The sequence below is a fragment of the Agaribacillus sp. DX54 genome (assembly GCF_056858335.1).
Genome location: NZ_JBXEQE010000016.1, coordinates 1 through 57,671, shown reverse-complemented (window position 1 = coordinate 57,671; position 57,671 = coordinate 1). Strand labels below are relative to the sequence as shown.

At 42.0% G+C, this 57,671-nt stretch carries 49 protein-coding genes and 1 tRNA gene (1 of these 50 running past the window's edge); 16 read left to right on the top strand and 34 right to left on the bottom strand.

The window, feature by feature from the left end:
• The 5 genes from AC04NP_RS17220 to AC04NP_RS17200 form a co-directional block, all read right to left on the bottom strand.
• A protein-coding gene (locus tag AC04NP_RS17220; RefSeq protein WP_482861088.1) for a DUF1501 domain-containing protein crosses the window boundary here: on the bottom strand, positions 1–1,412 show its 5' portion. Its footprint begins 241 nt before the window's first position; the window shows 1,412 of its 1,653 coding nt (coding positions 1–1,412); the start codon lies at positions 1,410–1,412; its stop codon lies beyond the left edge, outside the window.
• A 29-nt stretch (positions 1,413–1,441) separates the two neighbouring features.
• Entirely contained in the window at positions 1,442–3,085 is a 1,644-nt protein-coding gene (locus tag AC04NP_RS17215; RefSeq protein ID WP_482861087.1) for a DUF1800 domain-containing protein, read from the bottom strand.
• A gap of 505 nt (positions 3,086–3,590) precedes the next feature.
• On the bottom strand, positions 3,591–4,376 hold the full coding sequence (locus AC04NP_RS17210) for an N-acetylmuramoyl-L-alanine amidase family protein (RefSeq protein WP_482861086.1): 786 nt from the start codon (positions 4,374–4,376) through the stop codon (positions 3,591–3,593).
• Positions 4,377–4,518: 142 nt separating this feature from the next.
• Positions 4,519–6,552 carry an OmpA family protein gene (locus AC04NP_RS17205; protein ID WP_482861085.1) on the bottom strand — a complete coding sequence of 678 codons (2,034 nt, stop codon included), beginning with the start codon at positions 6,550–6,552 and terminating at the stop codon, positions 4,519–4,521.
• 257 nt (positions 6,553–6,809) lie between these two features.
• Entirely contained in the window at positions 6,810–7,442 is a 633-nt protein-coding gene (locus AC04NP_RS17200) for a cytochrome c oxidase subunit 3 (RefSeq protein ID WP_482861083.1), read from the bottom strand.
• A gap of 248 nt (positions 7,443–7,690) precedes the next feature.
• Here AC04NP_RS17200 and mfd point away from each other — a divergent pair, with 248 nt between their 5' ends.
• Entirely contained in the window at positions 7,691–11,047 is a 3,357-nt protein-coding gene (gene mfd / locus AC04NP_RS17195) for a transcription-repair coupling factor (RefSeq protein WP_482861082.1), read from the top strand.
• Positions 11,048–11,058: 11 nt separating this feature from the next.
• Here the strand turns inward: mfd and AC04NP_RS17190 are convergent, their stop codons facing one another.
• Genes AC04NP_RS17190 through hppD form a run of 4 tightly spaced genes read right to left on the bottom strand, consistent with a single transcriptional unit; the run spans position 11,059 to position 15,563 of the window.
• Positions 11,059–11,952, bottom strand: a complete 894-nt coding sequence (locus tag AC04NP_RS17190) for a flavin reductase family protein (protein WP_482861081.1) — start codon at positions 11,950–11,952, stop codon at positions 11,059–11,061.
• A 4-nt stretch (positions 11,953–11,956) separates the two neighbouring features.
• On the bottom strand, positions 11,957–13,201 hold the full coding sequence (gene fahA, locus AC04NP_RS17185; RefSeq protein WP_482861080.1) for a fumarylacetoacetase: 1,245 nt from the start codon (positions 13,199–13,201) through the stop codon (positions 11,957–11,959).
• Between the two features lie 22 nt (positions 13,202–13,223).
• Positions 13,224–14,384 (bottom strand): homogentisate 1,2-dioxygenase, encoded by a 1,161-nt coding sequence (locus tag AC04NP_RS17180; protein WP_482861079.1) that lies wholly within the window; start codon positions 14,382–14,384, stop codon positions 13,224–13,226.
• A gap of 33 nt (positions 14,385–14,417) precedes the next feature.
• Positions 14,418–15,563, bottom strand: coding sequence for a 4-hydroxyphenylpyruvate dioxygenase (gene hppD / locus AC04NP_RS17175; protein ID WP_482861078.1), 1,146 nt, complete (start codon positions 15,561–15,563; stop codon positions 14,418–14,420).
• Positions 15,564–15,739: 176 nt separating this feature from the next.
• Between hppD and AC04NP_RS17170 the strand changes: the two genes are divergently transcribed.
• Entirely contained in the window at positions 15,740–16,207 is a 468-nt protein-coding gene (locus AC04NP_RS17170; RefSeq protein ID WP_482861077.1) for an Lrp/AsnC family transcriptional regulator, read from the top strand.
• Positions 16,208–16,420: 213 nt separating this feature from the next.
• On the opposite strand, the gene AC04NP_RS17165 is transcribed toward AC04NP_RS17170, so the two are convergent.
• The 5 genes from AC04NP_RS17165 to AC04NP_RS17145 form a co-directional block, all read right to left on the bottom strand.
• A complete protein-coding gene (locus AC04NP_RS17165; protein ID WP_482861076.1) occupies positions 16,421–17,620 on the bottom strand; it encodes a tetratricopeptide repeat protein in 1,200 nt (399 codons plus the stop codon).
• Positions 17,621–17,625: 5 nt separating this feature from the next.
• The gene (locus AC04NP_RS17160; RefSeq protein WP_482861075.1) at positions 17,626–18,915 is read right to left on the bottom strand and encodes an AAA family ATPase; all 1,290 of its coding nucleotides are present in this window, start codon (positions 18,913–18,915) and stop codon (positions 17,626–17,628) included.
• A 376-nt stretch (positions 18,916–19,291) separates the two neighbouring features.
• Positions 19,292–19,864 carry a porin family protein gene (locus tag AC04NP_RS17155; RefSeq protein WP_482861074.1) on the bottom strand — a complete coding sequence of 191 codons (573 nt, stop codon included), beginning with the start codon at positions 19,862–19,864 and terminating at the stop codon, positions 19,292–19,294.
• A gap of 107 nt (positions 19,865–19,971) precedes the next feature.
• On the bottom strand, positions 19,972–21,342 hold the full coding sequence (locus AC04NP_RS17150; RefSeq protein WP_482861073.1) for a S41 family peptidase: 1,371 nt from the start codon (positions 21,340–21,342) through the stop codon (positions 19,972–19,974).
• A 504-nt stretch (positions 21,343–21,846) separates the two neighbouring features.
• Entirely contained in the window at positions 21,847–23,640 is a 1,794-nt protein-coding gene (locus AC04NP_RS17145) for a PQQ-dependent sugar dehydrogenase (protein WP_482861072.1), read from the bottom strand.
• A 420-nt stretch (positions 23,641–24,060) separates the two neighbouring features.
• On the opposite strand from AC04NP_RS17145, the gene AC04NP_RS17140 reads away from it, so the two are divergent.
• The gene (locus tag AC04NP_RS17140; protein ID WP_482861071.1) at positions 24,061–26,829 is read left to right on the top strand and encodes a phosphoenolpyruvate carboxylase; all 2,769 of its coding nucleotides are present in this window, start codon (positions 24,061–24,063) and stop codon (positions 26,827–26,829) included.
• 11 nt (positions 26,830–26,840) lie between these two features.
• On the opposite strand, the gene AC04NP_RS17135 is transcribed toward AC04NP_RS17140, so the two are convergent.
• Positions 26,841–29,117, bottom strand: coding sequence for a DUF7133 domain-containing protein (locus AC04NP_RS17135; RefSeq protein WP_482861070.1), 2,277 nt, complete (start codon positions 29,115–29,117; stop codon positions 26,841–26,843).
• A gap of 226 nt (positions 29,118–29,343) precedes the next feature.
• Between AC04NP_RS17135 and AC04NP_RS17130 the strand changes: the two genes are divergently transcribed.
• Positions 29,344–29,529 (top strand): hypothetical protein, encoded by a 186-nt coding sequence (locus AC04NP_RS17130; protein WP_482861069.1) that lies wholly within the window; start codon positions 29,344–29,346, stop codon positions 29,527–29,529.
• Positions 29,530–29,716: 187 nt separating this feature from the next.
• Positions 29,717–30,349, top strand: coding sequence for a peroxiredoxin (locus AC04NP_RS17125; protein ID WP_482861068.1), 633 nt, complete (start codon positions 29,717–29,719; stop codon positions 30,347–30,349).
• A gap of 136 nt (positions 30,350–30,485) precedes the next feature.
• Here AC04NP_RS17125 and AC04NP_RS17120 read toward each other — a convergent pair whose 3' ends face one another.
• Positions 30,486–30,740, bottom strand: a complete 255-nt coding sequence (locus AC04NP_RS17120) for a hypothetical protein (RefSeq protein ID WP_482861066.1) — start codon at positions 30,738–30,740, stop codon at positions 30,486–30,488.
• Between the two features lie 140 nt (positions 30,741–30,880).
• Between AC04NP_RS17120 and lhpI the strand changes: the two genes are divergently transcribed.
• Positions 30,881–31,846 (top strand): bifunctional Delta(1)-pyrroline-2-carboxylate/Delta(1)-piperideine-2-carboxylate reductase, encoded by a 966-nt coding sequence (lhpI, locus tag AC04NP_RS17115; RefSeq protein ID WP_482861065.1) that lies wholly within the window; start codon positions 30,881–30,883, stop codon positions 31,844–31,846.
• A 65-nt stretch (positions 31,847–31,911) separates the two neighbouring features.
• Here lhpI and AC04NP_RS17110 read toward each other — a convergent pair whose 3' ends face one another.
• The 5 genes from AC04NP_RS17110 to AC04NP_RS17090 form a co-directional block, all read right to left on the bottom strand.
• Positions 31,912–32,469 carry a pentapeptide repeat-containing protein gene (locus AC04NP_RS17110; RefSeq protein ID WP_482861064.1) on the bottom strand — a complete coding sequence of 186 codons (558 nt, stop codon included), beginning with the start codon at positions 32,467–32,469 and terminating at the stop codon, positions 31,912–31,914.
• A 27-nt stretch (positions 32,470–32,496) separates the two neighbouring features.
• The gene (locus tag AC04NP_RS17105) at positions 32,497–32,688 is read right to left on the bottom strand and encodes a hypothetical protein (RefSeq protein WP_482861063.1); all 192 of its coding nucleotides are present in this window, start codon (positions 32,686–32,688) and stop codon (positions 32,497–32,499) included.
• Positions 32,689–32,846: 158 nt separating this feature from the next.
• Entirely contained in the window at positions 32,847–33,287 is a 441-nt protein-coding gene (locus tag AC04NP_RS17100) for a hemerythrin domain-containing protein (protein ID WP_482861062.1), read from the bottom strand.
• Between the two features lie 251 nt (positions 33,288–33,538).
• Positions 33,539–33,928, bottom strand: coding sequence for a VOC family protein (locus tag AC04NP_RS17095; protein ID WP_482861061.1), 390 nt, complete (start codon positions 33,926–33,928; stop codon positions 33,539–33,541).
• A 61-nt stretch (positions 33,929–33,989) separates the two neighbouring features.
• The gene (locus tag AC04NP_RS17090; RefSeq protein WP_482861060.1) at positions 33,990–34,757 is read right to left on the bottom strand and encodes an AraC family transcriptional regulator; all 768 of its coding nucleotides are present in this window, start codon (positions 34,755–34,757) and stop codon (positions 33,990–33,992) included.
• Between the two features lie 268 nt (positions 34,758–35,025).
• Between AC04NP_RS17090 and AC04NP_RS17085 the strand changes: the two genes are divergently transcribed.
• The 3 genes from AC04NP_RS17085 to AC04NP_RS17075 are packed head-to-tail and all read left to right on the top strand — an operon-like array spanning position 35,026 to position 39,324.
• Positions 35,026–36,864 carry a 2-oxoacid:acceptor oxidoreductase subunit alpha gene (locus AC04NP_RS17085; RefSeq protein ID WP_482861059.1) on the top strand — a complete coding sequence of 613 codons (1,839 nt, stop codon included), beginning with the start codon at positions 35,026–35,028 and terminating at the stop codon, positions 36,862–36,864.
• 11 nt (positions 36,865–36,875) lie between these two features.
• Complete coding sequence (locus AC04NP_RS17080; protein WP_482861058.1) at positions 36,876–37,916, top strand: 2-oxoacid:ferredoxin oxidoreductase subunit beta; 1,041 nt, start codon at positions 36,876–36,878, stop codon at positions 37,914–37,916.
• A gap of 49 nt (positions 37,917–37,965) precedes the next feature.
• The gene (locus AC04NP_RS17075; protein WP_482861057.1) at positions 37,966–39,324 is read left to right on the top strand and encodes an FAD-dependent oxidoreductase; all 1,359 of its coding nucleotides are present in this window, start codon (positions 37,966–37,968) and stop codon (positions 39,322–39,324) included.
• Positions 39,325–39,853: 529 nt separating this feature from the next.
• On the opposite strand, the gene AC04NP_RS17070 is transcribed toward AC04NP_RS17075, so the two are convergent.
• From AC04NP_RS17070 to AC04NP_RS17050, 5 genes are all read right to left on the bottom strand, one after another.
• Positions 39,854–40,459, bottom strand: coding sequence for a GyrI-like domain-containing protein (locus AC04NP_RS17070; RefSeq protein ID WP_482861056.1), 606 nt, complete (start codon positions 40,457–40,459; stop codon positions 39,854–39,856).
• Between the two features lie 75 nt (positions 40,460–40,534).
• Positions 40,535–41,506, bottom strand: a complete 972-nt coding sequence (locus AC04NP_RS17065) for a helix-turn-helix transcriptional regulator (protein ID WP_482861054.1) — start codon at positions 41,504–41,506, stop codon at positions 40,535–40,537.
• Positions 41,499–41,933 (bottom strand): SRPBCC family protein, encoded by a 435-nt coding sequence (locus AC04NP_RS17060; RefSeq protein WP_482861052.1) that lies wholly within the window; start codon positions 41,931–41,933, stop codon positions 41,499–41,501. Before AC04NP_RS17060 ends, AC04NP_RS17065 begins: the two co-directional genes overlap by 8 nt.
• 5 nt (positions 41,934–41,938) lie before the next feature.
• Positions 41,939–42,568 carry a Crp/Fnr family transcriptional regulator gene (locus tag AC04NP_RS17055; protein WP_482861051.1) on the bottom strand — a complete coding sequence of 210 codons (630 nt, stop codon included), beginning with the start codon at positions 42,566–42,568 and terminating at the stop codon, positions 41,939–41,941.
• 38 nt (positions 42,569–42,606) lie between these two features.
• Complete coding sequence (locus AC04NP_RS17050) at positions 42,607–42,747, bottom strand: hypothetical protein (protein ID WP_482861050.1); 141 nt, start codon at positions 42,745–42,747, stop codon at positions 42,607–42,609.
• Positions 42,748–42,975: 228 nt separating this feature from the next.
• Between AC04NP_RS17050 and AC04NP_RS17045 the strand changes: the two genes are divergently transcribed.
• Complete coding sequence (locus tag AC04NP_RS17045) at positions 42,976–43,146, top strand: hypothetical protein (protein WP_482861048.1); 171 nt, start codon at positions 42,976–42,978, stop codon at positions 43,144–43,146.
• On the opposite strand, the gene AC04NP_RS17040 is transcribed toward AC04NP_RS17045, so the two are convergent.
• A complete protein-coding gene (locus AC04NP_RS17040; protein WP_482861047.1) occupies positions 43,143–44,456 on the bottom strand; it encodes an MFS transporter in 1,314 nt (437 codons plus the stop codon). The two genes, AC04NP_RS17045 and AC04NP_RS17040, sit on opposite strands and share 4 nt — an antisense overlap.
• 199 nt (positions 44,457–44,655) lie before the next feature.
• Between AC04NP_RS17040 and AC04NP_RS17035 the strand changes: the two genes are divergently transcribed.
• The 3 genes from AC04NP_RS17035 to AC04NP_RS17025 all read left to right on the top strand — a co-directional run bounded on the left by AC04NP_RS17035 (position 44,656) and on the right by AC04NP_RS17025 (position 46,513).
• A complete protein-coding gene (locus AC04NP_RS17035) occupies positions 44,656–45,366 on the top strand; it encodes a DUF2652 domain-containing protein (protein ID WP_482861046.1) in 711 nt (236 codons plus the stop codon).
• A 136-nt stretch (positions 45,367–45,502) separates the two neighbouring features.
• Positions 45,503–46,285, top strand: coding sequence for an SDR family NAD(P)-dependent oxidoreductase (locus tag AC04NP_RS17030; RefSeq protein WP_482861045.1), 783 nt, complete (start codon positions 45,503–45,505; stop codon positions 46,283–46,285).
• A gap of 153 nt (positions 46,286–46,438) precedes the next feature.
• Positions 46,439–46,513, top strand: a tRNA-Val gene (locus AC04NP_RS17025).
• 542 nt (positions 46,514–47,055) lie between these two features.
• Here AC04NP_RS17025 and AC04NP_RS17020 read toward each other — a convergent pair.
• The 3 genes from AC04NP_RS17020 to AC04NP_RS17010 all read right to left on the bottom strand — a co-directional run bounded on the left by AC04NP_RS17020 (position 47,056) and on the right by AC04NP_RS17010 (position 52,166).
• On the bottom strand, positions 47,056–48,132 hold the full coding sequence (locus AC04NP_RS17020; protein WP_482861044.1) for a hypothetical protein: 1,077 nt from the start codon (positions 48,130–48,132) through the stop codon (positions 47,056–47,058).
• A gap of 448 nt (positions 48,133–48,580) precedes the next feature.
• Complete coding sequence (locus AC04NP_RS17015) at positions 48,581–50,320, bottom strand: AAA family ATPase (protein WP_482861042.1); 1,740 nt, start codon at positions 50,318–50,320, stop codon at positions 48,581–48,583.
• 226 nt (positions 50,321–50,546) lie between these two features.
• The gene (locus AC04NP_RS17010) at positions 50,547–52,166 is read right to left on the bottom strand and encodes a hypothetical protein (RefSeq protein WP_482861041.1); all 1,620 of its coding nucleotides are present in this window, start codon (positions 52,164–52,166) and stop codon (positions 50,547–50,549) included.
• 142 nt (positions 52,167–52,308) lie between these two features.
• On the opposite strand from AC04NP_RS17010, the gene AC04NP_RS17005 reads away from it, so the two are divergent.
• Positions 52,309–53,019, top strand: a complete 711-nt coding sequence (locus tag AC04NP_RS17005; RefSeq protein ID WP_482861040.1) for a hypothetical protein — start codon at positions 52,309–52,311, stop codon at positions 53,017–53,019.
• Between the two features lie 80 nt (positions 53,020–53,099).
• Here the strand turns inward: AC04NP_RS17005 and AC04NP_RS17000 are convergent, their stop codons facing one another.
• Together AC04NP_RS17000 and AC04NP_RS16995 are read right to left on the bottom strand one after the other, a co-directional pair.
• Positions 53,100–54,032 carry a nucleotidyl transferase AbiEii/AbiGii toxin family protein gene (locus AC04NP_RS17000; RefSeq protein ID WP_482861039.1) on the bottom strand — a complete coding sequence of 311 codons (933 nt, stop codon included), beginning with the start codon at positions 54,030–54,032 and terminating at the stop codon, positions 53,100–53,102.
• Positions 54,013–54,429, bottom strand: a complete 417-nt coding sequence (locus AC04NP_RS16995) for a DUF6088 family protein (protein WP_482861037.1) — start codon at positions 54,427–54,429, stop codon at positions 54,013–54,015. Before AC04NP_RS16995 ends, AC04NP_RS17000 begins: the two co-directional genes overlap by 20 nt.
• 486 nt (positions 54,430–54,915) lie before the next feature.
• On the opposite strand from AC04NP_RS16995, the gene AC04NP_RS16990 reads away from it, so the two are divergent.
• Positions 54,916–56,259, top strand: coding sequence for a hypothetical protein (locus AC04NP_RS16990; RefSeq protein WP_482861036.1), 1,344 nt, complete (start codon positions 54,916–54,918; stop codon positions 56,257–56,259).
• Between the two features lie 119 nt (positions 56,260–56,378).
• On the opposite strand, the gene AC04NP_RS16985 is transcribed toward AC04NP_RS16990, so the two are convergent.
• Positions 56,379–56,726 (bottom strand): hypothetical protein, encoded by a 348-nt coding sequence (locus tag AC04NP_RS16985; RefSeq protein ID WP_482861035.1) that lies wholly within the window; start codon positions 56,724–56,726, stop codon positions 56,379–56,381.
• Entirely contained in the window at positions 56,723–57,001 is a 279-nt protein-coding gene (locus tag AC04NP_RS16980) for a hypothetical protein (RefSeq protein ID WP_482861033.1), read from the bottom strand. The genes AC04NP_RS16985 and AC04NP_RS16980 overlap by 4 nt, the downstream gene beginning before the upstream one ends.
• A gap of 222 nt (positions 57,002–57,223) precedes the next feature.
• Here AC04NP_RS16980 and AC04NP_RS16975 point away from each other — a divergent pair, with 222 nt between their 5' ends.
• A complete protein-coding gene (locus AC04NP_RS16975) occupies positions 57,224–57,664 on the top strand; it encodes a helix-turn-helix domain-containing protein (protein ID WP_482861032.1) in 441 nt (146 codons plus the stop codon).
• Positions 57,665–57,671: the final 7 nt, after the last annotated feature.

The following is a 57,671-nucleotide window of genomic DNA, read 5'->3' as shown; positions in this document are numbered from 1 at the left end:
TAGCAGGAGTCGAGCCTGAATCTGTCATTAAAGAATTCTTCTTCAGTACCTGTTATGAGTGTTCCGAACACATCTACTTTATTGGCCGCATATTGATCAAATCTGGTTTGAACCAGCGCTTCGTTGCTGGCACCCATCCAATCCTGTAACACAGCGGCGAAAACCTGGCGATAATCAAACTGGTTTCTCAAATTGCCGCGATTTAAATCCGAAAGATCGGGGTTGGTGCCGTATATCCCGGGCCGTACACCGGATCCGAACACAAACATGGGCGCTGCTGTGCCGTGATCAGTACCATAACTACCATTAGAAGCTGCCCGCCTGCCAAATTCGGAAAAAGTCATAGTTACTACCCTGTCCTCCAGTCCCAGAAACTTCAAATCATCCTGAAATGCCTTGACGGCCGAAGAGACATGGTATAATAAAGCGGCATGAGCCCCCATTGACGGTTCGCCTGCCACTACCTGGCTGGCGTGCGTATCAAAACCTCCAATCCTGGTAAGGAAAATTTTAGTCTTTGAACCACCGCTCAATAATCTGGCTACCAGCCGTAACTGACCTGCAAGTCCATTGTTTGAAAAACGGTTCCCCGCATCGAAAGGATATTTCTCCGGATAAGTAACGTTGGCACTGTTTGTACCTTGTTCGAAAACATCCCTCAAGCGGCCGGCATACTGATTCGATTTTTCTTCAATATCCATGATCCATTGTAACTCCTGGCCGTAATGCGTATCAGCTACCGACTCCGGAGGAAGTCCACCGACGCTGTTAATCAGGTTATAAAACTGATCGGGATTTTGTGCTGCAATAGCCGCTGGTATGCCTGTTTCGCGATGAAACATCAAAGAAACGTTATTACCGATTTCCAGCCCCAGGGGATCAGGCATTTCGGCACTTGGGTAATTATCGGGATAGCCCGGATAACAATAATCCAGATACCTTCCGGCCCATCCGGATGAAAACTCATCGTCGTATCCTCCACCCATCCACCAGATGTCCCGGCTTCTGAAGTGCGACTGGTTGATGTTTTCATAACCGACTGCCTGTACAATAGCAGTTTTTCCTTCATCATACAACGCTTTTATGCCCACCATGTCAGGATGTAATCCCACCTGGTTTTCGACCTTAAGGGAATTGTCCAGGGCGATGTAACTCCTGCTGCCATTGTCAGAAATGGCAATATTAGGCCTGAGGTTGATATAGTTACTGTATTGGTCCATGGGTATGAGTGTATTCAGACCGTCATTTCCTCCATGTAACTGAATGAGCACCAACACCTTATCATTATCTGCCCCACTTGCTGCCAATGTTTTTAAGGTGCTTTGGCCCAATACTGTCATGGGGATTCCGTTTAACATGAATGGCGCTGCGCCGGTTAAAGAAAGCTTTTTTATAAATCCTCTTCGTTTCATTTTGGTTTAAATTTTGGTGGAACAACTATTTAATACAATTGGTACTCCGGTGACTGCATCAGGGCACGGATCAAACTTTCCAATTGAATGCGTACATTGGTGTCATCGCCGGTGGCTTTATAGTTATTCCATTCTCCAGCCCAATTCAGTGCGGACAGCGTGTCCAAAAGAATGTCGTCTTTAAAGTAATTAAATCTTTCCTGCGTAATGATCTCCGGGAACAGATCATCCACCAGTTCTTGTACCAATACCTGGGGATCGGCCGGGTCAGAAATGTGCTGAGGGTTGTCTACGTAGGCCACGATATCCAGTTGAAAACCCTGATTATCGCCGTTTTGTACCAGAACATCCGAAAACTGATACCTTCTGGCTAAACCATTATTGGAAATCCAGTTTCTGTTGAACTCCGGGGTTTGGTGATAAGCAGGATAACCGGCTACCTCAGGAGGGTCGTAAAATGACATTCCCTGGTCATTCATATTGCCAAGCAGGCTTCTGTAGGAAACATTCAGCGCCTGCTCCGGCTCGGTAGACGAGTCTGGGACATCCACTTCAAAAAACCGCAGACTGCCTATGACAAGGTCGAGCGGGGATTTGATGATTGCCCCACGGTTATCATCATCTGCAACACCATTATCGGTATCGAAGAAATGCTGACTGCTAAATAATTGTTCTAGTACGGGTTGAAACTCATAGTTGTTAGTTCTAAATGTGTTGGCCAAAGGGGTGATAATATCTTGTTCGATTTCGTCGGTGATATCATAATAAACAAAATAACGATATAATTTTCTGCAGATATGCTTTGCGGTTGCTTCCTGGTTAAAAATCATTTCAACCAGTTGATCCAGTTCGTCAAGGGCAGCTTCTTTGGTGGCCCAATTGTCAATTATTTCGTTGGGCTGAATGGTGGTACCGCCAAAGGCGTTGCTGAAGGTTTTGACAGAAGCATCGTGGCGGTTGGCAAGGTTACTGGCATTTACACGCAAAATGCCGGTAATGAGACCCGTATCCGGATCGGTTTCGAGATATTCCTCGTCGTTGATATATCCTGACAGTACCTTTGCTGCCTCCTGTACGTCTTGCTCTGTGAAGGTTGTATAATCCTCGGGGCCTATTTGAGGGCCTTTACCGATGGTATACAGTTCAAAATATTCCCTGGCAAAGTTTTCATTAGGTCTCCCTACCTCATTCAGCCGGCCATCCAGATAAATCAACATGGCATTATCAAGGCATAATTTTTTAGAAACCTCCTTAAAATTACCGGTTGCGTACTGGCGAAAAAGCGCATTTTGATAGTACAGCGCCGTACTGTCATTCACGGTGGCATATCCTGTAGTAAAATGGGTATGCAGAAAGTAAGTCATCCTTTCGCGGATGGAAATACCCTCATTATACATTTGTTCCAGCCACCAGCCCCGGAAAAATGTAATCAGGTCGCCATTGTCGCTATTTAAATCTGTAGGTTTGGGGTTGACCCATGGTTGACCCGTAAGGGGGTCACCCGGAGGTGCCGGATCAGCTACCGGTGTAAATAATTGTGTGAGAATTTGTGCCGGTGTGGATCCGGTATATTGATCGATTTGTAATTTGGTTGGTCCAAAGGTTGCTCTTTTAAGAAGATGGGCTACCTGCCGCCTTCCTAACGTCCCGCCAAATGGATTTAGTGAAGCCATATTCTATTGTGTTTTGGTTGTATCGGTAGTTTGTCAAAATTTCGAACTGATAAAGATATAGGTCTGCTACAATATTTAATGACCCTATTCAGAGCGTAATATTACATAAATGATGTTTACTAAAATTTCAAAGTGCCTATCGTGGGGGAAGAAATGGAGCGGTGATTTTGTATATTTAGAAGAAATGTCAAATATAGGATTTTTATTGCATTTTTTTCAATGAGGGAACAAAGATTACAGCCGGCATTTGCCTTCGGATTTATAACGCTTTAATAACCTGATAGTTATCGAAAGAAATTTGGGCTTTTCAGCGAACATATCGATTGATATTTTTGCAAAACAGGTGGGAAGATAAACATTTTTATGCCTGCGATTATAGTTATACTATTTATAGAAATAATAATATTGCTGGTTGCAGGCTGATAACAACTTAAGAGCGGTTTGAAAAAAATGTATAAAAAGGACTGAAATATTACAGCAAGGGGTTGTAGGTGAAGGGCAACAGTTACTCTTTCCCTATTCGCTCCAGTTCCATCTTGTAGGCTTTGATGGCTCTGTAGATGCCTGAGGCCATATACACCTGGTTCTTTTTATTATTCAGAAAGACTTCTTCGTTGTCGTTGGTAAGGAATCCCAATTCGACCAGGATGCTGGGCATCGAGGTTTTCCACAACACCAAAAACCCGGCTTGCTTAACCCCCCGGCTATGCCTGTTTACCCTGTTTTTGAACTGATGTTCTATTTTGCTGGCAATGTTTAAGCTATTATCCAGATAAGCATTTTGCATTAATGAAAACAAAATGTATCCTTCGGTACTGCTTGGGTCGAAACCTTCGTAATTATCCAGATAGTTTTCTTCCTGAAGTATGGATTCGTTTTCCCGGATGGCGACATCCAGGTTTCCCTGGGTTTTATGCAGACCCATGGCATAAGTCTCCGATCCACGAAAATAGTGTGGACCGGCATTACAATGAATAGAAACAAAGAGGTCTGCGTTGTTTCTGTTGGCAATATTTGCCCGTTCGTGTAATTCGATAAATTTATCTGTTTTTCTGGTATATATAACTTTTACGCCCGGTAAATTCTCCTCAATAATTCTTCCCAATTCCAGGGCTACCTCCAGGGCGACATGCTTTTCCTTGGAAAATTTACCCGAGCATCCCGGATCCTTGCCTCCATGACCGGCGTCAATGACAATAGTCTTAAGTTTGTAGCTGGTCTGGGCCGGCAACTTAAAAGAATAGAAAACCGGAATAAACGATAAACTTAATACAATTAATCTTTTCTTCACTACCTAAGATTTTTAATCGAATTTCAGGTTGTTTTAATTATAACAATTTTTTTGCCAAAAAGCATGCTTTTTGGCCTGGATTTTCAGGTAATTTTTCAGTTTCAGGGATATTTTAGGCGCTAATGACCCGTTATATGCCCAATTAACGGATAATTTTCACTTCAACACGCCGGTTGAATTTGCGCGATGATTCAAATTCGTTGCTCGCAACAGGTTGTGTGCCTCCAAATGCAGCCGTGGTAATTCGTTTTGGATCGATGCCTGCGTTGATCAATGTATCTTTGATCATAGCGGCGCGGGCCTGTGAAAGTTGATGCTTGAGATGCAGGCTACCCCGGTTATCGGTATGGCCTGAGATTTCGATAAGATAGTCGGGTGATTCTACCATCAGGTCGACAACCTCTTGCAGGTCGTCGTTTGACTGTGGTAAAATGACGCTCTTTCCCTCCTCAAAATAGATGGTGTTCAGTTTTACTACCGGCTTGTAAACAACGCGCTCCATAAAAATGTCCTTTTCAATTTCCTGATAGATGCTATCGGCAGCAATATCCACCTTGACAAACTGGGTTTGGAAGCCTTCAGCTTTTACTTTGAAGCTATGATTACTGTCAAAAGGCATGATCAGGCTGTATTCCCCGTTATGGGGGTTTGTATTGGCAATCGGTGTTTTTTCGACCAAGTTATCTTTTTCAAGATAGAAAGTGGCTTCTACCGGTTTTGAATTTTTGACATCGTAAACTTTTCCCTTAACCAATATAACAGGTTCAGGTCTCAACTCCTGTGGAAGAGCGATCCGGTAAATGTTCATGGGGTTTTTGGAAGTTCCTTTACCATGCACAAAATAGGCGTAGTCCCCTGAAGCAGGAATGCTGTAGTAGGCATCCCAGCCTTTGGAGTTGACTTGGTTCCCCAGATTATGAGGTTTGGTCCAGTTTTTCCAGGTGTCATCTGTTCTCTGGGTGTAATAGATGTCACTACCGCCATAGCCACCATGTCCTTCGGAGGCAAAATATAAAGTTTTATCATCGGCTGCCAGAAACGGGGAAAACTCTGCCTTGCCGGTGTTTATCATGCTGCCTATATTCACCGGCTGACTCCAGATGTTCATATCTTCCAGAAAGCTGACATAAATATCCTGGTCACCGTAACTGTCGCTTTGTTCAATGGCCATCAACAACACTTTGCCATTACCGGACAGATAAAAGTCGGCATATTCGCTTTCATTATGGTATCCCTTTATATGCACCTGCTTTGGGAAGCTCCAACCTGTTCTTGTCCTGGTGGCAATCGAAATCCCATTAAGATCCATGCCTGACTCACCGCGTTGGTAGCGATTGATAAGTAATACCTTATTGCCATCCGCACTTACCGCACTCACTCCGTTGGGGTGTTGATTGTTTAGGGGTGGGCCAATATTTTTTGCCAGGCTCCATTCGTCATACTCCCAACGTGCATAATAGATATCCTGATCGTCAAATTTGCCATTCATGTTGCCGGGATAATTTTTCCGGCAAAAATAAAGGGTCTTTCCATCTGGCGAGATTATGGGTTTGATTTCTGAATAGCTGCTATTAATGTGAAAGCCCAGATCCTCTTTCTCAGAGGTAAAACTATTTTCTTCCATATAGTTGGTTAGCCCCATTTTCGATAAATCTTCCCGAAGCAATTGCTGGTTGTCATAATCAGCGATGCCCATGGCATCTATCTGACTCCAGCCTTTTTGCAGCGAGGTATTTATGCTCAGTTCAACTTTTTTTACATTGTAGTGTGTCCTCTGCAGGCGCAGGCAAAATGTTTGGTAGTCCCGTTTTAGTGTTTTGGCGTTAGTTTTAAAAACCTGAAATTTCTTTCCTTTTTCATCATACAAATAAATATCGGTTATGCGGCCGGGACCAAAGCTCTCGAGAATTATTACCTGCCGGACCTTTTGGGGTCGGTCGAATGAAACTATCAGTGTTCCGAATGTAGCGTGCGAATTGAGGCGAAAGGCTTTGGGGCTGGTGGTTCCGTAAGGTAGCGCATCTGGTTTACCTAACGCCTGCTTACCTGACCAATTCTGCGTGCCATAATTGTTGTGCTGAAAGTCGACATGATCGGCCCATTGTATTTCCTGGGCGACAATTACTGGTCTGCAGAATATAATGGAAATGAACCAAATTATAATCTTACAATACATGGACTAGCTTTTCACTGCCTGCAATAATTAGAAAAATCAGGAAATTATAAAAGGAATATTCAGTATATTTTGACATTCGACCGATTCCGTTTTTGCCCTGATCCTTAAGTGTTGCTTCAGGACAGGTGTCCCATAAAATTAAAAATCAATGGGCTAAAGGCAGTTTTCGAAATTCGATGCCACATTAGCTTTCCAGGTATTTTTTTTGAGGACTTCTTTGATCCTGCCCGCCCTGATATAGTCAGCGTACAGGTCTCCTAAAAAGTAAAATAGAAAAAGAAATAAATAAAGAGCCAGAAAAAATTCATACAATGCCAAAAGATGGTAAACATTTCCAGCTTTACTTTTTCATAAGGGTTGGTAGAAATAATCAGATTTTTGACCGGATCTTGTATTAACCGCCATGTCCTGAACAGATAGTAGACCAGAATGACAAATCCAACCACCATATGGACTAAATGCAATCCGGTTATAACCACCAGAAAAGAAACTGCCGGCGCCTCGGCCAGGTATAAGCCCGCTTCCTTCAACTCCAACCACCCGATGAACTGACTAACAACAAATATCAGTGTCAGGCTGAGTGTAGCAGCGAGATAGTCTTTCATTTGCGGCAGGTTGTCTTTTTCAAAAGATGGCAAAACCTTACTGACCATGTAGCTGGAAAACATTAAAATCACCGTACTTACCGCAAAAGCCTTGGGGAAAACAATATCAGCCAATCCCCCTGTCTCCATCTTACCGACAGCATAGGCAAATGCCATAAAGCCAAAAATCAAAAAACTGCCGAACAATGCCAGGTACAATATCATCTTGTGAGGATGAATTTTCTCTATAGCTTTAAAAGTTGAGTACTTTTTTTTGTGTTCTACTTTCTTGCTCTCGCCTGGCATAACTACTTTAAATCATTACTATATAAACATATTCGTTCGTAGATAGTTCTTGGGATATAGTTATTTACGTAAAAAAATCAAATAGGATAGCTGATATCGCTATATAAAGTTAACGAACTTATTTGTTAGTTTTGCATTTTCATTTTAAAATTCCTTCGGGCTACCCAATTTTAAATTAATATAAATAAAAGCACCGGTAACCCAGAGGAATTCATTCTGTTTGTTAAAGTGTTTTAGACTATAATACTTTGAAGGTAAATGACTTGCTGAAATTGTATAAAGAGGATGGTTTGATACAAACCATTGGAGAGCGTATCAAACCGAACGCGTGTAAACACGTTCATCTTAAAGGCCTGATAGGAAGTCTCGATGCGGTTGTTGCCTCGGCCCTGTACAAGCTCAATCATCAAAACCATTTGTTCATTATCCCCGACAAAGAGGCGGCAGCGTACTTTCATAATGACCTGCAAAATTTAATCGGTGAAAAGGAGGTTTTATTTTTTCCAACATCTTATCGCAGGCCCTATCAATTTGAGGAAACTGAAAATGCCAATATCCTGGTACGGGCCGAAATATTGAACCGGATCAACCACAAATCTTCCACCGGAGAATTGATTGTGACCTATCCGGAAGCACTGACTGAAAAAGTAATCAATAAAAAATCCCTGGTCAGCAATACCTTCACACTTAAGAAAGGAGATGCTTTTGATGTTGCTTTTATCAGTGAATTATTGCTGACGTATGATTTTGAAAAGGCAGATTTTGTATATGAAGCAGGTCAATTTGCTGTTCGCGGAGGTATCATAGACATTTATTCATATGCCCATGATTTACCTTACAGAATAGAGTTATTTGGCGAAGAGGTGGATAGTATCCGTACTTTTGATCCGGTAAGTCAGTTATCTGAGGAAGAAATCAGGGAGATCAATATTATTCCTAATATCCAGACCAAGCTTTTGCAGGAGGTCAGGGAGTCTTTTTTGGATTATTTGCCCAGGAATACCAAAATATGGATCAAGGATTTGGAACACACTGTCAACACAATTGACAGGTATTTTGAAAAAGCGCAGGAAAGCTTTGACGTTATTCTAACGCAAAGCGGGGAAACAAAAGTAGTGCTAAGCCCGGAGACGCTATTTGAAACGTCAGACTCATTTGTAAAAGGATTAACTCCTTTTGTAAAAATTGAATTCGGCAACAGGTTTTTTCAAAAAAGCGACTACGATTTTGAATTTACCGGGCAACCACAACCTTCCTTTAACAAGAATTTTGAAATGCTTGTAGACAATCTGAAGGAAAACCAATCGAATTCGATTGTCAATATCATGGTGGCCGAGTCGTATCAGCAAATTAAGCGGTTGGAGACAATATTTGAGGAATTGGATCCTACACTGGCATATCAAAACATGCAAATCGGTTTAAGAGAAGGTTTTGTAGACCACCATTTAAATATTGCTTGCTACACGGATCATCAGCTATTTGACCGCTTTCACCGTTACAAGACAAAGACCAAATATTCAAAGTCAAAAGCTATCACGCTCAGGGAGTTACGTTCCCTGTCGCCGGGTGACTATGTGGTGCATATAGATTATGGTGTGGGAAGGTTTGCCGGGCTTGAAAAAGTGGATGTAAACGGCAAGGAACAGGAGGCCATACGGCTGGTTTACAGGGACGATGACCTGTTATATGTGAGCATTCATTCCCTGCATAAAATATCGAAGTACAGTGGAAAGGAGGGGGCGCCACCTTTGATGAGTAAGCTAGGCTCGGCAGAATGGGAGAACAAAAAAAGAAAGGCAAAAAAACAACTGCAGGATATTGCCAAAGACCTCATACAGCTTTATGCCAAAAGAAAGGCAGCGCCGGGATATGGATTTGCCAGCGATAGTTTTCTGCAGGCCGAACTGGAGTCCTCATTTATCTATGAAGATACACCGGATCAGGCCAAATCCACCGAAGATGTTAAGAATGACATGGAGATGCAGCATCCCATGGACCGGTTGGTGTGTGGTGATGTCGGTTTTGGTAAAACTGAGATAGCCATCAGAGCTGCTTTTAAGGCTGTTTGTGAGAATAAGCAGGTGGCTGTGTTGGTGCCCACTACGATATTGGCGATGCAACACTATCATACCTTTAAAGACCGGCTCTCCAATTTTCCCGTAGAGGTGGAATATGTTAACCGATTTAAATCCGGCAGTGATATCAAGGAAATTCTGGAAAAGGTAAAAGAAGGAAAAACAGATATTCTTATCGGGACACACCGAATTGTGAATAAAGATGTTGTTTTTAAAGATCTTGGGCTGCTGGTAATTGATGAGGAACAAAAATTTGGGGTGAAGGTGAAGGAAAAGCTAAAGGAAATGCGCGTGAATGTGGACGCCTTAACCCTGACAGCTACCCCGATTCCAAGAACCCTGCACTTTTCATTAATGGGGGCAAGGGATTTGAGTATTATTGCCACACCGCCACCCAACCGGCAGCCTGTAACGACCGAGTTGCATACCTTCAATGAGGAGATTATCAGGGATGCCATTAGCTTTGAGCTGCGCCGGGGAGGGCAGGTTTTTTTTGTACATAACCGGATAAAGGATATTGAACAGGTGGCCAACATTGTGCTCAAACTGGTGCCTGATGCCAGGATTGGTGTGGCGCACGGACAAATGGAAGGGGCGCGGCTGGAAAAGGTAATGTTAAAATTTATCGGCGGGGAGTATGATATTCTGGTTTCTACAAATATTATTGAATCAGGGTTGGACATACCCAATGCCAACACTATTATTATCAATCAGGCCCACATGTTTGGCCTTTCAGATTTGCATCAGATGAGAGGAAGGGTTGGAAGATCCAACAAAAAGGCGTTTTGTTACCTGTTGACCCCACCTATTATCGGCCTTACCTCCGATGCCCGTAAGCGGTTAAACACACTGGAGGAGTTTTCGGATCTCGGTGATGGTTTTAAGGTGGCCATGCGTGACCTGGATATTCGTGGGGCGGGAAACCTGCTGGGAGCGGAGCAAAGTGGCTTCATCAGTGATTTGGGTTTTGATGCTTATCATAAAATTCTGGACGAGGCCATACAGGAATTGAAAGAAACGGAATTTAAGGAGTTGTTTGCCAAGGAACTGGAAGAAAATACCCAGGTTTTGGTCCAGGATTGCACGGTTGAAACAGATTTGGAGATTTTGATACCGGAAGATTATGTTACCAATATTTCCGAACGGCTGAATTTATATGCAAAGCTGGACAATATTGAGCATGAAACGGCATTGCAAAAGTTTGTGACAGGCATGATTGACCGGTTCGGACCTTTGCCTGATTCCGTACAATATCTCACAGAAACCGTGCGGCTTAGGTGGTTGGCCCAAAACCTGGGCTTTGAAAAGCTGATGCTGAAAAATGAGAATCTGAAAGGTTATCTGGTTCCTTCGGATAATGAGGCATATTATAAATCACCCATCTTCGGCAAGATACTGAGTTATGTACAAAAACTTCCTAAAAAATGCAGGTTGAGAGAGCATAAAAAACGCCTTATCCTTACCGTTCAGGAAATTTTGTCTGTGAAAGAAGGAATAGATGTCTTAAGTGCTATTAACGCGTTGGATTGATGCAAAGTGTATCATTCTATAAACAAAAGTGCGAGTGCCTTTTCAGTTTCACCCGCTTCCAACAGGTCCTTTGCCATGGAATGCAGGCCATCCTGTCTGAGTCTGGAATCGCGCTGACCCAAAATATGTTGAACCTCCGGCAGGGACCTGACCTTTTCGATTTCATCTTTGCCGGGAATTTTTGGGATGTTGCCCAACCTTCCTAACAGATTACCCGTCAAAATTCTGCTGTTTTGCACCGACACCGGTAGTTGATCCACGCCTATGCCTTTGCTCATTTGAGGTTTGGGGATTTCAAAAAGGGCCTGTCCACTGGCCCTGCAATACCAGTTGCCACCCATTCTGCCTATCAAATCCAGTTTGGTGGTATCTAGCCGTCCGTTGCCGGAAAGATATTCCTGTTGAATGTGTATCAATACTACCCTTGAAATAATCAAATTTCCGGCACCACCCTGGTCACCCAACTCAATGACCTGGTCGACCACACATTCAAAACTAACCGGTGCTTCCCCTACCCTTGGAGGTTTCACTTTTTCTGAAGCAACTTCGGTAAAGCCTGCCTTTTGGAATTCATTGACACCACGGTCATACTCAGTGCTGGCCAATGAGGTTTGTTCAACCATGGTATAATTAACAATGTTAATGACAGTTTCGGATACTGCTTTGATGTTTTCGTAGGTATGCTTTGTAGTGTTGTCACGGCCCCTTCTTGCCGGCGAAAATATCATGATGGGTGGATTGGCGCTAAAGACGTTAAAAAAACTAAAGGGGCTTAAATTTATGTTTCCATCCGGATCTACGGTGCTGGCAAATGCGACAGGCCTTGGAGCCACGGCGGCCAGCAGGTATCCGTGCAATTGTGCTGTGGTGATTTCATTTGGATCAATCGTGACAACTTTATCCATAGATTTACCTGACGGGTTTTATCTTGTTACTTACTTTACCAAATCCAACGCGAATACCATTCTTTTCCCCATAGCCGCGCAGGGTAACAGTGTCATTGTCATTGACAAAAATACGCGTGCTCCCGTCATTCAGAGTCAGCGGCCTGGTACCTGCCCAGGCCAGCTCCAACATAGAACCAAAAGAGGTGGCTTCGTTGCCACTGATGGTGCCGGAAGCCATAATATCGCCTACCTTCACGTCACATCCGTTACAGGTGTGGTGGGCAAGCTGCTGACACATGTTCCAATACATATATTTAAAATTGGAACGGCTGATAATTGTCTCCTTACCCCCTTGCGGCCTGATAGCGACCTCCAGATGCAGGTTATAGTTTTTAGGTCCTTTAAAACGAAGATACGGAAGTACCTTCGGCGTTTGTTTAGGCCCATATACCTTAAATTCCTCCAAGGCCTCCAGGGTAACCACCCAGGGAGAGACAGCCGAGGCAAAGTTTTTACCGAGAAAAGGACCCAGCGGTATGTACTCCCATTTTTGTATGTCCCTCGCCGACCAGTCATTGAACAATACCAACCCAAAAATATAGTCCTCAGCCCTATCTGTGGTAACAGGGGTACCCAACTGGCTGTTTTTACCGATGATAAATCCCATTTCCAGTTCAAAGTCCAGCCTTTCTGTGGCTTTAAACTGAGGATCGTCGGCTCCTTTGGGTAAAACCTGTCCTTTGGGCCGGTAGATCGGGGTCCCGTCGATGACGATACTGGAAGCCCTCCCATGATAACCGACAGGAATATGGCGCCAGTTGGGCAATAAGGCATTTTTCGGGTCCCTGAACATTTTACCGACGTTCGTAGCGTGTTCTATGCTCGAATAAAAATCCGTGTAATCTCCCACGCTTACCGGCATATGCATTTTGCCCTTTTGCCGGGGAATGAAGACCCTGGGTTTTTCTATCAGGGGGGACTTTTTATCAGACAAAAGTTTTTGAATTCTTTTCCTCACCCTTTTGGTCGCAGGTTTTCCCAGCGCAATGAAATCATTCAGCACTGGCCGGCTGAAAACATTTTTATCCATATTCAAATCATCAAAATGCCCAAGCTTTGCTACTGCTGCCAGATCCAGGATTTGATCGCCAATGGCTGTCCCTACCCTGGGAGTGGTGCTGTTATTTGAAAAAATGCCAAAGGGAATATTGTAAATGCTAAAATCCGAATCACCGGACACATCTACCCAGGAAGTTAATTTAGCCATATGCTGATGGTGGTTTTAACTGTCAATTTTCTAACCAGGATTGGAAATATTTTCCATCATCCAATTTTAAAGCATTTTCAGTAATTTTTAAAGGTTTAAAAGTGTCGATCATCACTGCCAGCTCTTGTGTTTCTTTTTGGCCGATACTTCTTTCATATGTTCCCGGGTGGGGGCCATGGGGAATACCGCCCGGATGCAAGGTGATATGGCCTTTTTCAATGTTATTCCGGCTCATAAAATCCCCGTCTACATAGTACAAAACCTCATCTGAGTCAATATTGGAATGATTATAGGGAGCCGGGATGGATTGGGGATGATAATCATATAACCTGGGACAGAAGGAACATACCACAAACGTACTGGTTTCAAAGGTCTGGTGTACCGGTGGCGGCTGATGGATCCGGCCTGTGATCGGTTCGAAATTATGAATGGAAAACCCATAGGGATAATTATAGCCATCCCATCCTACCACGTCGAAGGGATGACTCGCATAAACTATCTCATGCAACATGCCTTCTTTTTTTACTTTAATTATGAATTCACCGGTTTCATCATAGGTCTCGAGCTCCTCAGGTAATTTGTAATCCCTCTCACAAAATGGTGCATGTTCCAATAGCTGCCCGAACCAGTTCCGGTACTTTTTAGGTGTATAAATAGGGTGGTGCGATTCGGCATACAGCAGCCGGTTATCTTCTGTATCAAAATCGATCTGGTAAATCGTTCCCCTTGGAATAACAAGGTAGTCACCATATTCAAAAGAAATATTGCCCAGTAAAGTCCGCAATTTTCCCGAGCCCTGGTGAATAAAGAGCAGCTCATCGGCATCAGCATTTTTGTAGAAATAGCTTTTTAACGATTTTCCCGGTGCTGCCAGTCCAATCAGCACATCGTTATTGACCAGCACCAGTTCACGGCTTTCCAAAAAATCATCTTTAGGCTTCACTTCCATACCTTTGAGTAACCTGGCCGACATATTTTTTTGCACGGCAATTTTTGGGTTGACATCGACCGTATTGATTACCCCTTTGACCATTGTTGGCCTGTGCGTATGGTACATCAAAGAAGACATACCATCAAAGCCAATCGTACCGAAAAGTTGTTCGTAATATAAATTTCCATTGGGCTTTTTGAAAATGGTGTGCCTTTTTGGAGGAATTTTTCCGAGCTTGTGATATATGGGCATTGGACTATTCTTTAATTGTGTAATTGCTTAACATCAAAGGGTACCCCTTAATTCCTGTTCGCGTTCTATGGCTTCAAACAAAGCCTTAAAATTACCCTTACCAAAAGATTTTGCACCTTTTCTCTGAATTATTTCAAAAAACAAAGTCGGTCTCGATCCCACCGGCCGGGTAAATATCTGTAGCAGATACCCTTCGTCGTCGCGGTCCACGAGTATTCCCAGCTTTTTCAATGGCGCCAGGTCTTCGTCTATGGTTCCTACCCTGTCGAGGAGGGTATCGTAATAGGTTCCCGGTACCCTTAGAAACTCAACCCCTCTTGATTGCAAGGCTGTCACCGTCTCAATAATGTTGTCGGTAGCCACAGCAATATGCTGCACACCGGCACCATCATAAAAATCGAGGTACTCTTCCACCTGGGATTTCTTTTTACCCTCAGCCGGTTCATTAATCGGAAACTTGATTCTGCCGTTGCCGTTACTCATTACCTTACTCATTAAGGCGGTGTAATCAGTGGAAATGTCTTTGTCATCAAAGGAAATAATTTGTTTGAACCCCATAACATTGGCATAAAAATCCACCCAGGTATTCATTTCGTTCCAACCTACATTACCCACCATATGGTCTACATATTTCAAACCTACCGGTTCAGGGTTATAAGTAGTTTCCCATCGTTTAAATCCCGGAAGGAAAACGCCCCGATAATTCTTTCTTTCCACAAATACATGTACTGTGTCACCATAAGTATGAATTCCGGACATGACCGCCTCCCCATTTTCATCCTGAAGGGTAAAAGGTTCGAGATAGGACCTGGCCCCTCTTTTAACCGTCTCTTGATAAGACCTGGTGGCATCATCGACCCAGAGTGCCACCACCTTTACACCGTCACCGTGTCTTTCTACGTGTTTTCCGATTTCACTTTCTTTATGTAGTGGCGAAGTAAACATCAGGCGGATTTTGTCCTGACTTACCACATAACTTTCCCGGTCTTTTAAACCGGTTTCCAAACCTGCAAAAGCGTAAGACTGGAAGCCAAAGGCTGTTTTATAGAAATGGGCAGCCTGTTTGGCATTGCTTACATATAACTCGATATAATCGGTACCGTTGATCGGCAAAAAATCCGATTCTTCCGGTTGACCTGTACGTTGAGGACCAGCCGGATTGGCAGTTTTTAAGGTCATATTTATGTTGTTTAAAATGTGTTGTTCCGTTATGCAATAATACTCAAAATCGATCTAATATTGGAATTAAAATTGGTTTAACAGTTTTTTGTAGAAAAATATTCTGCCAGAAGCCATATTTTAGAAATATTTTCCCTTATTTTGTTTCAGTAATGGCCGGATTGGAATAATTTTCTATGATAAAATTGGATGCTGTCGATTTAAAAATTCTTGACCTTTTGCAAAGGGATGCCAGGAGCACCATTAAGGAGATTGCGGGTAAGCTTAATCTTTCAACCACACCGGTTTTTGAACGGATAAAAAGGTTGGAAAAAATCGGCGTAATCGACCGCTATGTAGCTATTCTTAATCCCACGCTTTTGGGAAAAAAACTGACAGCGTTCATTCATATCTCCATCAAAGATCACACCAGGGCCTCGGTAGAGGCTTTTGTAGAAAGGGTGGTGAGCTTTGAAGAAGTAATAGAGTGCCATCATGTGTCGGGCGATTCTGATTTCCTGATTCAGGTGCTGCTGGAAGACATTGAAAAATACAATCAGTTTGTATTGGAAAAACTTTCTGTTGTGCCCAACATCAGTAATCTGGAATCGCGATTTTCACTGTCTGTGAGGAAAAAGACCCATCACGTCTACATTGAGTTTTAAAGGTCAGCATCTGTAAACAGGGGGTACCTGATTCTAAAGGCTTTCCAATAAGTATTTTATGCTGTTGCACAACTTGAGCATTTAGCTGTATTTTCATTTTATTGGGCAAAGAGTTTTGGACAAAACGTTGCAACAGTCACTTCTGCCTGTAGCTATTCATTGTGTTAGCACGAGCGAAATCCCACGTTAGCAGGGTTTTCTTGCCTCCTGATGTTAGCGATGCATCAGGGAAGAAATCCAGGTAAAAGCGACGGATGAAATTAATAAACCGAGCCATAAACCGGAAACTATCTCAGCGTTCATTATCGAAGCCAGAATGATCCCCACTCCCAATCCGGTAAACAAAACTGCAAATCCGCCCAGTACGACTTTTTTGGATATTTTGCTTACCATATCGAGCTGATAAACCGGAATAATGGATAAAAACGAACCAAATGCCAATCCAAAAAATCCATCGTCAATGGTAAGTCCAAGAATAATGCTCAAAAGCGTCACAGTTATCATCCCAATGTTAATTTCCGTTAGGATGCGATTTTTTTTGGTCATCAGGTATTTACCATATTGATCAAAGTAGAGCATGACATCGCTCACCGGACCGGTAAACCATGTCCAGAAAACAAAAACCAAATAGAAGGGCAGCAGCACCGGGATTAATTTAACCACCACAATAAGTCCGATGAGGAAGAACCATTTGTTTCTGGACCCCAGCTTTTCCATCCAGAATGAGAACATTAATAACTTGCGATAAAGCCAGTTGGTTGCTTTGATTGCTTCCAGCATACCGGCTCTGGCAAATTCAAAGTTTGGATCATCCTGCAAAGCGACGGCAAAATGCTCCTTGGCTTTTTTGACATTGCCTTGTTGTAAGAAATGATAACCCGTATTGGCTTGTGTCAATGCGTTTTCCGGGTCATCGGTAAGCATGCTTTCCAGTCTTTCATAAGCCTGATTAGCTTGTCCGAGTTTTGTTTGCGCCATAGAAAGCATGTTGTTGGAAAGCAAATCTTCAGGATCCGTTTCCAGGCCTTTGTTCGCAAATTTTTCGGCCTCCTTAAACTGCTTTTTCATGATCAGAATTTCAGCCTTTGCCCCGTAGTAAGTAGCGGATTCCGGATTATAGTTAATGGCATCGTCAATGGCTTTGAGTGCCTCATTATGATAGCCCAGTTGAAGCCATATCTGGGATTTAAGCAGATACAGGTAATCGTCTTCAGGGTCTAGTCCCAGGGCTTTGTCTATGGCAGATTTTGCCTTTTTGTGTTCTTGTTTTTTCAGATAAATCTCAGCTTGCAACCCAAACAGGGTCCCGGAATCAGGATAAGTAGTTAAAGCTTCCGTAATTTGCTGCTGTGCCAAATCCAGTTTATTCCTTTCTATGAGCAACTGGATTTTGGATAGATGTTCGAAAATCATTAAAACTACAATTTTAGATATTTTTTTATGTCGTCATAAATACCAGAGACATTAGAGTAAAGGGCATAATTTCTGGCTGTATTAAACCATTCCTTGGTACTTGGCCTTACCTTTTTGCAGGTGCCAAGGAGATCTTTTGTGGTAATGGTTTCAACTTTTCCGGTTTTCATGGATACTCGTAACTTATCTTCTACAACAAGATCGATCAGCATTTTGATGTCGGCTCCACTGAAATCGTTGGTTTTTACCGCAATTTTTTTGTAATCAATTTCTTTGATGGGCTTGTCGGCTAGCTGAAGTTTCAATATTTGCTCCCTGGCTTCTTCATCTGGCGGAGGAACAAAAATAATACGATCGAACCTGCCAGGTCGCAAAAAGGCGCTATCCATATGCCAGGGTGAGTTGGTGGCACCAAGGATTAGCAGACCTTCATTCTGTGAGTCAATGCCGTCCATTTCTTTCAAAAGCTGATTGATCACATTGCGACCTGCTGACTGCTTCAGATCGTTTCTTTTGCTTCCCAATGCATCGATCTCATCAAAAAAAAGAACACAGGGATTGTTCTTACGCGCTACCTCAAATTTTTCATGCAGGTTTTTTTCACTTCCGCCTAACCACATGTCCATAATCTCCTCAATGCCAATTGAAAGAAATTTTGAATCGATCTCTCCCGCCGTAGCCCTGGATAAATAAGTCTTGCCACAGCCGGGGGGGCCGTACATAAGAATACCTCCACCAGCCTTTTTGCCAAATGCCTTAAAAAGGTCAGGGTTGACCAAAGGCTGGATGATTTTGATCCTGATTTCCTCTTTGACATTTTCCATCCCCCCGACTTTGGAAAAATCAATGTCAGGTTTTTCTAAAAATGGATTGTAGGCTGTTTCCTCCTGTACAGGCTTTGTGGATATTTTCAATTGGGATTCAATTTGATCATCACGCCAGTCAGGAAATTTTAACTGATAGCTTTGGTACTGTGTAATGGCTTCATCTATCTGGCCGTCATTGATCAGTAGCTGCAAATAGGTAGGAAGCAAATCCCTGTCTATATCTTCGGCCAGCAATTCTTCACAAATAATAATGCCAGGACTGTTATTACCCAGTTTTAAATAACATTGGGCGAGTAAGGCTTTAGACTCTTTGTTAGGCTCCTGCTGCAAAACAACATTGAGATGCTCCTTGGCTTTGTCAAAATCACCCAAACTAAAATACCCCTGTGCGACCTGCTTTCTTAAAAGCAAATTGTCAGGAGAAGCTTCCAGGGCTAATTCTAAGGCTTCAATAGTAGTTCGGTCCACTTATTTAATGTTGATAGATTAAAAAAATTTGTCACCTAATGGCTGATTAAAGTAAAAAATTAAAAATAATCAATTATCTGCAAAGGCAACAGCAACAATTGAAATCAATCTTACGGTTGCATTAGATGCATCAAAAATCATATGGATTTACCATAGGTATAAAAGATATAAAGGGTGCAAAAGGTTGACAGCCACCAGTCACAAATCACTTTTTCCCTGGCGGAATACCAGAAACCCTTACCCTCACATCGGCCGCTACGCACAAAGGCTGATGGCTGTAAAAGTCTTTTAACAATAAAATAAATTGTAACCAGGATGGCGGCAAAAAATACAAGTCGTATCATATCAAAGCTACTGTTAAAAAATTAACAAAAGGCTAGAAAGCTATCCCCAGCGATACTTGTATCACCTGATTGTTTAGGGAGAATCCATCTATTGTATCATCAACTATATCTGTGATTCCCAGGTTGTATCTTACATCGATGCTTACGTTATCACTTGTTTCATAACCCAGTCCGAAACCCACCCCAAAATCGGTGGATGTTAATGTATCTTTTACATCTTCTTCGTCGCCTCTGAATTCTTCCTTGGCAGATAGCAATATGCCAAGTTGTGGTCCGGCATGCAGGTTAAAATTTTTAGTGAGCCTGAATTTAACCATAACAGGAATGTTGAGATAGTCATACTTTTGTTCATCACTCCCAAAATCAGCTTGTGCACCTTGCTGTGAGTAGAGTATTTCGGGTTGCACCCTGAAGTTTGTCAGAACAGGGATGGAAACAAACCCACCTGCATGAATACCCAATCGGAAATCTGTATCACCTGAATCACCACCCAGATCGGCGAGGTTTAAACCACCCTTAACACCGAATTTGATTTCCTGGGCCTTTGTACCTGAAAGTGTTGCGGCTAAAATGAATGAGATTAAAAAGTACCTTGTGACCACCATGATCATTTTATTTGCAAATTACTATCTAAAAAATGTTAGTATGAATATTAAAAACGGAATTTACGAATAAAACCCAACAAAACCATTCACGCATTCATTTTAATAAGCTAGCTGCCCGTGATCAATGCCCTGGCTTTTTCAATCTCCTTGTCTTTGCGATTCAGTATTTCATCGATAGAGTAATGAATCGAATAATGGGGTAACACCCCCCGGTTGGAAGTGTTTTGCCTGCTTTGATGACCATATTTTATCCAGTACCTGGGAATCTGAATTTCTATCAGCGTATTGGGGAGATTCACATAGGCGGCCGAACCTGTAGCAAATCCTTCATAACGGCTGCCTGATTCCTCACCGATGATGGTAGCATCTGCAAATTCCTTGGCAAAACGGGCTATAACGGAACCATTAGAAAAACTGCCTCCATTGATCAGTACATACAGTTTTCCTTTAAAAGCATAAGGCTTAGGCTTTGGTATCGGATATTTCTTCATCTGCCCAAAATAAGAAACGGTTTGGTATAACATGCCTTCTTCTTTCCCTTTTAAAAGATAAGGCACAAGCTGCCTGACAAACTCCCTGCTGCCCCCTCCGTTATCCCTCAAATCTAAGATGAGGTTTTTAATGTTTTTATCAGCAAGTTTCCGGAATATGGATTTATAAAATTCCCCGGGATCAATTCGGTATTTCTCTATCAACTGATGGTTAAAGCTTTTTAGTTTTAAAACCGCCAGAGCCTGTTCCAGCTTCAACTCGTAAAATTCGTTGATGTCTTTTTTCGGTTCATATTCATCATCAATTCCCTCTTCCGGCCGGTTGGTCATAGCCATGTGATTAGTAGCGGAAATGTTGACAGTGAACGGTGATGATGAGCCAGTCGGTAAGACTTTGAGTTTAAAATTAGCGGGCTGATCGATGTACCAATAATATAAGACCGGAAAATTAGTGTTTAACTTGTAATATTTGGCAGTAAGGATATCGCCATCGGCAGGAATAAACGGTAGTAACCTTTCTATGATCCGGCCCATTTTTTCACCGTTGATCTCCAGTACTTCCCAACCTTTCTGCAGGGTGGAATCTGCCCGGTGGCTCCCTGAAATGTAGGCGCGGTTGTCAAGAAAGGTTAAGCCCAGAGGCAAATATTGAAAAGTTCCGTCGAAAAATCCACTGTAGATTTTGCTCACTTTATTATGAACACTGCCAATTACAAAATGCCCCTCTTTTGCACCGGCAGTCAAAAGAGAAACTGCTTTGAAAAACTCGAGTCGTGTTAACGGTTCATCGATCGATTGATATATTTCGTCAAACAACCGATCGAATTCAGCTTTGTGGTTGTATTGATACAGGGCAGGATTAAACTTTTCGATAGACATTTTCAGAAATGCCAGATCCTCTCTCAGTTCACGCACTGAAAACTGTTCAATTTGCCCGGCGGCAAAAAATGGCGTTCCCAGTATTATGACAGCTAAAATTATTCTCATATCGGCTCATGTAAATATATGATCATAGTACCACAATTTAAAGAATTTATCAGGTATTTGGGGCCGGTTATTTGGTGATTGGTCTTCTTATACGTTTCTAGTCATACTATGACTCTGGAGTTTGGCCCTTTAATCTATAGTCATACTATGACTCAAAGTCATAGTATGACTGACTTCTGGAGTTTGGCTTTTTTATATTATAGATTCAAAATTGTATTTCCTGTTTAGCAAATCCAGATCTTTACATTCTACATCACTACTATATAGTTTATCTAAATAGTGTTTGTATGTATCATGTAGTGATGATTTTTTGGTTCTCTAAAAGGATATACTTGATTAAAACATAAACGATAACGTCCGTAATATGGACTCCTTTTAATTTATGGCTAAACCATCGCTTTTCCAACAAATAAAAACCTTTAAAGAACACTAACGCAACGGTATTAAAACCCCTCCCTGAAAGCGTGGTATTAATCGGGCGTATTAGCTGCGGACAAGCACAAATTACTTTTTTATCCTGACATACAGGAATACGACCGTAAAACCGGCGATCATACCACCAAAAAGCACCAGTGCAAGTTGTTTAAACCCAAAAGGTGGTTTAAGTAATTGTTTAATCCTGTCTGCAAAACCTTTGGGCCCGGGTCTTTCGAGCAAATAATCTGCAATAAGGTTCGCCTCATCTGCCGTTAAACCGAGGTTTGGCATTTGAATGTGATAGGTTTTATCAAACTCAGGCTCCTGCAGATAGCTCACCAACCAGATTTTGACTCTTTCCAAACTGTCCTGGGTCATGAGCAGATCATTTCGGGCTGCCTTAAAGGCCACATGTTTTTCTTTGGTAGATTCGTCGACTTTTTTCAAAGAGGTCATATATCCTTCTGAAAAAACCCTCGATGATATTTTTCGAATGAATGAATTTCCTCTTACAATAGGAGGAGCTGCACCACCGCCGTAGTCAAAAGTTCCGTCTATGGAATGGCATCCTACACATCCTTTTTCTATAAACATTTGGATGGGTTTATCATTTTGTACCAAGGTAAAGGGATGATGATCAGCGTCACCATAAGTAATTTTCAGGATTTTGGTTTCCCCGTTCTGATCAGGGAAAATGGGTGAAAAATAGAGCCCATCCGGTCCCATGGCCAATCCTGTAACCATTTGCCAGGATTTCCCTTTGTATTTCAGAAAATGCTTGGGTACTTCTACAATCTTATCTTCCTGCATGCTGTACTTGATCATAAAGATACCTGGCATCTTTTTAAATTCCACCGCTCCCGATAAGGCAACAAAAAACGATTCATTGTACTCTTTAGGAAAAACGGCGGTATTTCCGGCGTAAAAATCCATCTGTACAGGCCCCAATGCCGGTGTCCATATATATTTTGCATTCATGGCGATACTATTGTCACTACCGTTCCATTGATAGTTTTCCCCTTTGATGATTTCTATGAACCGGTCTATATTCATTCCGTTGTCTGCAGCAAACAGCCGCTCACCTACAAACTTTATCCCAAATGAGTTTCTCAACCCATAACACCACACATAGTTTTCGGCGACCTTCGTACTGTCATTTTTGTAAAAGGGATTCCCGGGAACAGGTTTTCCATCTAAAGTCATGCGCAGGATTTTACCATATAACTGATCTACCTGTAGTGTTTTAAAAGGCTGCCAGGCCTCGCCGATACTGACGTATAGATACCCATCTTTGACCACACAGGGGCCTATGTGATGGGCCAGCCCACTTTCAAAGTCACTGAATAACTCAGTAAAAGCTTTTTTGTTGCCCGGTAAAATGGCGAAAGTTCCAGGTTTTGTTTCAAAACGTACGATATTGTTACGCATGATGTCGTTTTTATCTCTGTATAAGGAAGTTACGAAAACATAACCGTTAACAGGATCCAGTCCTATGCCTGCACAGCCGCCCTGTCCTAAACCGGAAGGCAGTTCTTCCTTCGGCGTAAAATTGAAATCGTCATCTGCCAAATCTGCAAACGTGTAAACCGAGCGATCATTAGTGACCACCTTGACCTTGCCTCTTAATTCCGTTACATAATACAATGGGTCTTTGGGATCGGGTCCCGGCTCAGGCACAAATGCAATGGCGGTCGGGAGATTAAACCCTTTGGCGTCTGTGCTGATTTTAAAACCATCTTCAATAAGCCAGTCCTGCTTCCAGTCGTAACCGCTGTTGGTTACGATGTCGTCCTGAAAAGCGAATGAGGTAAAGACCAAAAGTAGATTTAAGACAAAGAAAGGCGCGGCTATATTGTATAACCTCTTGGAGTTTGGGTGCATTTTGAATTTTGATTATGGAAACTTTGTTAATTTTACCAATTGTAAAATCAATATCTAATCCTGAAACATAGTTATGTTTACCACTGCCTGATTCCGTATTGTTTACAGTTGTTTAAGAAGCTCCAAAAATAATAAAATAATCGAGAATCTTGTACCATGAACAAATAAATTTGAGATATATGATTTCATCGCTTTCCGCTATTTCAGGCGGCATGACAGGGTACTCAAAAGCAACACCTGAAATTCCGCCGGAGAATCATGTTAAATTTGGATACGGGCACTAAATTATAGCAGACCGGAGAATAATGTTTATATTCGCTTATTAAATATTTGTTAAAAAAACAAGCAAATTTCCCCTGCATCTTTTCATTCTCATGGCTGGTGTTTATTTTAGGCCCTTCACTTGAAACATGCAAATAAATGAAGAGGGCACTACAAGAAGTTAAAAGCAAACTGGGGAAACCCTACGAAGATCTCGAATATCTATTGTTAGCATTAAGGGATGTGCTGATGGAGAATGGGGAGGAAGATATAGCTCAGCGGATACCATGGATTAACGAGCTGCCTGATCTGGATGATCAAACGTTGTCGGAAAAGGATCTTCAGTTATATTCTATCGTTTTCCATCTTGTAAACATGGTGGAAATAAATGGCGCGGTTCAGGCAAGGCGAAGGATAGAAAATGAAAATATGGCCGGCATTAGTGGATTATGGGCTAAGAACCTCCAACGGCTCAAAGATAAGGGGATATCAGCGGAAACAATTGCCGAAAACATGCCTGCCATCAGGGTAGAGCCGGTGCTTACTGCGCACCCTACCGAGGCAAAGAGAACTACCGTACTGGAACATCATCGTGAGCTGTACCTGTTGCTTGTTATGAGAGAAAATGTTATGTATACCGTAAATGAGCAACAAAACATTCGTCATAATGTCAAACAATCCCTTTATCGGTTATGGAAAACAGGCGAAATATTTATCGAGAAACCGGATGTGCCTTCGGAGGTGAGAAATATTTTACACTATTTAGTGAACGTTTTTCCTGAGATTATTCCCGTGCTGGACCGAAGGCTGTTGCAGTCATGGAAATTTGTCGGTTTTGACGTAGAAATTCTTCAAAAGAAATATGCCTTTCCATCGATCAGTTTTGGAAATTGGGTAGGTGGCGACCGCGATGGACATCCATTGGTCACTTCCGATGTTACCTCTGAGACTTTGAGTCAACTTCGCCTTAACGCGCTGGTGGTGGTGAGGAGGAAGCTGTTTAGCCTCGTAAAGCATCTCAGTTTTGCCCTTGACCTGGAGGACGCACCCGTCCCAATGCAGGATCGGATAAAAGAAATCACCGAAGCATTGGGAAAAAGAGGTGCAGGTTCAGTAGGCAGAAACAAAGGTGAGGCATTTCGTCAATTTGTAAACCTGATGATGGACAAACTGCCACTTGATACCAAAAGAGGGCACGCCACGGAGATGAGAGATTTCGAGGGAGCTTATGTGTTGGCTGAAGAATTGATCGCAGACCTCAGACTCTTGCAGCAAAGCCTGCTGGCATACGGGGCAAAAATCATAGCCTATGATGAGGTGAATAATGCATTGCGTGTGGCAGAAACCTTTGGTTTTCACCTTGCCAGGCTGGATGTGCGCCAAAATAGTGCTTTTCATGACCAGGCCATTGCTCAGTTAATGGATGCTGCCGGCCTCGATGGTAAAACATGGTTTGCATGGAATGAGTCACAAAAACTTGATTTTATTAACCGGGAGTTGGAATCCAACCGGCCTTTTGCCAATACAAAGACCACACTGGAAACCAACGCGGCCGCGGTTGTCGATGCCTACAGAGTGGTGGAAAAGCATATTTCCAAATACGGCCACGACGGTATCGGTTCATTCATAGTAAGCATGACCCGGAGTGTTTCGGACCTCCTGCTTGTCTATCTGCTGGCGAGAGAGTCCGGCCTCACGATACAAACAGCCGAAGGCAGCGTATGTATGGTGCCTGTAGTACCGCTTTTAGAAACCATCGATGATCTGCAAAATGGTGTTGAAACAGTCCGTCAGTTCCTGGAGCATCCTTTTACGCAACGCAGTCTGAGATACATACAACAGATGCGTAAGCTGCCTTCACTTACGCAACAGGTAATGGTAGGATATAGTGACAGCAATAAAGACGGAGGAATTATGGCCAGTCAATGGCATTTATATAAGGCCCAGTCCCGCCTAAGTGCATTGGGTCGTGAGCTAGGTGTAAAAATACGGTTCTTTCATGGAAAAGGTGGTTCTATCAGTCGCGGGGCGGGCCCGACGCATTACTTCATAGGTGCTTTGCCTGGCAGTGCGTTGAACGGGGATATACGGCTTACTGAGCAGGGTGAAACCATAGCCCAGAAGTATGCTAACATTGTTAATGCAGCATACAATCTGGAACTGCTGGTATCGAGCACGGTCTCCAGGACTTTGGTTGACCAGATCGAATCGAGGCAGGATCATCCCTTGGCAGATATTTTGGAAAGACTGGCGGTGTCAAGTAAAAAGTACTACGAAGAGCTCATGCAAACAGATGGTTTCATAGAGTTTTACCGGCAGGCTACACCCATAGATGCCATAGAGTCCAGTAGGATAGGTTCCCGCCCCTCACGCAGGTCAGGTGCAAAAACACTGCAGGATCTCCGGGCCATTCCATGGGTTTTTTCATGGGGGCAGGCAAGGTTCAACATGACCAGTTGGTATGGGTTGGGTTCGGCATTGAGAGATTTAAAGGAGGACAATGAGGAGGATTATCTCGCCTTTAAAAAATCAACCCAGGAAGACCCTTTTGTCCGCTATGTGTTGACCAATGTCGACACAAGCCTGGCAGCCGCTGATGAAAATATACTGGCCTCATACGCAGCTTTGGTCGAGGACCAATCTATAAGGGAAAAGTTCCTGAATCTGTTTTTGGATGAGTTGAAAAGGACACGAGAGATTTTACAGGATCTATTGGAAAGACCGATTGAGGAAAGAAGAAAACAACATTACTATTCCAATGAGCTCAGGACGAGTTTGCTGAATGTTTTACATAAGCGACAGATCACTTTGCTGAAAGAATGGCGCGAAACAAAAAATGGAGGTGACAATAACGAATCTGAAAGAAAGCTTTTGCATCTTTTGATGTCAATCAATGCCATTTCAGGAGCTTTAAGAAATACAGGTTGAGGTCAGTTTGCTCAAGGGCTGATCTTCCTCTTTCTCAACCAATTTGTTAACTCCTCTTCGGTGTACATGTCGGCTTCCGGCTTTTCGTCACGCAGGGATTGAATCATTTTGGGATTTGCGCCTTTAGGTCGTTCGGTGAAGGCATTTTGGAGAAACATAATGATATCTGAAATATCTTCATCGGATATTTGCTCATTGTAAATGAAACCGGGCATTTTAGCATTAAAATTATAAGCCTTGCCATTGACATGGATGGGGCCTTTTAATCCATGCAGGATTACCAGCCCTAACCTTTCTACGGGCCCTTTTACATATTCCGAATTATCGAGGGGAGGGGCGAGGTTTTCAATGCCGGCGCCATCCTGTCCATGGCAGGAGCCACACATTTTTCTGTACAATTTTAACCCTCTGGACCGGTGGTCTTCAATGGTCAGATCGTTGGTAAAAATCGGATTAACCCATTCTTTTTGTTGGTTGGCGGCCACCAGGTTTATCATGCCACCAAGAACGGAATCTTTCTCTTGATTCGCTTTTGCGACAAAACTTACAAAACCGGATTCCATTTGGCTGAGTCCGGCAACAATGGCCTCTTGCATCACAGGCTCTTTTTCATACCGCTTTGACAGGGTCGATAAGTGTGGAAAAAAGGTTGCTTCGGATAGCAGGGACCAGCGGCCCATGGTTGGAGCAAGATAGAGGTCGATGGTAGCATCTTTCTTTGCAATCAGCAGTTCGGTAAGGGATTCCATTTCCTGCAGGTTTTGCGGATCGATAAAATTGTTTATGAGGTACAGACAATGGGCAGTGACCCCGGGCTTACTGTCCGATGCAATGCTTTTTAAATCGTTAAATGTAAGGGCGTTCAAACCTTCAAGGGCCCATAGGGCATGTAGTTGCGTGCGGGGATCTCCGGTATTGCCAGCTAGGGTAATGAGTTCGGGAATTTTGTCAGATTGCTTTCGATAGATGATTTTGTGCTGTGCCCTGTCGCGAATCCAGCCGTTATCATGAGAAAGCAGGGATGTAACGCGATCTTTCAGCCATGTGACATCCGCTTTGGCCGCTTTGTCTTCCGATTTTCTGACTCTTAAAATTCTTCCCATACCCATGATGGTATCCAGTTGCTGTTCCTGAATAAGGTTTTTGAGGTAGCTGGTCATGTAGGCTTTATGCTGTATGATGCCACGATGCATGTCCACAATGTAAAGATTACCATCGGGGCCATTATTTAAATTAACCGGCCTGAACCCTATACTGGTAGATGCCAGAAACTCAACAGCTTTTTTTTCAGGTGCTGCGGTAATCCTGAAGGGGTCACGATTAAGCTTCAGGTGTTTTATAAGATTTCCTTCGGGAATACAAACAAAAGCGTGGTCTTCAAAATCTGGTCCAAACCGGTGCCCCCGGTATACCACGGGCCCACAGGCAGAGGTGGCATCCACCAGGATGCTGTCCTCATTCAGTACACCGGCCATGTAGCCACGATTTACGGCAGTAGCGTGTAATGGAAATACATTTTGACTGCGGGTGAGCAACTGGCTGACGCCGTATTTGGGTCTGTAACTTTGATTTTGAATAAAAATATTGGGCAACACCAAATCTCCCTGCAGCAGAACGGAATTGTGGTTATAAAGCAGCCGTCCAAAGTTGTCTTTGGTAATACCCCATTGGCCACGGTAGGTTGTGGGTTCTTTTCTCCATTGACCATTTTTTAATTGATACCTGAAGTGGGTGTTGGCATTATATATCCAGTTATCGATATTCATGAGCAGGCCGTTTGGCTGGTGTTCAACATTACCATCCGGCGCGTAGATGGAATCAACCAGTACCCGTTTTCCCGGCAGGTCATTTTCTATTTCAACAAACCACAGGTTCGGTGGTTCGGCGTATAATAATCCGCCATAAGCCAGGCTTAGCGCGCGGGGCAGGACAAGCTTCTCTAAAAAAACCTTACTATGATCCATTACCCCATCGGCATCCGGATCTTCCAGGATCAGAATTCTGCCATTGGGCTGATCCTCGTTCAAACCTTCGACATTTTGCATATATCCACGCATTTCTACCACCCAGATCCGTCCTTTTTCATCAAAATCCATGGCAACGGGCGCCTCAATGAGCGGTTCGGAGGCAACCACCTCCAGTTCAAAACCAGGTTCTATATGATAGGTATCCAGTGGAATTACGGGCTCATCAAAATTTGGTTTACAACCAATGATTAAAGCAGTTGGTATGAAAATAATGAAGACAGACCGGAATTTGCGAATTAATTTGCTATGAAGATGCAACATATTATAATAATGTAAAACTGCTAAAATTTGTTTAATTGGCGATGCACCGACTACACAAATTACTGTAATTGTAAAGATTGACAAAGTATTTTCTTTGCCAACTCCTAAATGATACGTTTTTGAAGTCATTTCACCCCACAAGCCTGCGTTTTTTTAGTTTACTATTTATAAATATCAAGTCATTTTTTCCCAAAATTCTGAGATTATTTGAACCTGGTGTTTACCTTTGAGAAAACAGAATCTGTTTCATGGTTCGGCGGTTTTTAGTCTTTTGAAGCGTTATCAAAATGACATGTCTCTACCTGGCAACGATTTATCGCTCAATACCGTAAATGAAAACAAGACCTTTGCCAATCCGGATTATCGCGGAGACAGGCATGGTAACATTGACAGGTTTCGTCCGTGTCAGTGAACTGGGAATCGATATTCAGGTACCGAATGGTAATCATAAGTTATGCGCAAGGATTAAGGCATTATGGCATGAATTTCGTAACCCGGGTCTTTATCAGTCAGCGACATACCGCAGGCCCAACTCAATTCATTTGCCGGTTAGGCAATGAAAGATAATTCAATTATTTAACCTTTTAAAACCAAACATTATGTCATTACAATTAGGAGATGCGGCACCAGATTTCACCGCTAGCACCACCAAGGGTGAATTAAACTTTTACGATTATTTGGGTGACAGTTGGGGTTTATTGTTTTCACACCCCGCTGATTTCACCCCGGTTTGTACGACGGAATTAGGAAGGACTTCAAATTTAATGCCTGAGTTTGAAAAACGGCATGTGAAAGTAATGGCTTTGAGTGTTGATCCGGTGGAACAGCACAAGGAATGGATCAAGGATATTAACGAAACTCAAAACACCGACGTTCAGTTTCCAATCATAGCGGATGAAAACCGCGAAGTGTCCATGTTGTATGGGATGATCCATCCCAACGCGGATGATTCCATGACAGTTCGATCGGTATTCATTATCGGCCCTGATAAAAAAATAAAACTTACTTTGACTTATCCTGCGGCCACAGGAAGAAACTTTGACGAAATTCTGAGGGTTATTGATTCTTTGCAATTAACAGCCTATCAAAGTGTAGCTACACCTGCTGACTGGAAAAATGGTGGGGATTGTGTCATCCTGCCTTCCATTACATCGGAAGAAGCTGCCACCAAATTCCCTAAAGGATTCAAGGAGGTTAAACCTTATTTAAGATTGACCCCTCAACCTAATTAAGTCATCTCTTGTAAAAGGAGTGTCATACGGTGATCCCTTTGACACTCCTTCTTCTAAAATCTTTCATCCGGCCTATTTGTCCGGATTACCGCCGGTTAATGTCACATATGTCCCTTCGTGCGGGTAAGATTGTTTTTCAGGGATAGTCTTCGCTTTCATTCATTAAGTGCTTTTCTTTTGGCGATCTGGGTGATCCAGGCTGCCGGATTATCCGGAATGTGGTTATTTTCCAATAATGTGAAGCAGTAATAAGTGTTTCCTGAACAATATCTTCGGCGAGGTCGATATGAATGGTACCAAAAATTCTGGTCAAAGTAGCCACCAGCTTGCCTGCCTCACTTCTGAAAAGGCGATCTACCAGTTGGGCCGTCGATGATTCATGTGATTTCAAAACGCGGATTAATGCATCAATGGTTGTACCGGTGGCCTCACTGCGATCATATACAATCCCGGATGAGGAGAAGACAAGGCAATATAAAATTAATACTATCTATCCATGGCTTTTCCGAAAATTCATGTAATTTAATTATCATGAAAAACATGGTTTACATCGATGAAGATTTTATCAACTTCAACACGGATTTTAGTGAATTAACCAACCTTTTAAACGAGGCATTTGCACAGTCTTCCATAGAAGTACCTTTACGGCAACACCACGAATTTGCCAACCCGCAAACCAAGGAGAAGTCCGTATTGCTACTGATGCCTGCCTGGCATTCTGGTGAAGATGCAGGGGTTAAGCTGGTGACGGTAAATCCTAGCAACAACCAAAAAAATTTGCCATCAATACAAGGGGTTTACGTTTATTTTGATGCTCAAACCGGTGAAGTAAAGGCAGTTATATCCGCTGCCGCCCTGACAGCAAAACGGACAGCAGCAGCATCTGCACTGGCCTCCGGCTATTTGTCAAAACCAGATGCCACCTCATTATTAATGATCGGCACCGGGGCTTTATCCTCCAATCTTATCAGGGCACATGCTGCGGTACGTCCCATTGACAAGGTTTTTGTGTGGGGTAGAAATTTGGATAAGGCCCGGGATATTTGCAATCAGTTTTCCAATGCGCCCTATTCTGTCAAAGCTGTCGCCACCATAGAGGAAAAAATTGGCCGGGCGGACATTATCTCCTGTGCTACCCTTTCAAATTTGCCCCTTGTTTGTGGACAATATCTAAGGTCGGGGCAACATCTTGATTTGGTGGGATCGTATAAAAAGGACATGAGAGAAGCCGACAGCGCAGCCATCAACCGCTCGTCGTTATTCGTCGACAGTTACCAGGGAGCACTGAAAGAGGCCGGGGACCTGATTATCCCACTGGAAGAAGGCCTGATCGACAAGGACGATATACGGGCCGATTTATTCGATCTCTGCGGTAATAAAAAACAGGGAAGGGTTAATGAAAACGAAATTACACTTTTTAAGTCAGTAGGAAACGCCCTGGAAGACCTCGTAGCCGCCGGTTATTATTTCCGGAAATTTAACAAGCCAACCCAATAACCACCTCATAAAAAAACCACCATACTATACCCTGACCCCTCTCCCCTGACCCCTGGCCTGGCCCCTCATTCTATAATTATATTCAGTGTTTCAAGAAAAGTCAAAGCACCCTGCAATGAAAAAATCGCCTTACCGAGTTTATTGCCTTCCAGATTGATAACAAAATCCCGGGCCGATCTGAAATCCGCACCACTCAGATCACAATGATCGAACTGCGTCCCAGGAAGGCTGGTGTTTTCAAATAGTGCATTTTTGAGATTTGTGTTTAAGAAATCACAGCCATTAAGTTGGCAATTAACAAATTTTGTATCACTCAAATTCAGGTCAGGGAAATTACAAAAGGCGAGATTACTATCCAAAAACTTGACAGATAGCAGTATTTTGCTTATTTGTGAAAAATTAAGCCCGGCAAGTTTACACCGGATAAAGGTTACCTCCTGAAATTTCGTATTGCTCATTTTCAGGTTGCTTAAGTTGCAATCCACAAATTCACAGTTTTCAAAAAATGAATCGGAAAAATCGCTGTTCGAAAAGTCACAGCTACGAAAGTCTGCCCCCTCGTAAGACTGATTCGCATACAATGTGCTCGATGGTTGCAGGTTTTTAAATTGATTTTCGTCCAAGATAAATGAAGTTAAGTTTACTATTATTCAGTCTCTGTTAATGCTTTCGGCATCGTTGGCTTTACCCGGCATTTCACTCCTGATTCGATAGGCAGTGTCAATTCTTTGACCGGTGTCTCCGGTATACCGGTCCCTTGTAAGATTCTCCGGAATATTGTCGCAGGTGTTATTCATCCATTCCTTTAAAACTATTCGTAAGTCATTTATATGTTTGGTCAAACGCTTTATTTAAAGCAAGGTTATTTAATGGCAAGGGTTCTTCAGGGCAGTCGTACAATTCCCCGGCTGGCCGTGGTTGCCCTTAAATATCCTTACAAAGCTACTTTGTGGGGGATAAGCATAAGCAGCTCCTGCTATAAATTGAAGCCCAGGTATGACTATGACTCCAACGTAAATCGCAGTTGATCCATTTCCATAGGTGTAAGTGTCTGCTGGACCTGCTGAAATAATTGCCGTTCCTCCCTGCGTATGTGCTTTTCCAGGGCCTTTCCCAGGTTATCCAAATCAAATTCGAGGTCATTGCTGTTTTGAAGTTGGTCGAAAAGTTTTCTTAATTTTTGGCGTTCCAGGAGAATTTCTTCCACCAGTTTATCTAAACTCTTGTCTTTGCCCCGCACTGCCGGGAGCAGTTTTTCCTCTTCCAGTTGAAAGTGATCATTGAGACGGTTTTTATAAAAGGCCAGGGCGTAGTCCTTTTTTCCTTCCGGGGTAGTTGGGTATCCTTTAACCGGTGGGGCATTTTTTTTGGCAACAAGCGCCAGGAATAACACACTTCTGTGAAATTTTGAAAGTGGTACAAGACTATCGTGTCTTTTCATGGGTTAACGGAGGCTAATTTTGGCTCACAGAATCTTTTGGCTTTCATTTGGTAATGGTGAATTTAATCAAAATCATAATTAAATCACTACTTGCCCGTGTTCTTCTCCGGGTAAAGTCCGGAAAAAATATTGAAAACCCACTGAGCGCATGGGTTTATCAGCTATGCTAAGGAGGCAAAATATTAAGATTACCTGATTTTACCTTAGAGCCGGCTTAAAAGTGCGGTCAGCCCATATTTTTTCCCCTGGCTTTATGTCAGGATATCTGAAAATGTCAATATGAATCCGTTCAAGTCCTGAATGGCAAATTCATTGGCCCCGTAAAATGTTTTTTTCATGGGCTTGATTACATTGGTTTTGTCTTTGATTTGCCCATACCATTCCTGTAAGTCATTTACTTTGATATACAATGTTAGCGCTCCCCCTTCCTGATAATTTTTTAGCTCCGTATATTCTTCGCGTATTGAGTTGTCTTTTTGAAACATAATCAAGACGCCATCTTTTTGTACAAAGCCCCAATCGAAAGTGCCTTCTTCCGGAACTGTCTGCAGTAGTTTAAAACCCAGTATATTCCTGTAAAAGTTCAGTGTTTCATTGACGTTTTTAACCATAAGGTTCGGTGTGAGAGATTGTAATTCCATGGTATTTTTTTAGGGCAAAGTTAAGATAGGCCATTTTCTTATGCTTTGTAAAAAAGCGACATTATCTCAAAGTTGAAGGCAAAAAGCCCGCCATGTGCATAAAGTCATTACTCAGGTGGGCGTGATCATAATAGCCATTTTCGAAGGCTATCTCCAGGATGCTTTTTTGCGGAGCGTTTTTAAGGGTATCTGAGGTGTTGATAAACCTGATGACCCTCGCATATTCTTTTAAGCCGATACCCACTCTGGTTTCAAAACGTCTTTGTAATTGCCTGGGGCCAATGCAGACCGAGTTAGCAATGTCCCCGATCCGTATTTGTCCTTTGGACTGAAGTATTAAATCAGTGACTGAGCTTATCAGCTTATCGTTTGTTATCTGGGAATTGATGAGAAGGTGACTGAGCATTTTTTCTATCAGAACTATGCGTTTTCCGGTGCCACTGGTATGATACAACTTTTCCAGGAAAACTTTATTAAATGCCGGTATGATTTCATCTGCCTGAATAGTTGTGTTCTTTAGCGCACTTAATGAAGCATTGGTTAATAAACTCAGACAACCACTTTTGAATCGGATACCCAGTAAGTCACCACCATGCTGCGAAAACACATCCCTGTATGTTGTCATCATACCCACTGCGGCGATGCTCTCTTTGCCGACGGAGATTTGATTATCAGAAAAATTGATTACAGCTTCTCCAAAATTAAAAATAAGATCGGCGCAACCGTCAGGCAGCACCCGGTGTACACCGGATATTGGCTCTTTGGATGTCCAGTAGCAATCAATGAGATTGCTGAATTTGTTGTTCGGTTGTAATTCCAGGTAGCTCATTGCTGTTTAATACCTATTTTATAGATGTGCAAATAATTAATTTTAAGGCTTTTAACCAAATATTGAATAACGGCTGGAGGGTCTTTAGGAGGTGCATAAACAACCATTGATCTTTGATTTTCTACTAAAATTGATGGAGCAATCGATAGTTTTCTGGATTTTATGAAGTAATTTCACATAAAGAAATTATTTTGATCCGGTAATTGTTAGGCTATATCGAGGTATTTTCTGTATATTATAGATAAAACTAACAAATAAGCTTATTGTGATGTCTGGCAAACAACAATCGGTAGAACTTGAAAAAGTTGTTATCCGCTTTGCGGGTGACTCCGGGGATGGCATGCAATTGACAGGGTCTCAATTCACTTTTACCTCGGCTTTGCTGGGTAATGATCTGGCGACGTTCCCGGATTTTCCTGCTGAAATCAGGGCACCCCAGGGTACTGTGGAGGGCGTATCCGGATTTCAGGTACAAATTGGTAAGATCGATATTTTTACACCTGGTGATGAGGCTGACGTACTTGTGTCCATGAATCCTGCAGCCTTGAAATCCAATCTTCAATGGGTCAGAAAAGGGGGAAATATCATCATTGACTCCGACTCATTTGAAGAAAGAACTTTCAAAAGGGCGGGTTATGAGAGCAATCCTCTTGAAAATGGCTCCTTGCAGGCTTATCATATAATAGAAGCACCCATTACCTCTTTAACAAAAACAGCGCTTCAGGGCATTGCCCTCGATAATAAAAGTATTGTACGTTGTAAAAATATGTTTGCGCTGGGCATTGCCTATTGGTTGTTTGACCGGTCGATGGACCAGACCCTGGAGTTTTTGCAGAAAAAATTTAAAAATGCACCTCTGTTGGTCGATGCCAATTCCAAGGCGCTGCGGGCAGGATATTATTATGCAGAAACAGTGGAGGCTTTACCTTCCAATTACAAAGTGCCTGCGGCAAAAATTAATCCGGGAAAATACCGGCATATTTCAGGCAATCAGGCTACGGCGTGGGGATTTATGGCGGCAGCAGAGAAGATGGATAAAAAAATGTTTTTCGGCTCCTACCCCATCACCCCGGCGTCTGATATTTTACATGAATTGTCAAAATATAAAAATCTGGGGGTGACCACATTTCAGGCTGAAGATGAAATAGCCGCCGTGTGTTCAGCCATAGGCGCCAGCTATGCCGGAGCATTGGGTGTGACAGCCTCTGCAGGGCCTGGAATCGCTTTAAAAGGCGAAGCCATAGGCCTCGCCGCCATGGTGGAATTGCCATTGGTAGTCATTGATGTACAAAGAGGTGGACCTTCGACAGGATTGCCTACTAAAACCGAACAGGCTGATTTCAATTTAGTCATGTTTGGCAGAAACAGCGATTGCCCGGTTATTGTTATAGCACCCAACACGCCTTCAAACTGTTTTTCATTTGCCGTTCAGGCAGCTAAACTAACCGTGGAGCACATGACCCCGGTGATATTTTTGTCAGATGGTTACTTAGCCAATGGATCCGAGCCCTGGAAAATACCGTCGTTTGCGGAATTACCTGAAATCAACATTCCACATGCGGAATTAAATGGTCAGGACTTCCAGCCTTATCACCGGGATGAAAATAAATTATCCCGTTACTGGGCTATACCGGGCACTGAAGGAATGGAACACCGGATCGGAGGTTTGGAAAAGGAAAATATTACCGGCAATGTTTCTTATGATCCGGGTAACCATGAATTGATGGTTAAGACCAGGCAGGAGAAAGTAAACAGGGTTGCTGAATTTATTCCGGAACAAAAGGTGATCGGTTCCGGGTCGGGTAAGGTGCTGGTTGTAGGATGGGGAAGTACTTATGGCTCTTTGCTTACGGCAGTTAAACAACTGCAGCATGCCGGTAAAGAGGTGGATCTTGTCCATTTTAATTATCTTAACCCCTTGCCCAAAAATACAGAGGCTATATTCAACCAATATGAAAAGCTTCTGGTGTGCGAATTGAACATGGGGCAATTTGCAGCTTACCTGCGAAGCTTGTTTCCCCACGTCAAAATTGAACAATACAACAAGATACAGGGATTACCATTTACGGTAATGGAGTTGAAAGAGAAGATTATTGAACTTTTATAACCAGGAAAACGATGGCAATAAATGCAACAGAAACGCTTCACATAAACCCACAGCTTACAAAAAAAGATTTCACCAGCGATCAGTTGGTGAGGTGGTGTCCGGGTTGCGGTGATTATGCAATTTTATCGGCTATGCAAAATGCCCTGCCACAATTGGGCCTGAAAAAGGAAGATTTTGCATTTATTTCCGGCATCGGTTGTGCGGCCCGTTTTCCCTATTATATGAGTACCTATGGTTTCCATACCATTCATGGAAGAGCACCTGCTGTTGCCTCGGGGGTTAAATTGAGTAACCCGGATTTAAGTGTATGGGAAATTACCGGTGACGGGGACTCCCTGGCGATCGGTGGCAATCATTTCATTCATGCCATACGGAGAAACATCGATATTAACATTTTATTGTTCAACAATGAAATATACGGGCTGACCAAAGGACAGCTTTCGCCTACTTCAAAACTGGGCCTGGAGACCAAATCCACTCCCATGGGTGGTATTGACAGACCATTCAGTGCCGGAGAGCTGGCATTGGGTGCCCGTGGAACTTTTTTTGCGCGAACGATTGATACCAACCCGAAGCTGATGACGCGGATTTTTGTGGAGTCCTCAAAACACAAGGGTACCTCACTCATAGAAATATTGCAAAACTGTGTTATTTTCAATGATAAAACCCACGGCGCCATTACCGCCAAAGAAAATAAAGACGACTTCCAATTGCATCTGGAACATGGTGAGCCCATGCTTTTCGGTAAAGAGAAAAACAAAGGTATCCGGTTAAATGGCTTTAAGCCGGAGGTGGTTACCCTGGGCGAAAATGGAATTACGGAGGAGGATATTTTAATTCATGATGCGCATGAGGAGGACATCATGCTGCACATGCTGCTTATTCAAATGCAACCCCCCCATTTTCCAATGGCACTGGGCATCATCCGGGCTGTTGAAGCACCTACATATGATGATTTGACCAGGCAGCAGTATGAATTAAGTAAAGAAAATGCTAAATTTAGTAATGTAGAGGCTTTATTGCATAGTGGGAATACGTGGGAAGTAAAGTAATCTGACCTAAGCGTCAATTAAAATAACTCACTTAACCTATTTTTTTGCCATGGAGAATCTTTCCGGCCATCATTTTATTGCCGTGTTTGGCGGAGCTGTGGCAGGCTCTGAAGCGGCACATCAACTTGCTAAAAGAGGCTTTCGTGTTGTAGTGTTTGATCAAAACATTTTGCCCTATGGAAAGATTGAAGACGGCCTGCCCAAGTGGCATGAAAAACTGCGCGACAAGGAAGAAGCTAAAATCAACGAAAAAATTGACGATCCGAATGTACGTTTCGTACCTGGCGTTCAGCTCGGCAGGGATGTCGATTTTGAGGATGTGGCGAAAAACTGGGGTTTTACGGCAGTTTTGCTGGCTACCGGAGCGTGGAGGGACCGTCCATTGCCGGTTGCAGGAATCGATGACTATGTTAATAAAGGGCTCTATTATCAAAATCCTTATGTTTATTGGTTTAACCATTATCACGAGCCGGACTACCAGGGCCCTTCTCATGAAATAAAAGATGGTGCAGCAGTGATTGGAGGGGGGTTGGCTTCGCTGGATGTGGTGAAAATTCTCATGATTGAGACCGTACAAAAAGCCCTGGAACAAAAAGGCATAAAAACCAATATGTTTAAGCTCGAAAGGGGCATCGATAAAGTCCTGGAGACTCATAATTTTACCCTCGGGGATCTTGGGTTGAAAGGGTGCACACTTTTTTACCGCCGCAGGGCCATTGATATGCCGCTTTCTTCTGCGCCTGTCACTTCACCGGAGCAATTGGTTAAGGCCCGGGCTGTAAGGCAAAAAATACTGGACAATTTCCTTCGAAAGTATCTTTTTAAATTTGAACCATGCTGGTCTCCGGTAGAAAAAGTGATTGAAGACGAGCGGCTTACAGGACTTATCTTTCAAAAAAATGAAATTATTGATGGTAAAGTAGTTCCTATTCCTGATACCCTGAAAACATTTAAAGCCCCGTTGTTTATTTCCTCTATAGGCAGTATACCGGAAATGATTAAAGGAATTCCGGCAAACGGACAAGTATTCCGGGTAAATCAGGATGAAAGCTGCCAACTGGAAGGATATGATAATGTTTTTGCCCTGGGGAATGCGGTTACCGGAAGAGGCAACATCGTGGAGTCCCAAAAACATAGCAAGGCCGTTTCCCTGGAGGTAATGGACGAGCATCTCCATTGGCAGGAAGCTGATTATCAGGACTGGCTGCGGGGAACGGAGTCAGGCATACGCGATCAGGTCAATGTGATTGTGGATCGCATCGAAAGGAAAAAGTTTATGCCGAAAGAAGCAATTGAGGATATCCTTCAAAAAACCGAAGCTTTGCAACGTAAGGTGGGATATGATGGCAACTATCCGGCCTGGGTAGAGAAAAACCTTCCCACGCGGCTGGAGGACATGCTGGATTGATTCACTGAGGGCCACCCCTAAATGCTATAGCCGTTAATTTAAGAAAAAACGCTCTGTGACGCGAACGTCAGTCGGTGTTGTACAACATTTTCGACAAAATTCTTTGTGTCTTGGTGCCTTTGTGGTTAAAAAAGGGACACCACAAAGTTCCCCAAGGTCAGACAATTGACCAAACATCTAACAAAAATAACCAATTCATAAACATTTGATATTCAATAATTTACAAATTACTTATATATTAGTTTCCCAACAGCGTTGCTCCCATCCACAGAAAATAACAGAACTTTAGTTATATGAAAGGCACCAAGACACAAAGAAGTTAACCGATGAGATGAGAATTCAGGCGCATTCTTGCGTAGTGCAATAGCCACAGACGAATTTCCAAAGTATCACAAAATCAGCTCAAAAGATTTTTCTCCCACAACTTTGCCGTTCATCTGTATGGACAGCTTATGCGTTCCGGCATGATACTTTCCGGTGGTGATGGGTATGACACCTCCCTTAAACCCTGATATGTTAACAAAACCAATTACTTAACCGGATACCGGATAATCGTTTTCAACTTCCACGCGGGGGTTCTCATGGGATCAGATAGGTAGATTTCATGGTGATCACCATTCATCTGCAGGTTTTCTTCCCGCATTTTCTGAAAAATCTGCCGAATGGTCTCCTGTTCTTCTTCATAGGATCCGATATGCAACATCTGGATACATTTGCCTTCATTGATTTGTTCGAATTTCACATCTTCCAGCCTGATAGGTTTCCCCTTTGTTTTTAAATTTGAAATGGCCATTTCAAAAGTGGTTTTGTCTACGAACCCGGGCATGCGGATTAGCAACCTCCAATGCCATTCGTGTCTGGGTACCTGCTCGAAAGGCCGGTTATCCTCTACCCACCATTGACCTTCCATTTTAGGAACTACAAAATCCTCTTCCCTGTCTTTGCAGATAAATTTGACAGCATAGGCAACAGGGTAAATAGTCTCAATGGCACTGGTAAACAATTTGTCTTCTGGTGCGCTTTGGCACTGGATGGTTAAATAATCGTAGGCATCGAATTCCTGGAGTGAAGGGGTTTGTTTGGCTTTGTAATAAGCCCGGTCGGTTTTGGTTAAATCTAATTTTAATGCATTCATTTTTCTTAAACTTTTTTGATTTAACCAAATATCAGGGGCACAGGTGACAACAGTATGTCAGTAGTCTAAGGCGGTTTAAAATTTTTTCTGTGAAAATTTAAGATAATGCTGTTGTAATTCTTCAACAAAGGAAACAATGCGCTCATTTAACGCTTCAGGGGATACCACACTCACAGCCGAACCGAACATCAGGACCCACCTGGCAAAATATTTAAGGTCAGGGGTCATAAAAGTCATCTCTACACCATCCTCCTGTTCCCTTTCTTCAACAAATCCGTGATAATACTTTTGTTGCCCGATATATCTGACCACTGCTTTGTCAAAAAGCAGTTTGGCCTCTTCCAGTGGGGAGCCGAGGATCATTTTTTTTACGAAATTTTGAAAGTCGGCTTTACGGTCTTTGGTGAAATGTTCGTTTTTCCGTTGCAGCTTGCTAATGCGATCGATACGGAAATCCCTGAAATCATTTCGCATCCGGCAATAGGCAATTAAATGCCAATGGTCCCCATAGTGACACAGCCCTGAAGGTTCCGCTTCCCGGGGGGTTAATTGGCCGCTGTAATTGGAAAAATAATCAAATTTTAAAGTTTCCCTGTTGACTATGGCATTTTGAATTTCCGATAAAAAATTATTGGAGAAATCAGTATTTCCCATCTTCGGTATAGACAATACGGCAATGTGATCTTCGAGGTTTTCGAGGTGATCCTTTTCCTGAAACTTTAAAACAGCCTTTATTTTAAGCAGGGCATTATCAAAATTTTCTTTTATAGTTTGATCCGATTGCTTTTCCAGTATTTTGCTCCCCAGCAGCATAGCACTGGCTTCTTCACGGGTGAACATGACAGGGGGAAGATGATAACCCTCCATGATAAAGTATCCTTTTCCGGCCTCAGCGCCAATAGGCACCCCTGCTTCTTCCAGGGCGCGGATATCGCGGTATACTGTGCGGATGCTTATGTCGAATCTTTCTGCTACCTCCTGAGCGGTAATCAACCTTTTGCTTTGCAGTTGAATGAGAATGGCGGTAAGACGGTCAATTCTATTCACTTTCTGCTAATTCTTTCACCGCTTTATTCATTAACTCAAAGCCTGTCCGGGTTTTGGCTTCTAGGTGATTCCACAGCAACGGCACCAATATTCCGCTGAATTCCTCCTTATGAATCAGCCTGTTGGTTCCGTTTCCGTTTTCCTCAATTTCAAAAATATGATGACCGTCAAAAAGTCCGTACATCAAAATACTGCCCAGCCAGCTAAATTCTTTGTACTGTTTATACGAAGTGACCTTTGGTTTTAGTTTAAACACCTTCGAACCCGGTGGTTGAATCATCACTTCGAGTTTTTTCCGGACTTTCAGATCACCCCGGATTGATTTGATGAATGGATTCCATTTTGGGTAATTATCAAAATTCACCAGGATATTCCAAACGTTCTCTTTGGAAGCATTGATGTCAATGGCTGTTTTTAATACTTTCATACAGCTTACAGAATTTCAATCCTGTTACGTTTTTGTTCGATTTTTTCTTCTCTTTCCAATTGTTTAAGCAAACGGGAGATCACTACCCTGGAGGTATTTAATTCATTGGCAATTTGTTGATGGGTTTTGGCAATAACGTATGATCCTGTGGCTTGTTTTTTGTCCAGCAGGTATTTATACAACCGCTCGTCCATTTTCATGAAAGCCATACTGTCGACGGCAGCCAATAGTTCATCAAACCGGGCCTGGTAGGAGCTAAAAACAAATTTACGAAATGAAAAATATTTTTGTATCCAGCTATCCATGTAGGCCATGGGGACCATCCAAAGCACTGAATCTTCCTCCACCATCACATAAAAGGCATTTTTCTTTCCTTCCAGACAACAGGTAATGGACATAGCGCAGGTCTGGCCTCCTTCGAGATTGTATAAAAACAGCTCGTTTCCGTTTTCGTCTTTTGTCATCACCATGAGCAGGCCGGAAAGCACAATAGGTATCTCGTCGTTTTTGGTGCCCGGGGTGATCACCGTGCTTTGTGCTTTTACTTTTTTCAACCTGCCAAGCTGAACAATCTCTTCTACCAGTTTTTCTTCAAAACCAACTTTCCTCAGGGTATTGGCAACATCCATGTTCATTGAAATATGCACTTTATATTAAAAGGGAAACGTTTATGCTATTTTTCTTTTAAAAAAACCAACCCGATAGCGACAAATCCCACCCCGGTAATGGCCGGAGGCAGTCCTTCAACCTGATATGACAAGTAAATCATTACAATTCCAAGTACAATCAGGAGATAAGCCACATATCTTTTCATTTGGATGGCATTTTGAATTACAAGCAATTTAAAACAATTGAACGTCAAAAATAACTTCGCGGGTTTATTTTATTGTCAAACCTTCTTTCGGATAGCAGGTCTGCACCCTGCCACCTGTCAGGTTTAACATATCCTTAACAAATATTTGGCCAATGTTAACAGTGATTTTTGTGGTTAATTATCACTTTTACTTTCGCAAATAATTTTTAACAATAAAGATTAGCTATTATGAAAAAGACAGTTTTAATCTCAGCATTTTCCATCGTACTGCTTGTGCCGGTTATGGCACAAAACCTTATGTCCCTTTCTGTCAGTGATCTGGCCTTTCGGTTGGGCGCAACAATACAGGCGCAACCGTGTAAGAGGACAGCAACAGTTTTAATTCTGTTGCTGTTTTAACTTTGCGCCGGGGTGACTTTTGACTCTATGAAAGGCATTCGGAATGATAAGAGCAAAACTATAAGTAGCATGCCTGCTGTGAATAGAAAGGTAAAGCTGCCCGTTTCTCCGTATAAATAACCGCCCGATATAAGTCCGATGATACTTGCCAGGCTTCCTGAGCTGTTTGCCACTCCCTGCACGGAGCCTTGTTGTTTTTCCCCACCCAGTTTAGACAAGATGGAAAGATAGGAAGGCCACATCAGCCCATTGCCCAGGGCAAATAAAAACGCCGCTGTATAAATGAGATAAGCATTGCCACCTGCCATCAGGCAAAAATTGAAGACCAGCATCAGGCATCCTGTGATTACAAGGCTGGCGTCTGAAAACTTACGGGACAAAAAACTAAGCAAAGGGCCCTGAACCAAAATCATCAACCCGCTGAGAAAAGAAAAGAAGATACCGAGCTGAAGGGAGTCCCATCCAAGGTTTTTGAGCGCGTGCATAGGAAAGGCGGCGTAGAAAAAGCTGAAGCCCAGGAAAGTCAGAAAATAAATCACCAACATAAAAGGCACGTATTTAATTGAAAAAACTGTACTGAAGCTTGTATCCTTACATTTCTTCATTTTATAACACTCCTTGTGCTCAAAGCTGAAAAGTTTCTTGATTTTGAAACGTCGCGTGTCAGGATTTACCAGCCCCGGTTTGGATTCGGGAAGTTTGAACCAGATAAGGTAAATAGCCACAGCGGAAATCAACGCCGCCGCCAGTACCGGGATGACCTCCCCATAAACAGTAGCGCCAAGCACTCCGGCCAAGGCAGGGCCTATGATAAATCCCAGGCTTGAAGACATGGCCATTTTGCCGAAGTTTGCTTTGCGGTTTTGATCGGTCGATACGTCAGAAAGATATGCATTGGCCACTGAAACGTTGCCTCCGGTCAGGCCATCTAAAGCTCTGGCCAGAAAAAGGAAAACCAGTGGCAAAGTAATGATAAAGTTGCCAACCGATGCGGAATCAACTACCAGAATTGATTGCGCCGGCAGGTAAAGTGCCACGAGAAAAAGTATCCACGCCAGCATTGTTCCCACCTGACTTAACAGCAAGACTTTCCTGCGGCCGACATGATCCGACCATCGGCCCAAAACCGGAGCTCCGAAAAACTGAAATGCCGGATAGATGGAGCCCAATACACCATAGATGAATTCGTTGCCACCAAATCTGTCTACAAGAAAAACCAGAAAGGGCATAATGATGCTATAGCCAAGCATACCGATGAAATTCACCGACAAAACGGGTAGCAGGGAGATCGACTTAGAAGGTTGCACCACTACTTTTCAGGCTTTTCGTACAGAACAGCGTTTAAGGTGGATATGTTTAAAACGAACCGTTTCAGATGCATGAAGATAAGAAATTTTCATCTTCCAAGGGGTGTGAGTCCGGAAAAGAAAAAAAATAAGCAAATAATGTCCATTATTTTAAGATCAAACTGTTACTAGGGTAAAGAGGAAAAACCTGAACAAACAACAAATGCTTGCACTCGAAAGAATAGCATCCGTTAATGACCCATCGCTACATGAAAACAGATTTGCGGAGTCTGAGTCTTCGCTGATATTTATACCCGATATCACCGGATTTACAAGGTTTGTTCAATGCACGGATGTGAGGCATAGTCAACATGTCATATCGGAACTACTGGAAATCCTGATTGACGCTAATCATCTTGGGCTTGACATTTCCGAATTGGAAGGGGATGCTGTTTTATTTTATAAATATGCAGAAGTGCCTTCTCTGGACCTTTTGTTCCTTCAGGCAAAACAAATGTTTGAGAATTTCCACCATCACCTAAAAAAATACAACACTGAAGGGGCATGTCACTGTGGTTCGAAGAAAACCCCGGTCGATCTTTCCCTTAAGATAATCATTCACCGGGGCAGATTGGGTTTTACCAATGTAAAACAGTACCGTAAGCCGCATGGATTTGATATGATTGTAGCCCATAAACTATTGAAAAACGCTGTTGAGGAAAAAGAATACGTTTTGGTAACGGATTCATTTAGTGATGAAGTGTCGGCTATCGATAGCCATGGATTCAAGGCCGATGACTTTCGCATGGATAAAACTTTTTATAAAAATATCGGCGAGGTGTCATACAGCTATGCATCACTGAGTCCCTTGCTGGGAAGCATTAACCGGCAGGAACCTGTGCCTTGCAGATGCCCCATGTATGTAAGCCGATAGCAGGCCACAATGACATTTAACATGACAGGAATGCTAAGTCAAAAGGCTAAAATGGCAACAATAACAAGGGTGACAATGATATATTCAAAGATTTTTATTTGAGAAAAAGAAGCAATAACACTTAAATCTAAACAAAATGAAAAATCAATTATTAATTGACAAAACCGCCGTTGTATTTGGCGCCGGTGGTACGCTGGGAAAGCAGGTTGCCAAAGTCTTTATAGAACATGGCGCGCGGGTTTTTATTTCCGATATAAATACAGCTTTGATGTCAGGAATACATGGGGCTGAGGGCGTTGACAAAGTCGATGCCTTAAGCGAAGCGGAGGTAGACGAATACCTTAAGGGCATTGCTGCTAAAGGGATACATATAGATATATCGATCAATCTGAGCGGATCAGATCCGGAAGAATACAACCATGGCAGACCTGCTATGGAGGTATCACTGGAGCAATTACTAATTCCTATGAAGACTGCCACAGGAACGCAATTTGTAACTGCCAAGGCTGGCTTTAAACACATGTATGCCAATAACGGAGGGGTTATAATTTTTATCACTTCGACACTTTCCAAGATATTCCCTCCTTTCACTACAGCGCTGACCGTATCCCATGCAGGCACTGAAGCCTTGGTGAGGACACTTGCCAACGAATGGGGACCGGGCGGCGTACGCGTGATCGGGATCAGGTCCGAGGCCATGACCGATTCGCCTACCATTAACTATACTTTTGCTGCCATGGGCGCTAATGTGGGGTTAAGCAGAGAGGAAATGCAGCTTTCAGTCGAGGAGCAGGTTCCTTTGCGAAGGCTTACCTCGGGTATGGAAACCGCGGAAGTTGCTGTACTGGCCGCCTCCGACCTCGCAGGATTCATGACGGGTGCCATCCTCAACCATTCCGGGGGTCATGTATTGGACTAACTAAGCCCATCATTTGATCATCTGGCTCATTTATCCGGTGCGTATTTATGGGGAATAAATAGGGGCATTCATAAATTATTGTTATCATAATCAGACATGAAAAATAATTGTAACAAGCGCTGGTTTTTTGTAGCTTTGAGGCTCTTGGCAAATGGGTAATTAGCTCAGTTGGTTTAGAGCACTAGCTCGACAAGCTAGGGGTCACTGGTTCGAATCCAGTATTACCCACGCTGATTATCAGGGAGTTACAAAGTTTAATTTGTAGCTCTTTTTTTATAATGCACACTTTGTGCACAGTTTTTTAATAAAAATAAAAAAATAAGTAAAATTTGCAGTTTTTTTTGGAAGAAACATTAATGGCTGTTTTTTTGCTAGGTTGTAATGACTTCCTTCAAGATTAGATAGAGTTTTGAATGATTCGGGAAGATCATTTCGATGAACTTTCATTGGAAAGCGATGATACAATAGTATCATGGTTATCTTATGAATAAAATTTCCAAGAGGTCTTCTCTTAAAAATTGGCTTCCTCTGGATTAAAAATGCCCATTATGCCCCCAAACAAAAGAGCAAGCCTCATTTCAGGTCGCATCTACCGATTTCTGTCCTTTAATACCCCCTGGTTTCTCCTCAGCTTTGAAATGATTAGATGCCTTTAATTAATCAAGAAAGGTTTAAGACAAATGAAAATTGATAATGAAGTGGTGAAAAAATATTATTTACTACATTGATAATTATACACGAAAAAAGAACTCAACAGCCGTGGAACTAGTTTAACGACCCCTCAAGCCTCTTAACCAGGGTTGATCTATTTCCAGTATTCTAAATGGTATGGGAGCTTCTGCCGTTGTTGCTCCAAATATGTAAATTCTTGAGAAGAACCTTTCCTTGATTTTCAGGGCTTCTACTCTATCATGGCTAGACTCAGCCCATTCATTCATTAATCTTTCAGGGAGATGAAATTTGAAGTGCCGGTTTCTGTCCTCTGAAGCAAAACCATCTCTTCCAATATTTAAGTACCAGGTATTTGGTTCATCAGGCCAGTAGTGAATTCGTGCTTTATAAACATTGGTATCAGGAGATTCTGTTAACAGGAAGGTTGCTTCAGCTCCAAATAAGAAGAATAGATCACCAAATTCATTTAAGCCAACCAGACTTTCACCAAGAAGATTAAAAACGGCATGAACAATCATACCAATAACATTGTCATCATCAATGAATAACTGAAGTTCTACCGGGAGTGCACTAAAAGAAACTCTGTCTCGGCTCTTGAAGTAATCATAAAGCAACCTTCCCATTCCCGTGGGGAGTCCATTTAGATATTCATTGGTTATACTGTCAAATAGATTATTTATATCTTCCGAAAAAACCCAGCTTGTCGATAGCAGAGGGAGCTTATTATTCGCAGCATATTCGAAGGCTGGTTTGGAAAATTCATGCACAGAAGCCACTCCAACTTGGTAGTTATATCTATCCCTATTAGAAATGGAATAAGTTGCCCTTCGGTTATTTTTTCTTTTAGTGATGGACTGCTCAGTAACAATTTCAAATTCATTAATATCATATTGCAATCCCAGAGCACCTCTCATAACATCTAGTCCGACTTTCCGCTCATAAGCCTTGCATTCAAATAGCAACCTGGAAGGATAAGAAAATGGTAATTGCATTGGAGGGCTCATCAATACATCTGCATCATGGGCAGCTCCCTTTCCATTGATATAGAGAAGTCCTGATCCCTCTTGTTTATAAACGTAATTGCCATCAGGAATCACAGGTTTAAACCCACAATTCATTAGTAGTTCTTTTATAATAAATTCTAAAAGAGCTCCTTTTAATTGTTTAGCAGTCATAATCCATTTAAAAGTTCAATGCATTCTATATCTAAGGAGTACTTGACAATAATAACATTTATCAACTTGGCGATTCATACAATTATATGATATTTTAATTACTTCACGGTTAAACTGCATTCAATGTTCAAGCGGATTTAAGCTTTTCGAAGAGCGGCAACCACCTGCTAATCACCCGTACACCAACAGGTGAGGTAATTATCGTTTGCAATTTCTATCAAGGCTACCTGGATTATAAAATCAGGAACCTCGTGTTCGATAATGACTCAACGTGTAGTTTATCAGAGATCTAAAGGATTAAGAAATTGCTGATATAGCCGTGCTTAGGTCACCAACTTGTAACGAAAAGAACCCTTATTCTATCGATCTCAGGATAATTAAGCTTTAGAATTCATATGATTGACTATATCAAATCAGTATCAAGGTGGAAAAGATGGTATGGTATCATTTAGGTTTTCATTTCCTCAAATTTTGTTACCCATTCCGAAGGCATCATATTGACCTTCCTCATAGCATTAAATAGTGCATTGTAATTCGCTATTTTGTTGCTATATAACTTATTACATAGTTGATTTAGAATTGTTTTACCCCTCCTTTTTATAAGCCATTCTGGATACAATAATTCGGTACCGTTTAAAAATTTTATGGGGACTCGCACTGTTTCTTTCTCAGAGTCAAAGTCCTCAAAAAAAACTTTCATTTCTTCCTCCATCTTGGAGATTATGGTATCTGCAATGTTCTGCAAATCTTTTTGTGGCAACTGATTTATTTTGTTTTCATCTCCATAGTTAAGGTTAATGCCAGGCACAACTGGATTCTCTTCTCTGCCCATTAAAGCAGCAAACAAAGTTATGGGATCAACTAAATAGTTTTCAATACTATATCGATTGATTACAAAAACGCCATCGGCAGGTAGATTTCCATCATCTTTATCTATAAGTCCCTGGATAATATTATTCAAACCTGAATTTTGAAGTTTCCCAACCCAGTTTTCTACAACACTTTTTCCTCCCGACCTGTCCTTGGTTGATGCCGAAATAAAAATAAGTGGAATATCGGCGGAAATATGTTTATCAACTTTTAAAACATTGTAAATGTGTGTATAAAACTTAACATCATCTTCATCCTCAACCAGAAAGTACTTTGATCCATCACCAACATAAACTAATCCAGCCGTTAACAACGAAACCGCCTGATTCTTTGAAGAAGACTTTTTTATTCTTGGGTCAGTGCGGGACATCTCAAAAATTGATTCCTCTGGCGACAACATAATTGTAGAAGGAGAATGGGTTGTCATTATTACCCGAACTCCAAACTTATCAACCAAAACATTTTTAACTACGTTTAAGAACTGTTGACACATCGAAGGGTGCAGATGAGCATCTGGTTCATCCAAAAGCAAGAACTTTGGGAAGACATTTTTCTCCTGTGAATTATACAAATAGAACATAGTAGAAATGAGAACTTTCTCACCAGAGGATAAGTCACTAAAAGGCACCTCCTTGTTAAGAATGGTATGGGTTAATGTCAGCTTAAAACTGTCCTTGATTCCATTGGTAGATGGGTCATTTATCTCAAAAGGTAATTTTGCCTGCCTTAATATATCTCTTAAAACTGTCCAGGGCTTTTCACCAATTTCCGATTTAATCTGGTTAGTATCCTTGCCTTCGGCCTTGAGCTCAATTTCAGACAACCGGTAGTTATAGAAAATTTCCCCAATTTTTAGACTAATCTGGCTGCTATGGTCATAGTACACTTCAGGGAAATATTTACGAAATTCATCTAGTGTAACATCTTTTTTATTAGTCTTCCCAGCTTTTCTTTGAACATCTTGATACGTTGCATATTGTATTATTTGCTGTTCTGAAACCCTTCGCACGGCACTAGGGTTTTGAAACTGGCTAAAACTGGTATTCATCTGTTGTTGTAACGTCGATAAATCTACGTGATTAGTATTTTGAAGTTGCCATTCCCCCTTCAAATAAGTGACTTCACTAGCGGTAACTACATCACCGATAATTACTACTCGTTCCGTAGTTCCTTCTTTATTGGTTATCGTATTATAAATTAGCTCCAATAACTGCGATTTTCCCGTGCCATTTGGACCAGTTATTACCACAAACTTAGGTATATTAGGCCATTCAAAAGGAGTAATAGATTTAAAATTCTCAGTAAATTTAATATTCATGGCCTCTGTAAAATACGCAATTACCAGAAAGGAAATCCTTTCATATTTTGCGGACACAATAAAAAGATAAATATAATCCAAAAATCCCTAGCTGCACCAACAAAACCGTTTTTTCCATAACTACAATTATATAATAATAGGTTAGAAACTGTACTTTAAAAGAAAATATATAAGGCAACTTATTGCTATAAATTGACAATTAGCCAATTGAACTATTAAGTTGTTTTTAATTAGAAATATCTAAGATAATTTCTTTGACCCTGTCTGCGGAACTTAGCGGTATGAGATCACTTCTCTCTTTATATAAAATTCTTAAACAATTGGATAAATATTCCACGGCTTTGCCCCTGAGCGTTGGTAAATCTAGCTTTTCTAATCTTTTTTTACTGCCATGAATCACCGCACTACGTGCATCGTAAATTTTTTTAACATCAGTAAAGATTTCTTTTCTGCTTTCAACATTGGACTTTTCTAAGAGTTTAGACACACAAGTCGCAATGGATAAAGAAATTTCGAATCTGTCGCCAAAGAGATTTTCCAAACCAATTACAGCATCGACAAGACTATCTGCAATATCCTCTCGTTCTACCATTGCTGTTAAATAACGTCTAATTGCTACTTCGATCTGCTTGTCGTTAACCGCGTCAATAATTTTAGCCCATTGCCTTACACTATTAACTTGTTCATTTGATAAAAATACACGTTCTGTAATTCCATTGGATTTATTACTCCAGCTGGCACTTGTGAAACTCAAGGGGTTGGCAACTACCCATGAGGTCTGACGTGCCGATATTGCGGGCGTCTTGTCACTTGCCAAAGCTAAAATCAGTGAAATTTTGTCCATTGCATTTCTGTCAATAACATGTTTAGCTATTTGAATAGGCCAAGTTTCTCCCGTGACTCTTTCTGGTGCATCCGAAGGGACAAGATGAATTTGAAAATCTACTTCAGTCTTGTAGATGCTACCAAAAGATCTTTGATTAGGGCCCTCAGGCGGCCTACCGTGCCTGGGCAATATTTGTAGAACGTTTTTAGATATTCCTTGTAAAATACTTTCTTTAATAGCAATCTCCACACCATCCGGAAATCCAATTCCATCAAAACAAAAAATGGCTGGTACCTTTACAAGTTGGCCATTCAAAGCCTTTCGCAGGAATCCCAATATCTGTTCCATAGCATCTTGAAAAGCGGTCAGGCTAACTGCGCCGTTGATTCTCATTAATATATGGGCACTTTGCAACAGACTATTAGGAAAGCTGGCTAAACTAACACTTCTACTCTCCCCAAGAGAAGAGTAGTATGTACCACGCGTATCCATCTCATTCTGACCAATTGTAGAGAAAAGCTTAGACAGTGATTCATCCTGAAGAATTGTCTCAAATAGTTGCTCACTAAGTGGTGTTTTATGGAAGTGCGGAAAATGAATTCCGTAAACATGATCAGGTGTATTAGGTGGGAGCAGGCAAAAAGGAAAACTATCTTCACAATACTTTCCAAGGATCTTCATTACTGGATCCTGGATCACTCTTGGACTATGTTCTCCGACTAAATCGGACCGGATTTTATTAAAAGGAATAGTTCCGTCTTGATACCGAATATCGGGAAGACGGACTAATTCATTCCAAGAAAGTTCATGATCGTAAATTCGGCCCTGTTTAGCCTGCAGCATAATCTGGTCAAGTACACGTATTTTTTCAAAGCGAGATATATCAAGCTCAGCTCCTTCCTGTAAGAGTCTTTCTACCTCAATCTCAGTTAGTCCTAGTATATAAGCCAACAGAGGTGCACCCAGGCTTTTTGCATGCAATGGGAATTCGTTTCGTTTTACGAATACTTTTTTTACCATAAAGCAAAAATAACTATAATTGCTTTATTCCTTGGAATGAAGACACACACATTTGCAGTTGTTAAAGCTAAGTAGCTTCATTAATTTTAGTTCCACTTTTGGTTGTTAACAGATGTTGAAACCATTGAAATGAGCTCTACCTATGAAAAACTATTTTTTAAGAAAGACGGAAGGTAGTAAAAAAGAGTATCATACCACAAGGATATTGCTTGTTGCAATTCTCTCTGTTGTCCTAGTGTGGGCTATAACATTCGTTGTCTTAAGCATTGCGAAAGAACCTGGTCAAATCGGTGATAGCTTTGGCATGGTAAACGCATTATTTTCCGCCTTGGCGTTTGCCTTGTTGATCTATACATCTCTGCTCCAGACTCAGGAACTGAGATTACAAAGACAAGAAATAGAAGAAAATAGAAAAGAACTAGCGCGATCGGCCACCGCCCAAAAGGAATTGGTTGAGATTACCAAGAGGGCCTATCATGATAAAATAATCCCTTGCCTGAGGCTAATAAAAGGGTATATAAATGCTGAAAATTCTGCAAAGGTGGCATTTAAGGTAGACGGTGCCACATTAATGATTATAGAATTGACAGAGGTCGACTCATCTGACCTACCTAACTTACCTTATGCGAGTTCGACAATAGTGATTGAACAGCCGAAATGGGTGCTTGATGGCGAGGAAACTGAAACTATAGCAATTCCATTAGAAGCACGTTTTACTGAGGATAAAGTATATCAGATTGCTTTTAGAACGACTAATCATGCTGAATACTATCAAAGGCTTCATATTTCAGTTCAGGGTAAGGTTGACCTGGATGAAAACCCGCAAATAAGATATAGTGGGGATATGTCTTAAAATGCATCGATAAAGATTGTAAATTACTTCCACAAGATACACAGGAAATCCGTCCCTTTTTGCCTCACTCCTACTACCTGTTAATCCTGTAACTTGGCAATCAGCACCACATAGTCTTTAAACGCATCAAGGGCTGCCTGAAAGCCTATTTTCTCGGCATCCGGCGCATACGACATCGCATCGACAAAATCGCTATATTCCTTTTCATATTCGGGATCGGTCTGCAACCGGTTGAGTGCTCGTTGTGCCATTTCTTGTATGTTTACATGCTGTGAAGAACCACCGCGCCCTTGATCCAGACTGAACGCTTCGGTAAGCGTTTCAAGCAAACGTGGATCTGCAAGGGCAATGGGTTGCAACGCACATAAATCGTGCAGGTGGCGCATGGTGGTTGGGTCATTTTGTGGAGATCCTAATGGTTGCTCTCTGTCTTTGGCATCAATCCGCCAAAGCAATGCACTGATTTTATCACCCGCCGTTTCTACTGGTGAAACACAATCAACGGAGGTTTCGGCGGGTTGTCTGGTAAATTGTGCTACAAATGAAGTTACACCCTTGTGCTCTGTTTCCAGTGAAACACTTTGAACCCGCATCTCCAGTTTGAGCATAGGCCGCAAAGCACCTCCCAACAGAAAATGTTGAGGATATGCTATATTAAACCCAAAGAAGCGGCTTCTATCTCCCTTTATCAGGCTTTTTCGGTCTACCGTGAAATCATCGACCGAATCAACTGCCTCTATGATTGCATCACGGTAAGAACGGCATTGATCTCTAGTTAACTCCATTTCAGATGTTACCTTGAAGTCCAAATCCTCAGAAAATCGCTGAATCAGGCCGTATCCTTTGGACAGGCTGGTACCACCGGAAAAAATTGGTTGAATCCCAGGTTCCTTAATAGCTGCGATACAGGTTAGAGCTTTTACCGCATACCAATCTTTTTCTACAAAGGAAGGATCAACTCCCAACTCTATGGCAATATCCTGAATAATGTCCTTACCTGGTGATCCGCTCATATTTGATAAACCTGCCGTTATAGCCGATTGTTCTGGAAATGCGATCCCTTACACCAATCACACGACCCGTTGGAACCTGTGTAGACTGGCCTCTGTTATAGGCTTGTTCCTGGGAGGAAGGAGCGGTTTTTATGCCCAGTTTTTTTAACGCTTCTAGTGCCAACGACCGTAGGTCTTTTTCCGGAACCGGTTTCCCAGTCAGAGAAGATAGCTTGGCACGGGCATAGATGCCCTGTCCTAGTTTGATCAGCATTCCTTTTTCGATGAACTGGCGTAGCACACGCCCCACCTGGTCCCGGTCTGATAAATCGAAAAAGTCAGAGGGAATATAGACAGAATCCCGCCCACGTCTAATACGATAGCGCATTTTTCCTTCTAAAGTCTGTTTAATCGGCATATCTGTTATCTTGCAATTTTACGACATATATATCTACAAATATACGACATTTATGCAAGAAATAAAATATTAATAATTATTTGATTATCAATATTTTAAATATCAAAAACACATTATATAAATATTAAATGAATATCAAATATCATTGTAACCAGACCTTATTATGAATCCAAAATCTATTTTGCCTTCTTATCTCACAGCATTCATTGGTACACCACATTACCAGTATACTCCATGTTTCCATTTCCTCTCTTAGGCTTGCATATCTTATTACAGACTTCGGTAGTTTGGGTTCATTAAAAACCGTTAAAGATTGAAGAGCCAAACTTTGCCAGGAAATGACATAAAAACCCTTTAAAACCCAAAATAAACCTTTTTTTCACCGAAATAGCATGTAATAAACAAGACTTGCCAGCCACTGTTGATTCTTAAATCAAATAACTTTCATTTAGTAGAAAATAGGAAGAATTTCTAAAATTAACGATCATGAGTAACCAGGATATGCCTGAAGTCAGACCTTACTTTGATTTTAGTGAAACCTTTTCCAGGACCAAAAGCTTTATCGACCAATATAACGCCACTCAAAGCAAACTCACCGATAAACTCAATGCCAATCACCGGGCTACAGCCGAACTAATCGTTCGACTTTATCTGAAACAGCTTAACAATGCCTCCTGGATTGACAATATAGATCCACAAAACCTTCCTGGCTTCCGAACTTATAATACCAGCCTGGCTACCTGCAAAGGCTGTACTAAGCGAACTATTCTCAATCATAAGGAGAGGTTGAGACAAGCCGGATTCATCGTGGATGAAAAACATAAGGGAGCCGAAGGTGTAGAAATATGGATAAACAAAGCCATATTCGGTCAAGTTGAGTTATGCACAGACTTAGGAGAGGGTATGTTGAAAATCAGTCACCTACCGGCTATTTTTTTACCAGAAACGAAAAAAATTCCCCCTTTAGTTCATGAACAACATGAACATTATAATATTAATAGCAATGTGGATAAGTTATTGGGTCTCGAAAAAGTGAAAGAAAAAAGCGGCGTTCGCTCAGCCGCTCACGGTGGTGACCTGCCTGCTGTTCCTCCCTCACGTCCTCCCGACACAGGCGAGGCCGCAGGAACAGGACATGAACCTTGCAAGAACATCCAGAAAAGTGTTGCCCCTGCTTTGTCTAAAGAAAAAAGTTCAGTAAAAAATTCAGAAAAGGATTCTGCCAAAAAGCAGGAACAGGTTCCGAAGAAAAAATATGAACAGATTTCTGGCGAGGAGGGGCACCTTTTTTTACTTTCACTGGTGAGGAAGTTTTGGGAATACACCAGGGATATGCTATACCCTGACATCATCCTGAGTGATCCGGAAGAGCGGGAGGTACTAAACCTGATTTGGGAGTCTGTTTATGGAAAGTTTAGGCTGAAAACCAGCGAAAAAGAATGGCTGAAATTCCACGAAAGTGCCATTACCCGTGTAGATATGGTGGCCAAATGGCTGTCCAGGAACTGTTTACACTGGATACCTAAGCCACATCTTTACTTTCATCCGCACAATAATCGGAATGGCTTCAAAAAGACCTGGGAGTGGTATCTCCGACAGGAAACCCTAAAGGTGGAAGTTCGTAACCAACTCACCCTGCAACAAGCTAAACATGAACTTAGCCTGCACAAGCTTGGCAAAGGCCGATTCAAAAGTAAATCCCGAATTCAACTATTTAGAATCCATGAGAAAAGGTTGAGACAATATAAAGACCAAGCTTTGTTGGATGCTTATTATGTCTGTTTACAGAAAAGTTTACACGGTGTTTACATAGACCCCGGGTCTAGTTAATATCGTGTTTACAAACCTGTAAACAGCCGTAAACGGTTTCAGTAAACAGGAATACGGCGGTCTAAGAAGAAATTTCTGGAATTTCAAATGATTGCCATCAAAACCAGAATATGCGCTAATTAGCCATTTTGTAACCATTCACGTTTCTTCACTTCCAAATCCACATAAAAGTTGAAGGCTTGTTCCAGGAGCTCCTTCTCATTTTCGGGATCGAAGTATGAAGCCAGTCTTGTTTGACGATCAAAGTACCATTCGTTAAATTCATCAGTTTGGTTACCTTTAAAACCTACGATAGCTGATATTAATGGACTTAGATCAAGGATACCAATGCTTGCATCGGTTCCTGCTGCTTGCAGGTCATTAATGAATTTCACATTTTTCAATTCTTCTTTAATCAGGAATATGGCTAGTTCAACTTTTGGTGGAAGGCTGGCCAATAGCTGATTTTCAGGGAGTTTGATTTTCATGATTTTTTGGTTTTTCGTTTGGTACTCCTAACTGCTGAATCTTTATGGTCGGAAGACGATTTGTTGTTTTTGAAGAAAAATTTCTCATCCAGCATGATATGACCCAATAACTTGTAAACAGACATGACATGCCTTATTAATTCCGGATCACAATCTTCAATATCAATTTTCCTTAGAACCTCTAAAACTCCGTCTTGGTAGCCTTCTAATTCTTCGACACCAGATAAGGGGATGATGATTTTTAACAGGTTTTTTTTCTCATTATACACAATCATAACTTTGATATTTATTGGTGATAATAGTTTTTATTGGCTGTGGTAGACCGGATCGCAGTAAAATACAATTTCAGCGAGTGTGGCACTCCAAGCCTTGTTTTTTGTGTCTAAGGAGAGCAGAAAGTATGTTGTATCCTACCAGATAAAGTGGTAGATTACCAATCCAAATTGTGGAATACTATACAGTTTTGAGACATTTTTAGAAATCAATATATTTGGCTTATGGAACATAAAACTAAACCTCAGGTAAAGCATATGGGAAGAAAGATTGGTCGCATGCGCGAGATGCTTGGTATCAAGCAGGATGTTGTAGCTGATAAATTAGGATTGAGCCAGCAGACTGTTTCTAAAATTGAGCAGAGTGAGGAGATAGAAGAAGCCATGCTGGAAAAGGTGGCCAATGCCTTAGGTGTTAGACCGGAAGCCATAAAGAACTTTGATGAGGAAACGGTAGTCTACAATATTCAACATAACTATGAAGGTGCAAATCAAGGGGCTTCCAATGTTAACGTAGGAACAGAAGTACAAAACTATTGTACTTTTAATCCAATTGATAAATGGGCAGAAGCCATAGAAGAAAACAAAAAATTGTATGAAGCACTTCTGGAAAGCGAGCGGAAAAGAATAGCTTTGTTGGAAAAGCTCTTGGGGGAGAAGAAGTAATTTTCAA

Excerpts from the sequence above, each read along its gene's own strand:
- AC04NP_RS17180 (WP_482861079.1), bottom strand. The coding sequence starts at position 14,384 with ATGCCCATATATCACAAGCTCGGAAAAATTCCTCCAAAAAGGCACACC.
- AC04NP_RS17045 (WP_482861048.1), top strand. The coding sequence starts at position 42,976 with ATGAAAAAGACAGTTTTAATCTCAGCATTTTCCATCGTACTGCTTGTG.
- AC04NP_RS17005 (WP_482861040.1), top strand. The coding sequence starts at position 52,309 with ATGAAAAACTATTTTTTAAGAAAGACGGAAGGTAGTAAAAAAGAGTAT.
- AC04NP_RS16990 (WP_482861036.1), top strand. The coding sequence starts at position 54,916 with ATGAGTAACCAGGATATGCCTGAAGTCAGACCTTACTTTGATTTTAGT.
- fahA (WP_482861080.1), bottom strand. The coding sequence starts at position 13,201 with ATGGCTAAATTAACTTCCTGGGTAGATGTGTCCGGTGATTCGGATTTT.
- AC04NP_RS17020 (WP_482861044.1), bottom strand. The coding sequence starts at position 48,132 with ATGACTGCTAAACAATTAAAAGGAGCTCTTTTAGAATTTATTATAAAA.
- AC04NP_RS16975 (WP_482861032.1), top strand. The coding sequence starts at position 57,224 with ATGGAACATAAAACTAAACCTCAGGTAAAGCATATGGGAAGAAAGATT.
- AC04NP_RS17080 (WP_482861058.1), top strand. The coding sequence starts at position 36,876 with ATGGCAATAAATGCAACAGAAACGCTTCACATAAACCCACAGCTTACA.
- AC04NP_RS17070 (WP_482861056.1), bottom strand. The coding sequence starts at position 40,459 with ATGAATGCATTAAAATTAGATTTAACCAAAACCGACCGGGCTTATTAC.
- AC04NP_RS17170 (WP_482861077.1), top strand. The coding sequence starts at position 15,740 with ATGATAAAATTGGATGCTGTCGATTTAAAAATTCTTGACCTTTTGCAA.
- AC04NP_RS17135 (WP_482861070.1), bottom strand. The coding sequence starts at position 29,117 with ATGTTGCATCTTCATAGCAAATTAATTCGCAAATTCCGGTCTGTCTTC.
- AC04NP_RS17085 (WP_482861059.1), top strand. The coding sequence starts at position 35,026 with ATGTCTGGCAAACAACAATCGGTAGAACTTGAAAAAGTTGTTATCCGC.
- AC04NP_RS17035 (WP_482861046.1), top strand. The coding sequence starts at position 44,656 with ATGCTTGCACTCGAAAGAATAGCATCCGTTAATGACCCATCGCTACAT.
- AC04NP_RS17030 (WP_482861045.1), top strand. The coding sequence starts at position 45,503 with ATGAAAAATCAATTATTAATTGACAAAACCGCCGTTGTATTTGGCGCC.
- AC04NP_RS16985 (WP_482861035.1), bottom strand. The coding sequence starts at position 56,726 with ATGAAAATCAAACTCCCTGAAAATCAGCTATTGGCCAGCCTTCCACCA.
- AC04NP_RS17000 (WP_482861039.1), bottom strand. The coding sequence starts at position 54,032 with ATGAGCGGATCACCAGGTAAGGACATTATTCAGGATATTGCCATAGAG.
- AC04NP_RS16980 (WP_482861033.1), bottom strand. The coding sequence starts at position 57,001 with ATGATTGTGTATAATGAGAAAAAAAACCTGTTAAAAATCATCATCCCC.
- AC04NP_RS17155 (WP_482861074.1), bottom strand. The coding sequence starts at position 19,864 with ATGGTGGTCACAAGGTACTTTTTAATCTCATTCATTTTAGCCGCAACA.
- hppD (WP_482861078.1), bottom strand. The coding sequence starts at position 15,563 with ATGACCTTAAAAACTGCCAATCCGGCTGGTCCTCAACGTACAGGTCAA.
- AC04NP_RS17140 (WP_482861071.1), top strand. The coding sequence starts at position 24,061 with ATGAAGAGGGCACTACAAGAAGTTAAAAGCAAACTGGGGAAACCCTAC.
- AC04NP_RS17150 (WP_482861073.1), bottom strand. The coding sequence starts at position 21,342 with ATGAGAATAATTTTAGCTGTCATAATACTGGGAACGCCATTTTTTGCC.
- AC04NP_RS17200 (WP_482861083.1), bottom strand. The coding sequence starts at position 7,442 with ATGCCAGGCGAGAGCAAGAAAGTAGAACACAAAAAAAAGTACTCAACT.
- AC04NP_RS17090 (WP_482861060.1), bottom strand. The coding sequence starts at position 34,757 with ATGAGCTACCTGGAATTACAACCGAACAACAAATTCAGCAATCTCATT.
- AC04NP_RS17190 (WP_482861081.1), bottom strand. The coding sequence starts at position 11,952 with ATGGATAAAGTTGTCACGATTGATCCAAATGAAATCACCACAGCACAA.
- AC04NP_RS17215 (WP_482861087.1), bottom strand. The coding sequence starts at position 3,085 with ATGGCTTCACTAAATCCATTTGGCGGGACGTTAGGAAGGCGGCAGGTA.
- AC04NP_RS17125 (WP_482861068.1), top strand. The coding sequence starts at position 29,717 with ATGTCATTACAATTAGGAGATGCGGCACCAGATTTCACCGCTAGCACC.
- AC04NP_RS17075 (WP_482861057.1), top strand. The coding sequence starts at position 37,966 with ATGGAGAATCTTTCCGGCCATCATTTTATTGCCGTGTTTGGCGGAGCT.
- AC04NP_RS17050 (WP_482861050.1), bottom strand. The coding sequence starts at position 42,747 with ATGAAAAGATATGTGGCTTATCTCCTGATTGTACTTGGAATTGTAATG.
- AC04NP_RS17165 (WP_482861076.1), bottom strand. The coding sequence starts at position 17,620 with ATGATTTTCGAACATCTATCCAAAATCCAGTTGCTCATAGAAAGGAAT.
- AC04NP_RS17095 (WP_482861061.1), bottom strand. The coding sequence starts at position 33,928 with ATGGAATTACAATCTCTCACACCGAACCTTATGGTTAAAAACGTCAAT.
- AC04NP_RS17100 (WP_482861062.1), bottom strand. The coding sequence starts at position 33,287 with ATGAAAAGACACGATAGTCTTGTACCACTTTCAAAATTTCACAGAAGT.
- AC04NP_RS17010 (WP_482861041.1), bottom strand. The coding sequence starts at position 52,166 with ATGGTAAAAAAAGTATTCGTAAAACGAAACGAATTCCCATTGCATGCA.
- AC04NP_RS17205 (WP_482861085.1), bottom strand. The coding sequence starts at position 6,552 with ATGTATTGTAAGATTATAATTTGGTTCATTTCCATTATATTCTGCAGA.
- AC04NP_RS17060 (WP_482861052.1), bottom strand. The coding sequence starts at position 41,933 with ATGAAAGTATTAAAAACAGCCATTGACATCAATGCTTCCAAAGAGAAC.
- AC04NP_RS16995 (WP_482861037.1), bottom strand. The coding sequence starts at position 54,429 with ATGCCGATTAAACAGACTTTAGAAGGAAAAATGCGCTATCGTATTAGA.
- AC04NP_RS17145 (WP_482861072.1), bottom strand. The coding sequence starts at position 23,640 with ATGCACCCAAACTCCAAGAGGTTATACAATATAGCCGCGCCTTTCTTT.
- AC04NP_RS17015 (WP_482861042.1), bottom strand. The coding sequence starts at position 50,320 with ATGAATATTAAATTTACTGAGAATTTTAAATCTATTACTCCTTTTGAA.
- AC04NP_RS17055 (WP_482861051.1), bottom strand. The coding sequence starts at position 42,568 with ATGAACATGGATGTTGCCAATACCCTGAGGAAAGTTGGTTTTGAAGAA.
- lhpI (WP_482861065.1), top strand. The coding sequence starts at position 30,881 with ATGAAAAACATGGTTTACATCGATGAAGATTTTATCAACTTCAACACG.